The organism is Haloarcula onubensis (assembly GCF_031624605.1).
In the GTDB taxonomy this organism is placed as follows: Archaea; Halobacteriota; Halobacteria; order Halobacteriales; family Haloarculaceae; genus Haloarcula; species Haloarcula onubensis.
In genome coordinates this window covers 273,292-326,490 of sequence record NZ_JAMQOS010000004.1, presented here as the reverse complement: position 1 = coordinate 326,490, position 53,199 = coordinate 273,292, and the positions used below count along the sequence as shown (strand labels likewise).

General features: G+C 67.2%; 62 protein-coding genes (1 of these 62 only partly in view). 17 read left to right on the top strand and 45 right to left on the bottom strand.

The annotated features are described in order from the left end of the window. Positions 1-701, bottom strand: the 5' portion of a protein-coding gene (gene rqcH, locus NDI86_RS13805; protein ID WP_310901022.1) for a ribosome rescue protein RqcH. The gene continues 1,444 nt to the left of window position 1, outside the view; the window shows 701 of its 2,145 coding nt (coding positions 1-701); the start codon lies at positions 699-701; its stop codon lies off the left edge, out of view. A gap of 78 nt (positions 702-779) precedes the next feature. Here rqcH and NDI86_RS13800 point away from each other — a divergent pair, with 78 nt between their 5' ends. Together NDI86_RS13800 and NDI86_RS13795 are read left to right on the top strand one after the other, a co-directional pair. Then, complete coding sequence (locus NDI86_RS13800; protein WP_310901021.1) at positions 780-1,154, top strand: truncated hemoglobin; 375 nt, start codon at positions 780-782, stop codon at positions 1,152-1,154. Positions 1,155-1,218: 64 nt separating this feature from the next. After that, positions 1,219-1,716, top strand: coding sequence for a redoxin domain-containing protein (locus NDI86_RS13795; protein ID WP_310901020.1), 498 nt, complete (start codon positions 1,219-1,221; stop codon positions 1,714-1,716). On the opposite strand, the gene NDI86_RS13790 is transcribed toward NDI86_RS13795, so the two are convergent. From NDI86_RS13790 to NDI86_RS13770, 5 genes are all read right to left on the bottom strand, one after another. Beyond that, positions 1,713-2,747, bottom strand: coding sequence for an NAD(P)/FAD-dependent oxidoreductase (locus NDI86_RS13790; RefSeq protein WP_310901019.1), 1,035 nt, complete (start codon positions 2,745-2,747; stop codon positions 1,713-1,715). The two genes, NDI86_RS13795 and NDI86_RS13790, sit on opposite strands and share 4 nt — an antisense overlap. 61 nt (positions 2,748-2,808) lie before the next feature. Then, positions 2,809-3,522, bottom strand: a complete 714-nt coding sequence (locus tag NDI86_RS13785; protein ID WP_310901018.1) for an MBL fold metallo-hydrolase — start codon at positions 3,520-3,522, stop codon at positions 2,809-2,811. Between the two features lie 63 nt (positions 3,523-3,585). Next, the gene (locus tag NDI86_RS13780; protein WP_310901017.1) at positions 3,586-3,744 is read right to left on the bottom strand and encodes a hypothetical protein; all 159 of its coding nucleotides are present in this window, start codon (positions 3,742-3,744) and stop codon (positions 3,586-3,588) included. A gap of 106 nt (positions 3,745-3,850) precedes the next feature. Beyond that, the gene (locus tag NDI86_RS13775) at positions 3,851-5,515 is read right to left on the bottom strand and encodes a tRNA uridine(34) 5-carboxymethylaminomethyl modification radical SAM/GNAT enzyme Elp3 (RefSeq protein WP_310901016.1); all 1,665 of its coding nucleotides are present in this window, start codon (positions 5,513-5,515) and stop codon (positions 3,851-3,853) included. A 67-nt stretch (positions 5,516-5,582) separates the two neighbouring features. Further along, positions 5,583-6,155 carry an FxLYD domain-containing protein gene (locus NDI86_RS13770; protein ID WP_310901015.1) on the bottom strand — a complete coding sequence of 191 codons (573 nt, stop codon included), beginning with the start codon at positions 6,153-6,155 and terminating at the stop codon, positions 5,583-5,585. A gap of 258 nt (positions 6,156-6,413) precedes the next feature. On the opposite strand from NDI86_RS13770, the gene NDI86_RS13765 reads away from it, so the two are divergent. Next, positions 6,414-6,548 carry a hypothetical protein gene (locus NDI86_RS13765; protein ID WP_310901014.1) on the top strand — a complete coding sequence of 45 codons (135 nt, stop codon included), beginning with the start codon at positions 6,414-6,416 and terminating at the stop codon, positions 6,546-6,548. On the opposite strand, the gene NDI86_RS13760 is transcribed toward NDI86_RS13765, so the two are convergent. The 6 genes from NDI86_RS13760 to NDI86_RS13735 form a co-directional block, all read right to left on the bottom strand. Next, positions 6,545-8,287: a cation:proton antiporter gene (locus tag NDI86_RS13760; RefSeq protein WP_310901013.1), complete on the bottom strand. Its 1,743-nt coding sequence runs from the start codon at positions 8,285-8,287 to the stop codon at positions 6,545-6,547. The two genes, NDI86_RS13765 and NDI86_RS13760, sit on opposite strands and share 4 nt — an antisense overlap. A 53-nt stretch (positions 8,288-8,340) precedes the next feature. Continuing rightward, entirely contained in the window at positions 8,341-8,829 is a 489-nt protein-coding gene (locus tag NDI86_RS13755; RefSeq protein ID WP_310901012.1) for a cupin domain-containing protein, read from the bottom strand. Between the two features lie 39 nt (positions 8,830-8,868). Then, the gene (locus NDI86_RS13750; RefSeq protein ID WP_310901011.1) at positions 8,869-11,085 is read right to left on the bottom strand and encodes a DHH family phosphoesterase; all 2,217 of its coding nucleotides are present in this window, start codon (positions 11,083-11,085) and stop codon (positions 8,869-8,871) included. Between the two features lie 75 nt (positions 11,086-11,160). Continuing rightward, on the bottom strand, positions 11,161-11,424 hold the full coding sequence (locus tag NDI86_RS13745) for a hypothetical protein (protein WP_310901010.1): 264 nt from the start codon (positions 11,422-11,424) through the stop codon (positions 11,161-11,163). A gap of 21 nt (positions 11,425-11,445) precedes the next feature. Next, positions 11,446-12,078, bottom strand: coding sequence for a YIP1 family protein (locus NDI86_RS13740; protein ID WP_310901009.1), 633 nt, complete (start codon positions 12,076-12,078; stop codon positions 11,446-11,448). A 103-nt stretch (positions 12,079-12,181) separates the two neighbouring features. Next, positions 12,182-12,760, bottom strand: coding sequence for an NADPH-dependent FMN reductase (locus NDI86_RS13735; protein WP_310901008.1), 579 nt, complete (start codon positions 12,758-12,760; stop codon positions 12,182-12,184). A 91-nt stretch (positions 12,761-12,851) separates the two neighbouring features. Here NDI86_RS13735 and NDI86_RS13730 point away from each other — a divergent pair, with 91 nt between their 5' ends. Then, positions 12,852-13,400 (top strand): hypothetical protein, encoded by a 549-nt coding sequence (locus NDI86_RS13730; protein WP_310901007.1) that lies wholly within the window; start codon positions 12,852-12,854, stop codon positions 13,398-13,400. A gap of 69 nt (positions 13,401-13,469) precedes the next feature. Here the strand turns inward: NDI86_RS13730 and NDI86_RS13725 are convergent, their stop codons facing one another. Continuing rightward, positions 13,470-14,396, bottom strand: a complete 927-nt coding sequence (locus NDI86_RS13725) for an HhH-GPD family protein (RefSeq protein ID WP_310901006.1) — start codon at positions 14,394-14,396, stop codon at positions 13,470-13,472. Between the two features lie 331 nt (positions 14,397-14,727). Between NDI86_RS13725 and NDI86_RS13720 the strand changes: the two genes are divergently transcribed. Continuing rightward, the gene (locus tag NDI86_RS13720; protein WP_310901005.1) at positions 14,728-15,057 is read left to right on the top strand and encodes a ribbon-helix-helix protein; all 330 of its coding nucleotides are present in this window, start codon (positions 14,728-14,730) and stop codon (positions 15,055-15,057) included. On the opposite strand, the gene NDI86_RS13715 is transcribed toward NDI86_RS13720, so the two are convergent. Next, positions 15,054-16,322, bottom strand: coding sequence for an MgtC/SapB family protein (locus NDI86_RS13715; protein ID WP_310901004.1), 1,269 nt, complete (start codon positions 16,320-16,322; stop codon positions 15,054-15,056). The genes NDI86_RS13720 and NDI86_RS13715 overlap by 4 nt on opposite strands. Before the next feature lie 79 nt (positions 16,323-16,401). On the opposite strand from NDI86_RS13715, the gene NDI86_RS13710 reads away from it, so the two are divergent. Then, complete coding sequence (locus tag NDI86_RS13710) at positions 16,402-17,649, top strand: AI-2E family transporter (protein WP_310901003.1); 1,248 nt, start codon at positions 16,402-16,404, stop codon at positions 17,647-17,649. Here the strand turns inward: NDI86_RS13710 and NDI86_RS13705 are convergent. Beyond that, a complete protein-coding gene (locus NDI86_RS13705; protein ID WP_220587664.1) occupies positions 17,646-17,933 on the bottom strand; it encodes a PadR family transcriptional regulator in 288 nt (95 codons plus the stop codon). The two genes, NDI86_RS13710 and NDI86_RS13705, sit on opposite strands and share 4 nt — an antisense overlap. A 200-nt stretch (positions 17,934-18,133) precedes the next feature. On the opposite strand from NDI86_RS13705, the gene NDI86_RS13700 reads away from it, so the two are divergent. The 3 genes from NDI86_RS13700 to NDI86_RS13690 all read left to right on the top strand — a co-directional run bounded on the left by NDI86_RS13700 (position 18,134) and on the right by NDI86_RS13690 (position 19,582). Then, on the top strand, positions 18,134-18,409 hold the full coding sequence (locus NDI86_RS13700) for an amphi-Trp domain-containing protein (protein WP_310901002.1): 276 nt from the start codon (positions 18,134-18,136) through the stop codon (positions 18,407-18,409). 544 nt (positions 18,410-18,953) lie between these two features. Next, positions 18,954-19,199 carry an AbrB/MazE/SpoVT family DNA-binding domain-containing protein gene (locus NDI86_RS13695; protein WP_310901001.1) on the top strand — a complete coding sequence of 82 codons (246 nt, stop codon included), beginning with the start codon at positions 18,954-18,956 and terminating at the stop codon, positions 19,197-19,199. Continuing rightward, entirely contained in the window at positions 19,196-19,582 is a 387-nt protein-coding gene (locus tag NDI86_RS13690; RefSeq protein WP_310901000.1) for a PIN domain-containing protein, read from the top strand. The genes NDI86_RS13695 and NDI86_RS13690 overlap by 4 nt, the downstream gene beginning before the upstream one ends. 365 nt (positions 19,583-19,947) lie before the next feature. Here NDI86_RS13690 and NDI86_RS13685 read toward each other — a convergent pair whose 3' ends face one another. The 8 genes from NDI86_RS13685 to NDI86_RS13650 all read right to left on the bottom strand — a co-directional run bounded on the left by NDI86_RS13685 (position 19,948) and on the right by NDI86_RS13650 (position 25,129). Next, positions 19,948-20,364, bottom strand: a complete 417-nt coding sequence (locus NDI86_RS13685) for a PIN domain-containing protein (RefSeq protein WP_310900999.1) — start codon at positions 20,362-20,364, stop codon at positions 19,948-19,950. Positions 20,365-20,373: 9 nt separating this feature from the next. Continuing rightward, complete coding sequence (locus NDI86_RS13680; protein WP_310900998.1) at positions 20,374-20,604, bottom strand: hypothetical protein; 231 nt, start codon at positions 20,602-20,604, stop codon at positions 20,374-20,376. 276 nt (positions 20,605-20,880) lie between these two features. Then, a complete protein-coding gene (locus tag NDI86_RS13675; protein WP_310900997.1) occupies positions 20,881-21,642 on the bottom strand; it encodes an MBL fold metallo-hydrolase in 762 nt (253 codons plus the stop codon). 78 nt (positions 21,643-21,720) lie between these two features. Beyond that, positions 21,721-22,488: a helix-turn-helix domain-containing protein gene (locus NDI86_RS13670; RefSeq protein ID WP_310900996.1), complete on the bottom strand. Its 768-nt coding sequence runs from the start codon at positions 22,486-22,488 to the stop codon at positions 21,721-21,723. Positions 22,489-22,934: 446 nt separating this feature from the next. Next, the gene (locus NDI86_RS13665) at positions 22,935-23,474 is read right to left on the bottom strand and encodes a PIN domain-containing protein (protein ID WP_417936272.1); all 540 of its coding nucleotides are present in this window, start codon (positions 23,472-23,474) and stop codon (positions 22,935-22,937) included. Beyond that, the gene (locus NDI86_RS13660; RefSeq protein ID WP_310900994.1) at positions 23,475-23,795 is read right to left on the bottom strand and encodes a hypothetical protein; all 321 of its coding nucleotides are present in this window, start codon (positions 23,793-23,795) and stop codon (positions 23,475-23,477) included. It lies immediately after the preceding gene. A gap of 177 nt (positions 23,796-23,972) precedes the next feature. Then, positions 23,973-24,260 (bottom strand): chorismate mutase, encoded by a 288-nt coding sequence (locus NDI86_RS13655; protein WP_310900993.1) that lies wholly within the window; start codon positions 24,258-24,260, stop codon positions 23,973-23,975. Further along, positions 24,257-25,129, bottom strand: coding sequence for a shikimate kinase (locus NDI86_RS13650; protein ID WP_310900992.1), 873 nt, complete (start codon positions 25,127-25,129; stop codon positions 24,257-24,259). Before NDI86_RS13650 ends, NDI86_RS13655 begins: the two co-directional genes overlap by 4 nt. A 93-nt stretch (positions 25,130-25,222) precedes the next feature. Here NDI86_RS13650 and NDI86_RS13645 point away from each other — a divergent pair, with 93 nt between their 5' ends. After that, a complete protein-coding gene (locus NDI86_RS13645) occupies positions 25,223-25,681 on the top strand; it encodes a DUF5796 family protein (RefSeq protein ID WP_310900991.1) in 459 nt (152 codons plus the stop codon). A gap of 155 nt (positions 25,682-25,836) precedes the next feature. Here the strand turns inward: NDI86_RS13645 and NDI86_RS13640 are convergent, their stop codons facing one another. Then, positions 25,837-25,971 (bottom strand): DUF7128 family protein, encoded by a 135-nt coding sequence (locus NDI86_RS13640; protein ID WP_310900990.1) that lies wholly within the window; start codon positions 25,969-25,971, stop codon positions 25,837-25,839. Positions 25,972-26,103: 132 nt separating this feature from the next. Between NDI86_RS13640 and NDI86_RS13635 the strand changes: the two genes are divergently transcribed. After that, positions 26,104-28,272 carry a CDC48 family AAA ATPase gene (locus NDI86_RS13635; RefSeq protein WP_310900989.1) on the top strand — a complete coding sequence of 723 codons (2,169 nt, stop codon included), beginning with the start codon at positions 26,104-26,106 and terminating at the stop codon, positions 28,270-28,272. 353 nt (positions 28,273-28,625) lie between these two features. On the opposite strand, the gene NDI86_RS13630 is transcribed toward NDI86_RS13635, so the two are convergent. From NDI86_RS13630 to NDI86_RS13615, 4 genes are read right to left on the bottom strand one after another with little or no spacing between them, the layout of a single operon-like run. Then, positions 28,626-29,432: a carbon-nitrogen family hydrolase gene (locus tag NDI86_RS13630; protein ID WP_310900988.1), complete on the bottom strand. Its 807-nt coding sequence runs from the start codon at positions 29,430-29,432 to the stop codon at positions 28,626-28,628. Further along, the gene (locus NDI86_RS13625) at positions 29,429-29,860 is read right to left on the bottom strand and encodes an SRPBCC family protein (RefSeq protein ID WP_310900987.1); all 432 of its coding nucleotides are present in this window, start codon (positions 29,858-29,860) and stop codon (positions 29,429-29,431) included. Before NDI86_RS13625 ends, NDI86_RS13630 begins: the two co-directional genes overlap by 4 nt. Before the next feature lie 54 nt (positions 29,861-29,914). Further along, the gene (locus NDI86_RS13620; protein WP_310900986.1) at positions 29,915-30,139 is read right to left on the bottom strand and encodes a DUF7123 family protein; all 225 of its coding nucleotides are present in this window, start codon (positions 30,137-30,139) and stop codon (positions 29,915-29,917) included. A gap of 45 nt (positions 30,140-30,184) precedes the next feature. After that, positions 30,185-30,412: a DUF7525 family protein gene (locus tag NDI86_RS13615; protein ID WP_310900985.1), complete on the bottom strand. Its 228-nt coding sequence runs from the start codon at positions 30,410-30,412 to the stop codon at positions 30,185-30,187. Between the two features lie 82 nt (positions 30,413-30,494). Between NDI86_RS13615 and NDI86_RS13610 the strand changes: the two genes are divergently transcribed. Then, positions 30,495-31,634, top strand: coding sequence for an LEA/WHy family protein (locus NDI86_RS13610; protein WP_310900984.1), 1,140 nt, complete (start codon positions 30,495-30,497; stop codon positions 31,632-31,634). Here NDI86_RS13610 and NDI86_RS13605 read toward each other — a convergent pair whose 3' ends face one another. The 3 genes from NDI86_RS13605 to NDI86_RS13595 form a co-directional block, all read right to left on the bottom strand. After that, positions 31,635-32,669: a PhoU domain-containing protein gene (locus NDI86_RS13605; protein WP_310900983.1), complete on the bottom strand. Its 1,035-nt coding sequence runs from the start codon at positions 32,667-32,669 to the stop codon at positions 31,635-31,637. Positions 32,670-32,773: 104 nt separating this feature from the next. After that, the gene (locus NDI86_RS13600; RefSeq protein ID WP_310900982.1) at positions 32,774-33,847 is read right to left on the bottom strand and encodes an ATP-NAD kinase family protein; all 1,074 of its coding nucleotides are present in this window, start codon (positions 33,845-33,847) and stop codon (positions 32,774-32,776) included. 213 nt (positions 33,848-34,060) lie between these two features. Next, a complete protein-coding gene (locus NDI86_RS13595; protein WP_310900981.1) occupies positions 34,061-34,753 on the bottom strand; it encodes a competence/damage-inducible protein A in 693 nt (230 codons plus the stop codon). 84 nt (positions 34,754-34,837) lie between these two features. Here NDI86_RS13595 and NDI86_RS13590 point away from each other — a divergent pair, with 84 nt between their 5' ends. Next, positions 34,838-35,893 carry an ATP-binding protein gene (locus NDI86_RS13590; protein WP_310900980.1) on the top strand — a complete coding sequence of 352 codons (1,056 nt, stop codon included), beginning with the start codon at positions 34,838-34,840 and terminating at the stop codon, positions 35,891-35,893. Positions 35,894-35,914: 21 nt separating this feature from the next. Here the strand turns inward: NDI86_RS13590 and NDI86_RS13585 are convergent, their stop codons facing one another. Then, on the bottom strand, positions 35,915-36,739 hold the full coding sequence (locus NDI86_RS13585; protein WP_310900979.1) for an alpha/beta hydrolase: 825 nt from the start codon (positions 36,737-36,739) through the stop codon (positions 35,915-35,917). A gap of 42 nt (positions 36,740-36,781) precedes the next feature. Further along, entirely contained in the window at positions 36,782-36,922 is a 141-nt protein-coding gene (locus NDI86_RS13580) for an Hsp20/alpha crystallin family protein (protein ID WP_310900978.1), read from the bottom strand. A 210-nt stretch (positions 36,923-37,132) separates the two neighbouring features. Between NDI86_RS13580 and NDI86_RS13575 the strand changes: the two genes are divergently transcribed. Then, positions 37,133-39,493, top strand: coding sequence for a PAS domain S-box protein (locus tag NDI86_RS13575; protein ID WP_310900976.1), 2,361 nt, complete (start codon positions 37,133-37,135; stop codon positions 39,491-39,493). Here the strand turns inward: NDI86_RS13575 and NDI86_RS13570 are convergent. Then, positions 39,490-41,220 carry a glutamate--tRNA ligase gene (locus tag NDI86_RS13570; protein WP_310900975.1) on the bottom strand — a complete coding sequence of 577 codons (1,731 nt, stop codon included), beginning with the start codon at positions 41,218-41,220 and terminating at the stop codon, positions 39,490-39,492. The genes NDI86_RS13575 and NDI86_RS13570 overlap by 4 nt on opposite strands. A gap of 287 nt (positions 41,221-41,507) precedes the next feature. Here NDI86_RS13570 and NDI86_RS13565 point away from each other — a divergent pair, with 287 nt between their 5' ends. Then, complete coding sequence (locus NDI86_RS13565) at positions 41,508-41,987, top strand: cupin domain-containing protein (RefSeq protein WP_310900974.1); 480 nt, start codon at positions 41,508-41,510, stop codon at positions 41,985-41,987. A 1-nt stretch (position 41,988) separates the two neighbouring features. Then, complete coding sequence (locus tag NDI86_RS13560) at positions 41,989-42,420, top strand: ester cyclase (RefSeq protein ID WP_310900973.1); 432 nt, start codon at positions 41,989-41,991, stop codon at positions 42,418-42,420. Position 42,421: 1 nt separating this feature from the next. On the opposite strand, the gene NDI86_RS13555 is transcribed toward NDI86_RS13560, so the two are convergent. The 8 genes from NDI86_RS13555 to NDI86_RS13520 form a co-directional block, all read right to left on the bottom strand. Continuing rightward, positions 42,422-43,351: an ArsA family ATPase gene (locus tag NDI86_RS13555; protein WP_310900972.1), complete on the bottom strand. Its 930-nt coding sequence runs from the start codon at positions 43,349-43,351 to the stop codon at positions 42,422-42,424. A gap of 64 nt (positions 43,352-43,415) precedes the next feature. Then, on the bottom strand, positions 43,416-44,456 hold the full coding sequence (gene idsA3 / locus NDI86_RS13550) for a geranylfarnesyl diphosphate synthase (RefSeq protein WP_310900971.1): 1,041 nt from the start codon (positions 44,454-44,456) through the stop codon (positions 43,416-43,418). Positions 44,457-44,458: 2 nt separating this feature from the next. Further along, positions 44,459-45,805 carry an RNase J family beta-CASP ribonuclease gene (locus NDI86_RS13545; RefSeq protein WP_310900970.1) on the bottom strand — a complete coding sequence of 449 codons (1,347 nt, stop codon included), beginning with the start codon at positions 45,803-45,805 and terminating at the stop codon, positions 44,459-44,461. A 275-nt stretch (positions 45,806-46,080) separates the two neighbouring features. Then, entirely contained in the window at positions 46,081-47,334 is a 1,254-nt protein-coding gene (locus NDI86_RS13540) for a hypothetical protein (protein WP_310900969.1), read from the bottom strand. A 43-nt stretch (positions 47,335-47,377) separates the two neighbouring features. Then, the gene (locus NDI86_RS13535) at positions 47,378-48,124 is read right to left on the bottom strand and encodes an isopentenyl phosphate kinase (RefSeq protein ID WP_310900968.1); all 747 of its coding nucleotides are present in this window, start codon (positions 48,122-48,124) and stop codon (positions 47,378-47,380) included. Next, a complete protein-coding gene (gene mvk, locus NDI86_RS13530) occupies positions 48,121-49,104 on the bottom strand; it encodes a mevalonate kinase (protein ID WP_310900967.1) in 984 nt (327 codons plus the stop codon). The genes NDI86_RS13535 and mvk overlap by 4 nt, the downstream gene beginning before the upstream one ends. Before the next feature lie 59 nt (positions 49,105-49,163). Further along, a complete protein-coding gene (locus NDI86_RS13525) occupies positions 49,164-49,535 on the bottom strand; it encodes a ribbon-helix-helix domain-containing protein (protein ID WP_310900966.1) in 372 nt (123 codons plus the stop codon). 213 nt (positions 49,536-49,748) lie between these two features. Then, positions 49,749-49,892 carry a hypothetical protein gene (locus NDI86_RS13520; RefSeq protein ID WP_310900965.1) on the bottom strand — a complete coding sequence of 48 codons (144 nt, stop codon included), beginning with the start codon at positions 49,890-49,892 and terminating at the stop codon, positions 49,749-49,751. 140 nt (positions 49,893-50,032) lie between these two features. On the opposite strand from NDI86_RS13520, the gene NDI86_RS13515 reads away from it, so the two are divergent. After that, positions 50,033-50,857 (top strand): hypothetical protein, encoded by an 825-nt coding sequence (locus NDI86_RS13515; RefSeq protein WP_310900964.1) that lies wholly within the window; start codon positions 50,033-50,035, stop codon positions 50,855-50,857. A 5-nt stretch (positions 50,858-50,862) separates the two neighbouring features. Here NDI86_RS13515 and NDI86_RS13510 read toward each other — a convergent pair whose 3' ends face one another. The 3 genes from NDI86_RS13510 to NDI86_RS13500 form a co-directional block, all read right to left on the bottom strand. Next, positions 50,863-52,203, bottom strand: coding sequence for a cytochrome P450 (locus tag NDI86_RS13510; RefSeq protein ID WP_310900963.1), 1,341 nt, complete (start codon positions 52,201-52,203; stop codon positions 50,863-50,865). 104 nt (positions 52,204-52,307) lie between these two features. Beyond that, entirely contained in the window at positions 52,308-52,688 is a 381-nt protein-coding gene (locus NDI86_RS13505; protein ID WP_310900962.1) for a DUF5518 domain-containing protein, read from the bottom strand. A 49-nt stretch (positions 52,689-52,737) separates the two neighbouring features. Then, positions 52,738-53,109, bottom strand: a complete 372-nt coding sequence (locus NDI86_RS13500; protein ID WP_310900961.1) for a DUF5518 domain-containing protein — start codon at positions 53,107-53,109, stop codon at positions 52,738-52,740. Positions 53,110-53,199: the final 90 nt, after the last annotated feature.

Sequence of the window (53,199 nt, the reverse complement as noted above, 5' to 3'; positions counted from 1 at the left end):
AACTCCGAGACCACTTCGTACAGCCGTTCGAGTTGGTCGTCGGTGAGGTCCTCGACGGCCTCGTGGTAGTCGATACCGGCCCGCGTACACAGCTCCTCGCCGTAGAGCCCGCCGAAGTTGAGCTGGGTCGCCAGCGTCCGGACGAGGTCGGCGTCCGAGTCGCGGATGCGGGCGACGAAGCCGTCGTAGTCGACCGTCAGGGGGTTGAACCGCGCCGACGGGAACTCGTAGGGTGTCCCCGGCGCCACGGTCCTGGATTTCAGCCGCACGGTCTCCAGGCAGTCGACGACCTCGCCGTGACCGTCCAGCACCGCGAGGTTGCCGTCGCCGAACAGCTCCGCGACGACCGTGGTCTTCCCGTCCTCCCGGTCGAACTCCAGTTCGAGGATGCGGTCGAACTCGAACTGCTCGACGCGGACGAGGTCGGCCCCCGACAGCCGGTTGCGAAGCATCATCGCGAAGTCTGGCGGGCGGCCGGGGGCGTCAGGGACGTGGTCCGCCGAGGCGACGTAGGCGCCTTTCACGTCGCCGAGTTCGATGATGAACTCGACGCGGCCCCGGTCGAAGTCCCGCATCTTGAGCCGCACGAGGTCGTCGTCGGCGTAGAGATAGGCCTTGTCGAGCTTGGCGCCGGTGTACTCGCCGAGCTCGGTCTCCAGGGCGGCGAGGTCGACGCTCGTCAGCTCCCGCTTGTGGTCCATATCGGTGGCTGTCGGCGCCCGGCCTAATGCCTATCGGGAGCGAGCAAGCGTTAGGTCGCTCGAGGCCCTACCGCTCGCATGCCAGACGAGACGCTGTACGACCGGCTCGGGGGCCGCGACGGCATCGGCGCCGTCGTCGACGAGTTCTACGACGCCCTGCTCGCGGACCCGGACCTCGGGCCGCTGTTCGCGAACGCGGACATGGCCGAACTCAGGCGGACCCAGACGGACTTCCTCTGTGAGGCCGCTGGGGGGCCGGAACGATACGACGGGCCGCCCGTTCGCGAGGCCCACGCACACGTCCCCTTTACCCCAGCACATATCCAGCGGGCCGTCGCGCTCCTGTACGGGGCGCTCGACGCCTTCGACGTGCCCGACGCGGACGCCGACGCCGTCGTCGGTGCGGTGGCGGCCCACGAGGGGGACTTACTCGTCGGGCCGGACGAGCGGTGAGCCAGGGCATCGTGGCGGCCCCACCGGGGGGAACACTTAGGAAATCAGCACCCGACGTTGGCGTATGCTCGACGTAGGCGACGACGTCCCCGATTTCACGCTTCCGAAGGCGGGCGGCGAGGTGTACAACGACATCGGCTCGTTCACGCTCTCGGCGGCGCTTGCCGACGGCCCTGTCGTGCTGGCCTTCTTCCCGGCCGCCTTTACCAGCGGCTGTACGGCCGAGATGTGTACGTTCCGGGACTCGATGCACCGCTTCGACGAACTGGACGCGCAGGTGTACGGCGTCAGCGTCGACCTCCCGACGGCCCAGAACGTCTGGATACTCCGCGAGGACCTGAACTTCCCGATGCTCTCGGACTGGGACCACGAACTCATCCACGACTTCGGCGTCGTCCTGCCGGACATGTACGGCGAGTTCGAGGCGGCGAAACGGAGCATCTTCGTCATAGACGCCGACGGGAGGATTACCTATCGGTGGGTGGAAGCGGAGGGCGAGACCGACTTCGACGCGGTCGTCGACTCGGTCCAGGAGGCCGTCGCTGACATCGCCGCGGACTAGCTGTCGTCGACGATTCGCTCGCCGGTCTCCAGCCCGTTGCGGACCGCGGCGTGCAGTCGGGGTTGCGCCGCCACCCAGTCGCCGGCGAAGTAGAGGTCGTGATCGGCCGCCGGGGCCAGCGCGTCGCGGTCGACGGTGTCTTCGGGCTGGGCGTAGCGCCAGTGCTGGTGGTCGGTCCAGTCCGGCTGGGTCAGCCGGTCGTCGCCGACGAGGTGGGCGGTCCGCTCGGCGATTTCCGTCACCAACCGGTCCGGGTGGGCGTCGTAGTTCGCGACCGACCAGCCCTCGTTCATCTGGACCAGGAGGAGCGACTCGCCGTCGGGGACGTGGCCCGGCTTGCACTCCTCGCGGGCCAGCCAGCCGATATCGTGGGCCTTGTCGGTGTTGACGGCGGCGTACCACGGTACGTCGAGTTCGAAGGGGTAGTGCAGCATCCCGGAGACGACGGTCCGGTACGGGACCGACGCGATGGCCTGGCGCAGGTCGCGACAGTCGTCGTGGTCCCAGGCCGCCTCGCCCAGCAGGTCGGCGGTCTGTGGCGCCGGCGGGGTGAGGAGCACGGCGTCGAAGCGCCCGCGGTCCGTGTTCCCGTCGTCGTGTATCCGCCAGCGGTCGCCCTCCCGACTCAGCGTCTCGACGCGGACGCCGTTGTGGACCGTCGCGTCGCTCGCGGCGAACAGCCGCTTTGCGAGCTGTGTGATGCCAGCCTCGTAGGTCCACTTGCGCTCGTCGCTGTCCTTGCCCTCGCCGATGTCGCCGTCGCGCTCGAACGCGTAGATGGGCTCCGCGACGTCGACCAGCCCGTCGGTCGGTAGCGCCTCCGTGACCAGCGTCGCCACCCGCTCGTCGTCGTCTTTGAGGTAGTTCGCGCCGTACTCGTAGGTGCAGTCGCCCTTTCGCCGGGTCGCGGCGCGGCCACAGACGCCCCGGCTCTTCTCGAAGACCGTGACGTCGACCGCCGTGTCCCGGAGCGCGTACGCCGCGGCGGCGCCGGCCCCACCTGCGCCGACGACTGCCAGCTTCGAAGTCATGTCAGGACAGTGGGACGGCGCGAGTAAATAACCAGTACAATCCACGGGCACCAGGGCGGTGTCACACCCGCTCGGCCAGCGCTCGCAACGCGTCGTGGCCCCCCTGTTCCAGCGGGTCGCCGTGACCCATCGCCGCCACGTCGAACGCCGGAATCCGGTCCGCGAGCGCGGCGACGCTCTCGCGCAACTGGGTCATGTCGTAGGAGTCGCCCCAGAACGGCGTGGTCAGGCCGCCGTCGTCGCCCGCCCACACGAGGTCGCCCAGAAACGCCGCCGACGCGCCGTCGTGGTGGTACACCACGTGGCCCGGGTTGTGGCCCGGCGTGTGGTAGGCGGTGAAGCCACCCACCGTGTCGCCGTCGGCCAGCGGTTCGAGCGCGAGGTCAGGCAGCGGGAACAGCCGCCTGCTTGCCCGGTGGAACAGGCCCTTGTGGTGGAGTAGTTCTGGATGTGTCCGTCGCTCCAGCAGGTCGAGGTCGTCCCGCCCGACGGCGACCGGGCCGTCGAACTCCGGGACCAGTCGGTTCAGCCCGCCGACGTGGTCCAGGTCGTAGTGGGTGACCAGCACGCGCTCGAGGTCCGCCGGGCCGTAGCCGACGGCGCCGAGTTCGTCGCGGATGCCGGGTTCGTTCCACCACAGCCCCGTATCGACGAGCGTGAGCGCGTCGCCGTCGCCCCCGAGGCGGCGCTCGTCGACGAGGTAGGCGTTCGACGCCAGCGGCGGGACGAGCCCGAGTTCGAGCAGCCACACCCCCGGACGGAGTTCCCGGACCATACGTGCAAGAGGGCGCCGGCGAGCAAAACCCCACCGTATCCTGCCGGTGAGTCACACACCCTGTCAGCCGTCGAGAAACCGCTGCCACCCCTCGCCTTCGGCCAGTTCTTTCAGCGCGTCGGCGTGGTAGTCGACGAGCCACCGGAGGCGATGCCGGGCGACGGGTTCGCCGAGTCGCCCCAGCGGCCCGAGCGGCACGGTAAACCGAACGTCATCCCGCATCAGCGTCGCATCGTCGCGACGTGGGCCTCGACGTGACGGGCGAGGTCGAAGACGCGCTCTCGCGGCGCGGCTATCCGTGTCTCCCTGACGAGATTTCCCATCGAAATCAGCGGAGGCGCTTCGAGACGTACGGCCCGTCCTGCTTGTACCCGAGTTTCTCCCGGTAGTACTCCCGGACGCCGATACCGGAGATGACGGCTATCTTCGAGAAGCCGGCGTCGCGGGCGAGTTCCTCCGCCTTCGCGAGCAGGCGCTGTCCGTAGCCGCGGTGCTGGTGGTCGTCGTCGCCCGCGGACTGGCCCAGCCCGACCGAGTTGCCGTAGACGTGGAGTTCACGCACCAGCGCGGCGTCCTGTAGCTCTCGCCGAACCGGGTCGTCGGGGAACCGCAGCCGACAGAAACCAACGAGCACGTCCGACTCGAAGTCCTCGAACGAGATGAACTTCTCAGTGCCGCCACAGGCCTCGTAGGTCATGACGTCCAGGTCGACGTTCTCGGCGACCTCGTCGCTGTGACCGGCCTCGCGACAGCGGATGCAGTCACAGGTCCAGCCGTGTTTCTCCATCTCCTTCCAGGCCAGTTGGCGGAGGTTCGACTTCCAGACGCCGCCCTCGATGAAGTCCGCCGGGATGTCTCGCTGGACGCGCTGGAGGCGCGTGTAGCGGGGTATCATGTCCTTTATCTCGGCGACGAGTTCGGCGGCCGCCTGGTTGTCAAGCGGGTCGAAGTCGTTCTTCTTCCACCAGTCGTAGGTGACGGTGCCCGGAACCACGAGCGTCGGGTATATCTTGAGGTAGTCTGGCTTCCACCGTTCCTCCGAGAAGAGGCGCCGGAAGTCCTCCAGACACATCTCCTTCGACATCCCCGGCTGGCCCGGCATCATGTGGAAGCCGACCTTGAACGCGGAATCGCGCAGCCGTCGGTTGGCGTCGATGGAGGCCTGGACGCCGTGACCGCGGTGCATCTCGCGGTTGATGCGCTCGAACGTCGTCTGGACGCCGACCTCGACTTTCGTCCCGCCCAGTCTGAGCATCCGGTCTATCTGCTCGGGGTCACACCAGTCGGGTTTGGTCTCGAAGGTCGTCGCGACGTTGCGCACGGCTGCGGTCTCGTTCTCCGCGATGACGTCTTCGAGATAGCTGAACTCGTACTCGTCGGGGCTCTCTGCGAAGCTGACTCCCTCCTTCGGATTGGGGTCGGCCTCGGGGTCGAAATCGTTCATCGCTTCGATGGCGCGCTTGACGAACCACTCCTGGTAGTCGTGGCTCCGGGCGGTCATCGTCCCGCCCATGACGATGAGTTCGGCCTTGTCGACGGGGTGGCCGATTTCCCGGAGCTGGTTCAGCCGCAGCGTCACCTGACCGTAGGGGTCGTAGTCGTTCTGCTCGCCGCGGGCGGCGGCCGGTTCGTGGCCGGTGTAGGACTGGGCCGAAGAGAACTCCGAGTCGGGGCCGCCCGGACAGTAGAGACACTTCCCGTGGGGACACCGGTGCGGGGAGGTCATGATGGCGATAGGCGAGACGCCCGACGCAGTGCGGACGGGCTTTCGCTGGAGCACCTCCTCCAGTACCTCGCGGTGTTCCTGTGGGGCGTAGTCGAGCAGTTCGGAGTTCTGTGGGACCTTCGGGGCCGAGTACTCCCGGCAGACGTCTATCTTGGCGCTCTCGACGTCGTCGCGTTCGACATCGCCGGCGAGGATGCGGTCGACAAGCTCCGCACACACCTGCTGGAAGGCCTCGGTCTCCTCGGGGTCCTCCGTCTCCGTGCTCATCGCTTACCGGAACTGGTCGGCACGGCCGAATAAGCGTGTCGCTCGGGTGCGATAAACCCGCGACCGGTTAGTTCACCGTGCCGGTTGCGGTCCCAGGTTCCGACGCCGTCGCAGTCGAGGGTCCGCCGACGGCGCCCGTCTCGCTGCCGGCCGTCGCCGTCCCCTCACCGGTCGTCTCGACCGCCACGTCGATGACGTAGTTCATCGAATCGGTCAGCTGTTCGTCGTCGAAGGTGGTCCAGAACCGCCACTGCAGCCCCGGTTCGAGCCGGTCCAGGTCCGTCTCGCTCCGGTCGACGAACTCGCCGACCTGCTCGTCGCCGTCCTGTAACGCCACCGTGACCGTCACCTGCGAGTAGGCCTGTTCGGCCGTGTTCTCGATGACCCCGGTCACGCCGACGTTCTCTGCCGTCTCGTAGGCCGAGTGACTTATGAGATTGACCCCCGCCCCGAGGGATTCCGCCTCCGACCCCTGGAGGTTGATGGGGTCGAAGCGCTGTTCCACGCTGGCGCCGGTACCGGTTTCCGTCGTCGCCCCGGTTTCGGTGCCGCCATCGTTGCCGTTGTTCGAACAGCCAGCCAGTGCCAGCGTCGCGCCGAGTGAACCAGTCGCCGTGATGATTTCGCGTCGTGTAACCACGCCTGGCTGTGCGAGCGTCTACCGGGTGAAAACTGGGCCTGCAAGGGCAAGGTGATGACCCACACATCTTACCGATGTCGGGTAGCAGGGCGGAACTGCCGGAAAGCAACCGGTCGCTATCACGCACCGTAGTGGAAACGGTCCGGTTCCGATGGTCGCTACGCCTGTCGCGACTGGGACGCCGAGAAGCGACCGTGGGGTCCAGCCGACAGGCCGTTCCGCCGTCAGTTTCAGTACCCCCGACGGACTAGCGGGCGTATGACAGACTCGTCCGCGACGGAACCCAGCCGCCCGCAGTTCCGGGGCTGCGTGTTCTGTTACTCGGCGGCGTGGGCCTACTACAGCCTGCGGAAAGCGACCGGTGCGGTCGGCTCCGACACGGCGCAGAACTAGTCGTCGTCCCCGTCCGTCGCGGGGCTCCCCGCCCCGAATCCCTCGGTCACGCCCGTCTCTACGTCGAGGCCGTACTCCTCCGCACGGCGCCGCCAGAACTCCTCGAACCCCTCCTCGGTCGTCGAGACGGTTCGCTCGCCGTCGCGGACCCGGTCGAGCTTGATGTTCAGCTCCTCGATGAGGTCCTCGCCGATGTCGCCCGAGACGACGCCGCTGCGCTGGGCGTCGAGCAGGGCGCTTTTCTCCCGCTGGAGGATGCGCCGCTCGCCGGTCAGTATCAGTTCGCGTCTGAGCTCCGGCGTCTCGCCCATCAGCGTCGCGATGGCCTCGTTGAGCTGGGCTTTCTCGCGCTCGTACTCGGCGGTGAAATCGTCGTAGACGTCCTGGGGGATGTCGCCGCTCTCGTGGAGGTCCTCGGTCGCTTCGAGGGCCGCGTCGACCGCCCGCGCACGGCCGACGAGAAGTTCGAACAGCTCCTCCGCGTCGCTCCTGGTGACGATACCCAGCCTATCCAGCAGGCTCGACATCGTCAGCCCCTGGACGACCAGCGAGAACGCCGCGACGCCAAAGACCATCGCCCGAAGCTCCGCCCGGAGCGGCGTCGACGGCGGCAGCCCGAGCACGAGCGCGATAGGGATGGACGCGTGGAGGCCGCCCCAGACCATGACGTGCTGGTAGTCCAGCGGGACGGCGGGCTCTCGGACGCGATTGGCGACCGCAGAGAGCGGGTAGACGACCGCTGCACGGGCGGCCAGGACGAGCGGGATGGCGACGGCGATGAGCCCCGCGTTCGCGACGAGGTCGTCCAGCGGCGTCGTCACGCCTATCATCAGGAAGATGAACGTGTTGACGATGAACGCCGCCGTGTCCCAGGTGTTGAAGATGGCTATCTTCGTCTGCGGGCTCATCGCGTACTCGGCGCCGCGGTTACCGATGAACAGCCCGGCGACGACGGTGGCGATGACCCCCGAGAGATGGAAGCCAAGCAGGTCGGCCGCGTAGTGTTCTGCCAGCAGGAACACGCCGTACGCGAGGATGATGGTCAGGATTATCTCGGTCATGTGGTCGTCCAGCGACGCCATCACCGAGTAGGCCAGCACGCCGCCGCCGAGTCCGACGAGCAAGCCGCCGCCGGAGACGACGACGATGTCGACGAGCAACGTCCCGACGCCGGCGACGGTAAAGAGGTCCGCCGCGCCGCCGGTCCCGCCGACGTAGCCCAGCAGCGCCGAGAACACGACGACGCCCACGCCGTCGTTGACCAGGCTCTCGCCCTCGACGAGCGTCGCCAGTCGGTCCGGCGCGCCGAGGTCCTCGAACAGGGCCAGGACGGACACCGGGTCCGTCGGCAGTATCATCGCCGCGAACAGCAGGGCCACGAGGAGGTCGAAGCCGGGGAACAGATACGACCCGGCGACGCCAAGCAGCGCGACGGCGGTCAACAGCCCGACGACCGCCAGCAGGAGTATCGGCAGCAGGTTCCGGCGCAGGCGCTCCAGGTCCGTCGTCGCCGCGCCCTCGAACAGCAGCGGCGGCAAGAGTACGAGCAGGATGAGGTCGTGTGAGAGCTCGATATCGATAGTGAGCCCGACGACCGAGGCCGCGAACCCGGCGATGAGCAGCGCGATGGTGTAGGGGAAATCGCCGACCTTCGCGACGAAGATACCGACGGTCGCGGCGATGATGAACACGGCGAGTAAGTCCGCCAGCAGCGCCACTGGAATCCCGGTGGTTGCCATTGGCTCGGATACAGAGGCTCGGACGGTTAAACGTGATTACACGTGCCGACCGCTCACCCCTCCCAGTACTCCAACTCCGCGTGCAGGTCCAGATACGTCGACAGCGTCCGCTCGTCCCCGTCGCCGCCGGGCGCGGCCCCGGCGTAGAGCCCCACCATGTCGCGGTCCGGGTAGACGGTGATGTCGGGCTCCTCCATGGTCCCGCTCATCAAGAGGCGGAGGCCGTCCTCACCGGCTTCGATGTCGTGGGCACTCTCCTCGCCGGGCGGCAGGGCGACGTAGTCACCGGCTTCGAGCGAGTGGTCGGTCTCGTCGGGCCCCAGAAAGAGGGTCCCATCGCCATCAAGGACATATATCGACTCCTCGTTGCCCTCGTGGTAGTGGCGGACCCACAGGCGCTTGCCGGCCGGGACCTCGTAGAGACTCGTCCCCAGTTTCTCCCCGCCAGCCGCGTCGGCCAACTGCTTCCGCTTGAACTGGCGGTCGCCGTGGTCGTGTTCGGTCCACTCCAGGTCGGCTTCGTTGACGGGCCCGTCGCTCATACCGAAGCGACAGCGACCGGGGTGAAAAGTCCTGTGTCGTTACAGGTCCGCGGCGAGTCGAGCCAGCGCGGCGTCGAGCACCGCGTCGCGCTCACCGGCCAGGTAGCGGACCGAGCCGTCTCGGACGCTGCGGGTCGTGACGCCGCCCTCCGGCACGTCGGCGTCGACGTCGGCGACCAGCGCGTGCAGGTCCACGTCGGCGTCGGTGCGGACGTAGAGCGTGTCGGTGGCGATACCGACCACGCCGTCGACTTCGTCACGGACCGCGCGGTAGAGTTCGTCGAGCAGGAGCGTCTCCGGCGGGAACTCGTACTGGTGGGAGTAGGCGTCCGTGTCCAGCACGGCGATGTCGGCGCCCTCGACGGTTCGGTAGTCGAGGTTGGCCTCGGCGGTGCCGACCTCCTCGTCGACCTTCTCGCGGAACTGCTCGGCGACGTTGCCGGCCAGCCCGCCGACGTCGCTCTCGTCGTCGCCGAAGACGAGGTCGGTGATGAGCTCTCGCTTGTCCTCGTAGGACTGGTAGTGCGCTTCGAGCGCGACGGCCTCGCGGAGCTGCGCGACCGCCTCGGCGTCGTAGCCGGCCTCGGCGGCGAGGTCGGTGTAGGCCTCGGGGGCGTCCTCCCAGAAGCTGACCGCGGGGAGGTGCCGGAGGTCCTCGCGGACGTCGTGGTTGACATGTGCGGCGAGGTTCGCGGCGAGCGCCGTCGCGGTGGTGTCGGGGGCGTCGGCCAGGCTCGGCGAGACGACGGCGTCGACCGCGTCGGTGACGGCGCCGTCGACCTCGATGTCGTCGACGACCACGGTGGGCGCGCCGTAGACGTTCAGCAGGTCGAAGCCGTCCAGGCTCTCGCGGGTGCCGCCCGCGGCGACGAAGACGAACAGCGGGAGCGCCTCGTCGTGGCGCGCCCGGTTGTCGAGCATCGTCGAGGTGTCCTTCGTGGCGTCGTCCATGTCGTAGACGCCGCCCTCCAGCGGTCGGCGGTCGAAGTAGTGGTACTGCGCGTCGGCGCGGCGATGCTGGTCGGTGACCAGCGGGAGCGTCGCGCGTTCGAGCGCGGCGCCGGCCAGGTAACCGTCCGCGGTGTTCGTGTGGCGGACGATGACCGGACGCTCGGTGAGGACGGCCTTGCGTATCTCGGTGGCGGCCTCGACCAAGTCGTCCGAGAGGGCCTCGACCGTGTCGTCGTCGGCCAGCGGCGCGACGGTGTCGGGACGGGCCTCGTCGTCCAGCGCGTCGGCGAGTCGCTGCTCGACCGCGTCGCGTTCCTCGTCGTCCAGCACGGCGAGGTCCTCGGTCTCGACCTGCAGTTCGCCCCGGCGCTCGCGCACTTCACCGTCGAGTCGGACGAAATCGCCCTCGTCGACTTCGGGGTAGGCGCGGACACCGGCCTCGACGAACGCGGCGCAGTCGACGGTCCCGCTCTCGTCCTGCAGTTCGAAGACGGTCGGGCCCGACGTCTGCCGGATACCGACGACTTCGCCCTCCAGTCGGACGTCCTCGCCGACGTGGTCGCTCAGGCCGCCGATGGCGACGGGTTCGAGGGCGTCCTCGCTCTCGTCGGCGGACGCCGTCTCTGTGCCGGCGTCAGCAGTCGCCGCGTCGGCGTCGTCCTCAGTAGCGTCGCCGGCCATCCCGTCGTCGGCGGTCTCTGAGCCGCTGGCGGCGACGACGGCCGTCTCGGTGACGTCGTCGGCGTCGCTGGTCTCGCCGACCATGCCGACGCTCGTCTCGTCCGACGAACCGTCCGAGTCGCCGTCGGCGTGGTCGGACTCGTCGTCCGCTTCGCCGTCCGACTCCTCGTCGGTCGTGTCGGCCGCGGGGGACTGAGCGGCCGCCCCGTCCCCGTCAGCGTTTCCCGATTCGTCGTCCTCTTCGAGCAGCGTGGAGTGGCCCACGTCGGGGTCGTCCACGAGCACGCCGCGGAACTCGCGTTCGGCCTGTCGGATGGACCAGCCCAGGTCCACGTTGCCGTTGTCGCGGACGTTCTTCACCTGGACGTACACCTCGTCGCCCGGCTCCCAGTCAAGCGAATCGAGTCGCCGGTCCAGCTCGCTGCGGTGGAGCAGGCCGGTGACGCTGTCACCGATGTCGACGAAGACGCCGAACTCGGCGAAGCCGTCCACGTTGCCGCGGTAGTATCGACCAACGTTGAGCTGGTCGGGTCGGTTCCCTCGGAACTCGAACAACGCGTCCTCCTCGTGGAGGTCGCAGATGTGTCCGTCGACGGATGTGCCGCAAATGATACACGAACCCATTGCCCGATGCAAGCAGGTGGGGCCTAAAACTGTTGTCGAATTCCGCGCGAGAGAAACGGAGTGGTTACCGCCCGCTCATTCGAACGCCTCGCTCTCCGATTCGAGCAGTTCCAGCCCTTCTCTGACGGCCGTGGCCTGTTCGGGGAACAGGGCGACCTCGATTTCGCTGCCCTGTTCGTCCTCGAAGGCGAGTTTGACGCGCTTGTCACCGTACTCACGCGCGTCGACGCTCTCGACGTCGTAGAGCTTGATAGTCGCCTGCTTGTTCGAGGGGCCGACGTTCTTTACGGCGCCGTCCTTGAGTTCGAGCATGAACTGGTCGATGTCCAGTGTGAGCATACCCCGACTACTCGGCCGCGGTTAAAATCCGCTCGCACTCGCGAGCGCGGTCAGCGCGGCGAACCCGCGGAAGCCGTAGCCAAAGAGGATTGCAGCGGGGATAGCGCCGACGAGAGCGGCTTTCGGCAGACTGAGGTCGTGGACCACGGCCGTCCCGACGACGTACAGCGCCCCGCCCCAGAGCGTGACGAGCACGCGCAGTTCCGGGAACGGGAGCCCCGCGACGACGCAGGGCGCCATCGCGTAGCACATCACCTGGACCGTCTCGCTGATGCCGCCCCGCTCGGGCGCGGCGGGAACCAGCAGGAGCGTCTGTATCGCCGCCGTCAGGTGGACCGTGATGGGCGCGACGAAGACGATGATGCCCAGGAGGGCGAGGACGGCCACACCCGGCGAGAACCCGCCGATGGCGGGGTAGGGGAACGGCCCGGTCGAGAGGAGGCCACGGGAGGCGAGTTCGACCACGAGAAAGCGGCCCAGCTCCTCGACGAGGACGACCAGCGACGCGAAGACGAGCCCCGGCGCCTGGTCGCCCGGGGCGATGCCGGTCCGGAAGAACCGCCGCGGTCGTCGGAGCACCTCGGCCCAGGCCTGCACGATGGCGACCGGCCCGCGGTCGCGCCCCGTCCCGGTGGTCTCGACCCACTGAGTCACACGCTGCAGTGAGGACTCGGCCAGTAAGAGAATTCCGAGTCGCGGTCGGTCGTCGGTGCCTTCGGAGCGGCTGCTTACGAGTTCGGATATAGCGTCCTCACGGTCAGTCATCCGCTCCGACGTTCTCCGTGCTCTCCAGACACGGCGGGTCGGGTTCGATGTTCGCGTACTGCACCGCCTCCTCGCCCAGCCGCGCGACGCGCTCGTCGATTCCTTCGTCGGTAATCGCACCGTCCGCGACGGCGTTCCGTGCCCGCGGGACGGCCGCCTGGTGCGGGATGACCCAGCAGTTCAGCGCGCGACAGACCGAGCGGAGGTGTTCGAGCGCGGTGATGGGGAAGCCGCCGCCGGCGACGGCCAGCAGGCCCACGGTCTTGTTCTCGAACTCGTCGAAGCCACAGTAGTCGAGCGCGTTCTTCAGCGGCGCGGAGTACGAGCCGTGGTAGACGGGCGTCCCGAGCAGTATCGAGTCGCCCTCGCGAATCCGGCGGGTGACATCGGGCGCGTCGCCGGCGTCGCGGTCGTCCGCGTCGAAGACGGGGAGGTCGTACTCGCGGAGGTCGAGCAGTTCCGTCGTCCCGCCGGTCTCGCGGGCCGCTTCCAGCGCGTGTTCGATGGCGACGCGAGTGTAGCTCGCCTCGCGGAGGCTGCCGACGACGCCGACCACGTGCGGACGTGACATGGTACGATGGAGACGGCGGCGGGCCAAAGGGGTAGCGGTCCCGGCCGCTCAAGGCCGGGTTTTCGTAAGCCCGGCGGGCCTACGAGCACGTATGCGCGAGACGCTCACGTCGTTCGACCCGGACGTTCCCTACAGGCTCCGGCAGTGGGTCGACCCGTGGCTGACCGGGCTCGCGCGCAGGGTCGGAAGCCCGGAGTACCGGCTTCTCCGAGCCGGCTACGTCGGCACCGTAGAGCGGCCCGTCGACGAACTCGCGTCGGCGCTGCGCGCGGCCGGGTTCTCGTGGGGACCCGTAAGCTGGTACCACCACCCGCCGGTCGGGGCCGAGCCAAACGGTAGCTGGACCTACCGAGCGGCCCCGCTCGCGGACCGCCAGCTGCACGTGATTCTCACCGCCCACGCCCCCGCCTGCGTCGACGTGTTCGCCCACTGGGAGTACAACTGGCTGCGCCACCCGGTCAGGCACGCGAAACAACTGGACATCGACCGGGAGACAGGTGTGGCCACGATGCGGGAGTGGCTGACACAGCGGGACATCGACTTCGAGGAGCGGTCGCGAGCACATCGGAAAGTCCGACGCACCGCACAGCGAGTGGCCACGGCGCTCACCGCCCGGTTCGGGCTGGGACAGTCGAGTTGAGCGCCCATACGGCGACGGGCCGGCTACGAGCAGCGGAACACCGCCGTCAGTTCGGCCAGGCGGTCGTCCTCAGCGACGGAGTGTGGCGACGGTTCTGCCGTCCGCCTCGGTGACGGCGACCAGTTCGTCGTCCGCGAGGTCCGAGAGCAGACCGCGCAGCCACTCGCGGCCGTGTTCGCCCTCCGGCGCGTAATCGACCCGGATTCGTGGCCCGAGTTCGTCCAGCGTCAACTCGTCGTACTCGTTGAGGACGCTGATGACTCGCCCCCGGAACTGCCGCCGGCTCCCCTCGAAGGCCGGCTGAGTCGGCACGTCCGGTGCGGTGAAATCGCCCGACTGGTAGGCCGAACACCACTCGCGCCAGGGACACTGCGCGCCGTCGCAGTCGGGCGTCTTCTCGCAGGCCACCCCGCCCAGTTCCATGACGGCGTTGTTCCAGACGCGCGAGCGGCCCTCGGGCAGCAGCGCCCGCGCCGTCGCCTCGAAGGCGTCGTCGTCGTCGGGCACGTCGAACGCCCGATACAGGACGCGTTTGACGTTGGTGTCCACGACGGCGTTCCCGTTGTCGAACGCGAACGAGGCGACGGCATTGGCGGTGTACGGGCCCACGCCCATCAGCTCCGAGAGGCCGTCCGGGTCGCGGGGCCACTCGCCGTCGCGCTCGTGGACGACCTGCCGGGCGGCCTCGTGGAGGTACTTCGCGCGGTTGTTGTACCCCAGCGAGTGGTCCGTCCAGAAGCCCACCACGTCGCCGCGGTCGGCCGCCGCGAGGTCCGCGACGGTGGGCCACCGTTCCAGGAAGTCCTCCCACGCCGCCACGACCCGGTCGAGCTGGGTCTGCTGGCTCATCACCTCCGAGACGAGAATCTCGTAGGGGTCGTCGGTCCGGCGCCACGGGTAGTCCCGGTGGTCGGCCTCGTACCACTCGACGAGGGCGTCCCGAACCGCGTGTACGTCGCTCGGGAGGTGCTCGTCCGCTCCCGCCTGCTCGCTCATTGCCGGCCCTTCGGCCCTCGGTGCTTTGTGTGTGGTGGTTGTGACTCCGCCTAGGGGATACCGGCAGCCAGAGAGGCGCGCTCGCAGCCGACTCGTCCACCCGTAGGTGGGGACGAAAGGGGCTGCGCCGGGCGAACCTCGACGAACTAAGCACGCGCGTGAAGCGAGCGCGCGCAGCGAGGCGGGAGTCTAGCGGGACTTCCTGGCTGTACGCCGACGGGGCTCCGTATATCGCCAGCGGGGCTCACAGGTAGTTCGAACTCGTCTGTGGTCTCGGTCGCGGCACCGTCCAGTCGCAAGGCGTTTTTACGGGCTGGCCCTCCGGGCTGGTATGACCCTCGACGAACTGCAAGCGGAGATGCAGGAGCGGTACGCGGAGACAGGCGACGAACTCCCGGTCTCGCTGGACCGCGAGACGCGCAACGAGCTGGCGATGCTGTCGGTCGCGCTGGACCCCGAGGACACGGACGAACTCGTCCGGCGGGCCGTCCACATGCTCTTTCAGTCGACCGTCGAGCGCGGGACCCTGGATTTCCACCTGCGGTCGGGCTACGACTGCACGTACGACGAGTACCTCTCGGGGATGACCTTCGACGAGATGGCCGGCGGCAACCAGTTCCCGCAGTCACAGGACAACGACGACCGGCGCTACCAGTTCTAGAGGAGTAACCCGACCGCGAGCAGTGTCGACCCGCCAAGCACCACCGAACTCCAGAGCGCGACCCGGACCGCGAAGCTCCGGTTCGGCCCCGGCGCTGTCACGGCGGCTTTGACGACGATACTGGCCGCGGTTGCGAGCAGGATGGCGACCATCGCCGTCGTCTCGTCGATAGCGCCGCCGCGGTACAGCAACACGGCGGAGGTGGTCGCACCGGCACTGGAGACGAGACCGGAGAGGGCCGACGTGACGTAGAGACCGGCGGTGCCAAAGCGGGCGCTGGCGACGCCGCCGACGACGACCACGAGCAGGAAGACGCCGCCGAAGGCGAGGGCGTTCCGCAGCGAGAACGGGCTGACGAGGTCCATCTCGACCTCCGCCGACCAGTCGGCGGTGTAGGCCGCGACGGCGACGCTCCCGAGGATGACGGCCGCGAGCGGGAGCAGCGGCGAGAGGAGGAGGCCGCTCTCGACCGTGAACACGACCGTGATGAGCAGGTTCCGCAGGGCCATCGCGGCGTCGGCAAGCAGGATAGCGGCCACGGCGTAGGACGAGGCGGCGGGCTGCTGGCGGACGTGGTCGACCATCGTCCCGACGACCGCCGTCGAGGAGGCCAGCCCGCCGAAGAAGCCGGTGACGGCGATGCCGCGCCCGCCGTAGGTCTGGACGATGGCGTAGTTGACGAAGCCGATGCCCGCGACGAACACCACCATGAGCCAGACGACGCGCAGTTCCAGGGCGACGCCGAGCAGGTTCCCGGGCAGTCGGACCGGGTCGGCCGGCAACAGCGGGTAGACGACGAACGCGAGGATGGCAAACTCCGTCCCGGACCGCAGTTCCTGCTTGCTCAGCCCCCAGGCGAAGCTGTGGAGCTCTCGTTTCAGGACGAGCAGCAGCGAGGAGAAGACGGCGACGGTCACGCCCTCCAGGATGTACCCCGCCGCGACGACGGCGCCGACCCCGTAGGCCACGAGCAGGGAGACGGACGTGGTCAGCGACAGCGTCGGCTCTTCGGTCCTGAGACCCTGGACGGCGAGCAGTATCCCCTGGACGATGACCAGCACCCCGCCGAGGACGAGCAGCGTCTCCTGTCCGGTGACGGTAAAGACCGCGGCCAGGAGGCTGACGAGCGCGAACGTCCGTATGCCCGCGGACTTGTGGGACCACTCCCGTTCGAGCCCGAGGAACATCCCGAGCGCGCCCGCGAGCAGGATTCGCAGGACCCCGGTGTCTATCCAGGGGGCGGCAAGCTGTATCGGAGTCGACACAGTCGACGTACGGGCTGGAGAGCGTAAGCGTGCCGGCCGACGGGGTAGCTTTTTATTTTCCGCCAAGAAACCCCGTATCATGGCCGAGTACGACGTAGATATCAACTGGCCACGTGCGTTCTGGATTGGTTTTGGCGTCGTACTGGCTGCCGCAGTGTTGTTCGTCACCTACTCCTTTATCGGCACGTTCGTCTTCGGTGTCTTCATCTACTACGCGACGCGGCCGCTGTATCGCCGGGTCCAGCGCCGTGTTCGGCAACGGACACTCTCGGCTCTCCTCTCGCTGTTCCTGCTCGCGCTCCCGGTGCTCGTCCTGCTGTACTACACTATCGCGATCGCCGTCCAGGAGTTCAGCCGGTTCGCACAGACGGCGGACGTGGGGCCGTACGCCGACGCCGTCGAGCCCTACATCAACGTCTCCGAAGTGGTCCAGAACCCACAGGCGCTGCTCTCAGACGCCGCCGGTCCGGGGACCGTCGTCGACACGCTGGGGCAGTTCGTGGGCTATCTCGGTGTCGTGGGCACCGGACTCATCCACGTGTTCGTGATGTTCGCGCTCGCGTTCTACCTGCTCCGGGACGGCGACCGCTTCGCCGAGTGGCTCAAGGGGTTTCTCGACCACCGCGGGGTGCTCGACCGCTACTTCCACGAGGTCGACCGGAGCTTCCACAAGGTGTTCTACGGCAACATCCTGAACGCCATCGTCACGGGCGCCATCGGCGCTATCGCCTTCAGCATCGTCGACTTCTTCGCCCCGGTGGGTCTCGGAGTCCCGTATCCCGCCCTGACGGGGCTGCTCGCGGGCGCGGCGAGTCTCATCCCCATCATCGGGATGAAGATCGTCTACGTCCCGATGGCGCTGTATCTCGCCCTCGAAGCGGGACTGGACGGCGAGGGCTGGTGGTTCGTCGCGCTGTTCGTCGCCGTCGCGTTCGTCATCGTGGACACGATACCGGACCTCGTCGTCAGGCCGTACGTCTCCGGCGGCGGGTCGCTCTCGTTCGGGCCGTTCGGCCGGAGCGAGTCGACGCCCGAACCCGATTCGAACCCCGGGCTCCACACGGGGACGCTGATGTTCGCGTACATCCTCGGGCCGTTCCTCTTTGGCTGGTACGGGCTCTTCCTCGCGCCGATGATACTGGTCCTCGTCGCTCACTTCGCCAGGTTCGTCCTGCCGGTCATCGTCGAGGGAGAGGGGCGCCCGGCGGGCGTCGACCCGACGAACCTCGTCGGGGAGGAGGTCGGCGATCCGGCGATAGACGACGTGACCGATAGCCAGCCCGGCGACGACGCGACGCCGACGCCGAGCGCCGAGGACGTCTCCTAGGCGTCGGCCTCGGTGTCGACGTACTGGTTCTCCCAGTCGCGTCGCGCGTCGAGTTCGCGCCGGCCGCGACGGGTCAGCGTATAGAAGTTTGTCCGGCGGTCGCGCTGGCCCTTCTCGACGAGTCCCTTGTCGACGAGCGTGTCGAGGTTGGGGTAGAGCCGCCCGTGGTGAATCTCCTTCTCGTAGTAGGCCTCCAGTTCCTCCTTGATAGCGAGCCCGTGTGGCTCCTCGTGTCCGGAGATAACGTAGAGGAGATCCCGTTGAAACCCGGTCAGGTCGTACATCTTCTGTCCCTGCTCACATATCAGGGATTGAACCATTTAAATATGTCGGATTATCGATTATCCATCGCAGAGTATCATCGAGGCCGCTGGTAGCGCACTCGAAACCGGAGAGTCAGATATATCGACCGACTGAGATGACGGGGTAGTAGTATCGCCACCGGCGCCGATGCTGTTATCTACTGGCGCGACCATTTGTTGGTATGCCAGAAGAAACTCTGTTCGAGAGTGAGCAGCTAATGGGTCGTGACGCCGTCGCAGACTACCTCAGGACGCTCGCGGACTCGCTGGAGGCCGGCTCCGACGTGACGCTGCGGGCGGGCGAGCAGTCCGTGACGATGAGTCCGCCGGGCGAGGTGGAGTTCGAGGTCAAGGCCGAGCGCGAGGGACCGACCGACGGCAACGGCGAGCTGAGCATCGAGGTGGAACTGGAGTGGCCCGAGAACGCGACGCAGGGCGGCAGCCTCTCCATCGAGTAGTCGAGGCTCCCGCAGGCGCTTCTCATCGCAACCGGAGACGGACACAGCGACCGCTGTCTGACGTATTTCAGCGAAGTAAGTGGAAAGCGGCCGCCGAAAATGCGGCCGCTTGCCGCCCTGAATTGGTCCCCGCTGACGCTTCGGCCCTCCAAGCGAAGCGTCATCGGAAAGAAAGTGAGTGAGTGACTTAAAAGTACCGGCCCTCCGGCAGAATGGTGTCTATCTGAAACGTTCGTCTCGGCCACCCGACGGGTCAGCGTAATCGGTTGGGGAGCAGTCGTCGGGCGGTGGCAAACGTTGGGTGACGGTTCATGGCGTGCCCAGGGTGGCCCCACTCACCGGGTAGTTCGCTCCGGAGGGTACGAGTGGCCGATAGAAGCGCACTCCGCCGACCAAATCACGGGTGCCTTCAGCGGTTCTCGCGCTGTTCGACTTTGTTCGACTCGACAAAGTCCACCATGGATTTACGCGAAATCATCTGCGGAGTGGCATAGAAATCTGTCTGGTGGTAAGATTCTTGTCCCGTTCCACCATAGTCTACTCTATGTCAGCGGAGACGGACCGACAGGGTCGGCTGTACATCCCCAAAGAGATACGCGAAAAGTACGGTGACAAGTATCATATCGTGACCTACGAGGACAGAATCGAACTCATTCCGGTCGCAGACGACCCACTCGCCGCCGTCCGTGAGGCGGCAGGCGGCCTCCGCGATGCGTCCGTCGAGGAGATTCGTGAGGACATCGAAGGGGAAGCCAAAGCCGAGGCCCGAGAGAAGGACACCGATAGATGACGGTGTACGTCGAGACGGACTTCCTGCTCGCACTCGCCAAGAATTCCGACTGGTTACAGGGGTCGGCGGAAGAAGCACTCGACGAGTACGAGGTCGAAACGTCGGCGTTCTCGTACCTCGAACTCGTCCTCGCCCGAGAACGCTACGAGTTCGATTACGTCCCGCTCGTGGCGAACCTGCTCGAACTGGTCCCCGTACGGGACGAAGAAGAGAAGCAGGTGGTGCTAAAGGCCGTCAACTACTACGACGAAGGGATGACGCCGTTCGACGCGTTCCACGCGGCGACTGCGGAGACACGGGGGATGGACGTCCTCTCGTCCGAGAAGGACTACGAGGACATCGAAGTATCCAGGGTGCCGCTTGAACCGACCGACGAGAAGTGACCATCACTAAAAGCGGAGCGAAGACGACCAAACGGAGGGGCTATGCTGATCTCTTCTTCCTTGCCTCGGACAGCTACTGCAACTGACTGCACGAAACTGGGTGTCGAAGAGACAGACACTCATTTGCAGTCGGATAACAGTTGGAAGATATCCTTTCAGACCCCCGATGCGTCGGAGATGCGACCTTCTCAGCGAGACTCTCTCTGCTCCACCTTGTTCAAGTCGCTGAGATCCATGATGGAATCACGTGAAAATTGTCTTCCGATTCACTCTCAGGACATCGAATACGGGTGTAACAGACTTGCTATCGCCACCACATATAAACGAGGAGACTCCCTCATTCTACAGGCTACTGTTTGGATCGGCTAGAGCGTGTCGAACGAGTCGATCACATAGCTCGTGGGGTGGGCCTCGACGACATCCTGTTCCTGGAAATCGGAGTCGTCGCTCCAAATATCGGCATCGGTAGCGAGGGCACACGCCACGTACAACACGTCGTCGGGATCAGTGTCGCCGATTACCGGGTCGGCCTCCTGGATATACGGATAGAACTCGCTGGCGGGAATGACTTCGATATACTGGAAGAGGAGGTCGATAAACTGTGCGACTCGATCTGGAGTCATTCCTGACTTCTCGACGATCAGCTCCTCGTAGTTCCCGATCTCGTCGTGGACGAACTCGGGTGTAAAGAGATCGGGTTCGAGCGTAACGATGAGTTCGCGGGTTTTCGAGTCAGCGATGAGTGCGGAGATGACGACGTTGGCATCGACAACCAGCTTCATCGGTCGAGATTACTTCGACTCTTCTTCGACGCGTTGGCGTGCGCTCTCGTTGATTTTGTCAGCAATCTCCGCAACGTCGCTCTCGGTGAGGTCACTCTTGGACGTCAGTTCGTCCATCACGTCAAGCGTCTCGATCTTCTCTTGGATAGCCTGGCGGGTGACCTCGCTCCAGTTGATCTCTGGGTGCTTTTCCATTTGCTCTTTGAGGTCGTCGTCGACGTTGACCGTGATCGTGGGCATATAGAGAACTTTGTGTACACAGAATACTGTGTCTTTCGGTGAATCCGTTTCGTGTATCGTTCCCGGGATGCTTCTGGAGGACGTCGAACCCGTAAAATCGGATTACCTCAGCGGGACTCCCGCTGTTCGACCTTGTTCAGGTCAGTAACTCACGTTACACGGTCGCGTGTACTTTACCAGTATCCAAGTACCACACTTGTCGCTTGTAGCAGTGTGGTCGAAGCCGGAATCTCACGTCGCTAAAGTCGTACCCTCGGTCAGACGACCCCTCTCGGGTTACAGGCTGATCTGCTCCCCGTCTTCTGGAACATGTACGCCCTCCGTCTCCGCCCGCAGTTCCTCGCGCGACAGCAAGCAGTGGTTGATCGCTTCCATGTGGACGACGGCGATTTCGGCATCAGTGGCCTCACGGACGGCGGTGATGTCCTCAACGCCCATTGTGATGGGTTCGCCCTGCTCGAACTGTGCTTCACCGCAGTTGAGGACGGCCAGATCGGGTTCGAACTCATCGAGCGTGTCTTCGACCGGCTCGTACCAGATCGTGTCACCAGCGACGTACACGGTCTCGTCACCCTCGAAGACGAAGCCCGAGACCGGGGCCATCCCCTCGGCGAGTTCGCCGTGCCCGTGCTGACCCGGTGTCCGGTGGATGGTGATACCGTCGAACGTCGTCTGGTCGTCGACGGGCCGAACGTCAGTGAATCCTTCCTCTGCGAAGGCGTCCGCTTCCTCGGGCTGACAGAACAGCGGCACGTCTGCGTCGAGTTCTGCTCTGGCCGCCTCGTCCCAGTGGTCTGGGTGGCGGTGCGTGACGACCACAGCGTCGTACGAGAGGTCGACGTCGGGCAGCGCGACGAGTGGGTTCCGTTTCTGGTTCGCCGTGGTGAGGAATTCAGGAACTGCCGGGTTATCCGTCACCGTCGGCATCTCGCCCTGTGGTGTGAACATCGGATCGACGAGAAACGTCGTGTCACCAACGTCCACGAGGATGGTTGCGTTACGAATCAGTCGAACGCTGGTTCCAGTTGTCGTTGACATACGAGACCATCTACGTGAGCCATCGGCGTGGGATTTACTTCGACATATTCCAACCCACACGGCGTTCGACGCGCTCGCTCACTGAATGAACTCGATATCCTCGGGGTCGAGATCCACGTCGAGGTCGACATCGAGTGAATCGGCAGCGAACTGCTGTGCCAGCCACGCTTCAGCTCGGTTGAGACGGTACTGGAACGTCGAACGCGATACGCCGACATCGGCTGCGATCTCGGTGACCGACCGTTGCCGTGGCTCCTCGTAGTACCCGCGTTCGATTGCAGCCTCAAGTGCCGACTGCTGTTCGGGCGTGAGGGTTTGCTGAACACGACCGTCTTCGAGCAAACACGGCGGCGTCCCGAGTCGTTCGACGGTCAGCGACAGCCCCTCTCGAAGGTTTTCATGCACTTTCTCGTGGATCGCTGCGACAGGCTCGTCGATAAGTAAGCGCCATCGGAATTGGTCACCACGACGCTCTGATCGCATTATCAGCCCCTCGCCGACGTGGTTCGCGGCGACAAGCGGGATTGACCGCGGGCCGTCATCTTCCCGGCGAAGCGAGTAGATCTTCCGTGACTCTGGATTCAACGAGAGAATCGTGTACTCGTACTCGGTCACAGGCGCACCACACATCCCAGTCGTATTCGGATTACTGGCGACGCGTTCTAGCCGGTCGTCAAGCTCGTCGAGGACGTCTGTCGGGCCGACGACTTTGTCGATTCCCCATACCGCTTCGCTGGTTGCATTGATCTCCATCGACTGGGCGTACAAGTCCCCGTGTTCGATAAAGAGATCCATCACCTCGTCAGCCCCCTTCTCGTATTCGACTGTGAAGACGAACTCGCGCAAGATAGCGTACATTCTCGCTCGACGGGTAAAGCCTGTTAGGTGTATCCTCTGTACGTAACGATAACCGGTCGTTGGGTGATGAGTTCGGTATTTTGCATGAAGCGGTCGTCGTGACCGCGTGTGCAACAGACTTGCGACGAATCTTCCGGCTGCTCATCGAGTCTGAAAATTCGCAAGGTGGCGTCGTGAATCGACTCGCCCATCACTAACACGCGGTTAGAGACTCTGTATCAGCCGTCCTTCCGACTATCGACTCTCTCGCTGCCCAACCTTGTTCAGATAGCTGAAATACAGGATGGATTCGCCTGAAAATTGTCTTTCGATCCACTCTCAGAACATCGAATACGGGCGTAACAGGCACCCGATTGCTGCCACGTATAAGAGAAGAGATTCCCTCATTCCACAGGAAGCTGTTCGGATCAGTTAGCGCGTGTCGAACGAGTCGATCACTTCGGATCAGATTCCTCGTTATTGCGTTGCTGCCGAAGTGTGGACTGCGCCCGCTTGACGTAGGAGTTTGACGACCAACTGCGAGCATCACTCATCTCGGCCAAGAACTCGTCGGCAGCGTCCGGCAGGATTGCGTCGTTGCGAACCAGCGCGGTGAGGAGTATGGGCGTCGTGACGAGGCGGGTATCGGCCAGCGAAGCGTGGACGAGCGCAAGTCGATTGAACTCGTCACAGAGCAGTTGCACGGCGTCGATATCGTTCGCCAGCGTGACCGCCGCGTTCTCGCCATCGTCCAGCGGGAACGTCTCGTCCAGTTCGATGGAACGAGTCTCGAACGCAGAGTGACGGTCGAGAACCGCCTGTGCCGCCTCACCGGATGCGTCGTCGTAGGACGCTGTCTCGGTGAGCTCGTCGACGACCTGCTCTGGGACGACCACGGTGTGCGAATTGAGGAGAAGGTCGAGTGGATTCGGTGAGGTGCCCGCCACCGTCCCGAGGCTTACGAGAGCCGATGTGTCGGCGACCATCAGAACCATCTACGAGTCGGCCAGCTCTTCCGTGACTTCGTCCAGGAATTCATCGGTCAGTTGCTCTTTCAGCAGTCGGAAGTTGGCGGCCTCCTCGTGCCCGACGAGGCCTTTCAGTTCCTCGAACGTGATGTCGTCGTCGTAGAAGGCCTCCGCGATCTCCTGTTTCATTTCGTCGGAGTGCCCGGCGTCCCGCAGGTAGTCCCGAAGCGCGGAGATGAGGATGTCCGTCCGATCTGTCTCGAACACCGAAGCGAGCGCGTCGGCCCGGTCTACCAGCCCCCTCGGTGCACGGAACTGGACGCGCTTCTTCTTAGACTCGGAACTCATATGTGTACATTGTGAGTACAGAGGGAAAACACTTGCCCCCTCGTCACTATCACATCCTTCGGAGCTACCGAAACCGGAAATGGTGTTTTTCACTGAGCCTGAATTGAAAGAGCAGCTAACGGAAGACTATTTTTGGGCTAAACTGGCACCATACGGCTTGTATCGTCGAATTTCGAGCTACCGGCTCTCCCGCTGTTCGACCTTGTTCAACTCGATGAGCAGCCGAAAGGTCGCTTTCACGAGATTGGCGTCGACGTCGAACCGCTCGGCGTTCTCGCCGGCGCGGTCCATCACGGCCTGCTCCTGTGACTCGTCGGTGGTCGGCAGCCCCTGCTCTGCTTTGACCTGCGCGATGGTGTCGGCCACGTAGGTCCGCTGAGCTATCTTCTCGACGATTTCGCGGTCGATGGTGCGTATCTCCTCGCGCAGTTCCTCCAGTGACATCTCATCCGGGTTCGTGCTCATGCTGTCCGTGTTCCCTCCGTTTGCGTGGTCGTCAACAAGGTTCTGCCGGGTCGTTCGTCCCAGTACTCCCTGACCTGTTCGAGCGCGCCGCGTTCGCCGACGGCTGTGAACGAGGGGCCGGTGCCAGAAAGCGAGACGCCCGCGACCTGTGAGAGGCCCTCGACAATCGGCTCGCTGTCGAAGCCCAGCGCCGCACAGAACGCCAGCCCGTTGACGGTCATGGCGCGCTGGTAGTCGCCGTCCAGCGCCAACTCCTCGACGAGGCGGGCCATCGGCGCTATCTGTCGGCAGCGGTCCACGTCCGCGTCCGCCGAGAACGACTGCTCCGGGGGCGTCCAGACGAGCACGTCCCACTCCACCGCCTCGCGGGCGAGCAGGTCGTCGCTCTCGTTGTCGGTGACGGTGACGCCGCCGAGCATCGACGCCGAGGCGTCGTCGAACGCGCCCGTAACCGTGACGCCCACGTCGCGGGCGGCCATCACGCCGAGTCGCGCCATGTCCTCGCGGGTCATCCGCTCGGTGGCGTCGAGTGCGTCGAGGGTCGCCAACACGCTGGCGTTGGCCGCCGCGCTCGAACTCTTGAGCCCGGAGGCCATCGGCACCTCGCTCTCCGTACGGACTGTCCCGCCCGACACCGCGGGCATCCCGACGGCCCCACCGTGGGCGTCGATGACGTACTCGACACAGCGCTCGACCAGGCGCGTGTCGGCCTCGGGCGCGCCGGCGACCTCGCCGGTCACGTCCTCGCGGTCCGTGGACAGTTCCACGGTCGCAGTGGTGTACTCGTCGATAGCGAACGCCGACCCCCGTCCCGTCGCCAGCGCGTTCAGGACCGTCCCCGCGGCCGGCGCCCGTGCTCTGCCTTCCATCGCTCGTCTCTCCCGCCCGCCGGTACTTACTATCTGCGAAAGCGGCCGTTCCGACAGCGCGCCGCTTTTGCCCGGGGAGGGCGAACCACGGGTATGAGCAACCGTTCGGACATCCCGCCCGACACCGTCTCGGTGGAACTGACCGAGGACGGCATCGCGGTCGAGTACCTCGACGGCCGGACTGCCTTCTACCACGGCGTTCCGGCGAAAGCCGAGGAGAGCGTGACGACCGCGCCTGGCAAGGACACGCACGTCCTCATCACCGACAGGACCGAGACGTCGGGCATCATGGTGTACGTCAACGACCTCCGGACCCACGACGACATCATCGAGGAGAGCGGCGTCGGCCGCGTCATCCTCGACGACGGCGAGGAGGACGAACTGTTCCCGGGCGTCACCGTCACGGACCACCAGATGCGCGTCGAGGTGACCGTCGACTACGACGTGACCGACGGCCGCGTGTTCGTCTTCGAGGAGGACGAGATGGGCGAGCGGAGCTTCGAGATAGTAGCGGCCGAGGGGGACTCGACGGCGAACGAGCGCAGCGAGTGAGCCGTTTTTTCGCGCACGTTTTTGCCGTGCGGGTGGCCACCGGCCACCCGCGCGGGAAAAAGGTGCACGTCAGGTGGGCGAGCGGAGTTTCGAGATAGTACCGGCGGCGTAGTCACGGCGGACGAGCGCAGCGAGTGTGCCGGCGGTGGAACGAGTCACTGCAGATACGACGGGTCCTCGTCGTCGCAGTTCTCCTCGTGTTGTTTCGCGTCCGTCCGGTCGTCGAACATGAGGCCGCAGGTCTCACATTTGTACCAAGTCATGTCGTCGCGCTCGGTAGTGACAACCATGTCCGAAACTCTATCGCCGGGAGGTAAATTGTTTTCGAGCGACAGAACCGGGTCGCGGACGGCCGCCGAGTCGCCGCTGCCCGTGCCCTCACAACGGGAATCCTCAAGAGGACCGGACCGCTAGCCGCTGCCATGAGCGGGAACGGCGGCGGGAGCGTCGAACTCACGGTCGAGGGCGCCCACAAGCGCGACGCCGGCCGGGGTATCGCACGCCTCCCGGAGTCGGTACGCAGCGAACTGGGCGTGTTGAGCGGGTCGCCGGTCATCATCGAGGGCGAGGGGGCGACGGTGGTGAAGGTGTGGCCGGGCGAGGGCGACGGCTCGACGGTCCGTATCGACTCGGACACGCGGGCCAACGCCGGCGTCAACATCGGCGACACGGTCCGGGTCCGTGCGGGGTCGGTGACGGAGGCGACGGACATCAGCATCCAGCCCCTGGAGCCCCTGCCCGGCACCGACGAGTACGCCCACATGGTCAGGACGCGGCTCGTCGACCAGATGGTCCAGGCCGGCGAGCGGACCCACATCGACGGTCTTGGGGCGTTCGTCGTCCGGTCGACCGAGCCCGACGGCGCGGTCCGTGTCGCGCCGGGGACGGACGTGACCGTGTTGCCGAGCATCGACGAGCCGGCCGACGAGGGCGACAGCGGCGCCGCTGGCGGCACCACGGCGGCCACACCGGCGGCGCCGGCCGAGACGGCGACCGGCGTCAGCTACGAGGACATCGGCGGGCTGGACGAGGAACTCGACCGCATCCGTGAGATGATAGAGATGCCCCTGGCCGAACCCGAGCGGTTCCGCGAGCTGGGCATCGACCCGCCCAGCGGCGTCCTCATGCACGGGCCGCCGGGGACGGGCAAGACACTCATCGCGAAGGCCGTCGCCAACGAGGTCGACGCCTACTTCGACACCATCTCCGGGCCGGAAATCGTCTCGAAGTACAAGGGCGAGAGCGAGGAACGGCTTCGAGAGGCGTTCGAGCGGGCCGAGGAGAACTCACCGGCGATACTGTTCGTCGACGAGATAGACTCCATCGCGGGCTCCCGAGACGAGGACGCCGACATGGAGAACCGCGTCGTCGCCCAGTTGCTGACGCTGATGGACGGGCTGGAGGACCGCGGCCGGGTGGTCGTCATCGGCGCGACGAACCGCGTCGACGCCGTCGACCAGGCGCTCCGCCGGGGCGGGCGCTTCGACCGCGAAATCGAAATCGGCGTCCCGGACGAGGGGGGGCGGCGGGAGATTCTGGACGTCCACACCCGCGAGATGCCCCTCGCCGACGACGTCGACCTGGACCGCATCGCCGCCCAGACCCACGGCTTCGTCGGCGCGGACCTGGCCTCGCTGACGACCGAGGCGGCGATGTCCTCGCTGCGGGCTGGCAGGGAACGCACCACGAGCAGCGACGACGAGAGCGAAGACGCAGCGAACGAGGGGCCGGCGGTGACCCAGTCCGACTTCGACGCGGCGCTGGCCGTCGTCGACCCCAGCGCCATGCGGGAGTACGTCGCCGAGTCCCCGGCTGTCTCCTTCGACGACGTGGGTGGCCTGGACGAGGTCAAACAGACGCTGACCGAGGCCATCGAGTGGCCACTTTCCTACGGCGAACTGTTCGCGGCGACGAACACCGACCCGCCCAGCGGCATCCTGCTGTATGGCCCGCCCGGAACCGGGAAGACGCTGCTGGCCAGGGCCGTCGCCGGCGAGAGCGACGTGAACTTCATCCACGTCGCCGGCCCCGAAATCATGGACCGCTACGTCGGCGAGAGCGAGGAAGCGGTCAGGGAGCTGTTCGAGCGGGCCCGACAGACCGCCCCGAGCATCATCTTCTTGGACGAGATAGACGCCATCGCCAGCCACCGCGGCCAGGGTAACGAGGTGACCGAGCGGGTCGTCTCCCAGTTGCTCGCCGAACTCGACGGCATCACCGAGAACCCCAATCTCGTCGTGCTCGCCGCGACCAACCGGCGTGACATGATAGACGACGCCCTGTTGCGCCCGGGCCGGCTCGAACAGCACGTCGAAGTGCCCAACCCCGACGCCGCGGCCCGCGAGGAGATTCTCTCGGTCCACACTCGCGGCAAGCCACTTACCGGCGACGTGTCGGTGGCGGAGCTGGCCGCGGACCTCGAGGGGTACTCGGGAGCCGAACTGGAGGCCGTGGTCCGTGAGGCGTCGATGCTCGCCATCCGGGAGATGGCCGACGAACTGGGGCCGGCCGAGGCCAGCGAGCGCGCCGACGAGGTCCGCATCACCGGCGACCACTTCCGCCGGGCGATAGAGCGGGCCGCCGACCGCTGATTCCCCGTCCCTGTGAACGCCGGCGGGAACAGCCACGAACCGTGAGACGGACGGGCGGACCGCGGCCGACAGCGAACCGACGGGCGGGTCGAGGCACCATCGGACGGCGGCGCCGCGTACGGGGAGCCGGACGAGTGTACTGTGGGAGCACTATCGACGGAAGTCGGGACGGCGGTGGCGTCGCTGGCGAGGCGTAGTGAAAGGCTGTCCGGACAGCCTTTGGCGGACGAGCGACGCCGTGTGGCCGAGCAGCGAGACGGGCTGAGTAACCGGCAGTGACGTGAAAAGCGCCGTGCCGGCGACCGACCTTTGCGCGTGCATGGGTAAAAAAGGCGCGGTCGGAGGAGGCGCGGTCAGCGACGGTCGGCGAGTGCCGGGAACTCCTCGCGCACCGCGTCGACTTTCTCGGGCGTGACGGTCGCCGTGACGAGCGCCGGGTCGTCGTCGGCACTCGCGAGCGTGGTGCCCCACGGGTCGTAGATAGTCGACCGGCCCAGCAGTTCCGCCTCCTCGAACCGGCCGACGCCGTTGGCCGCCGCGACGTAGAACTGGTTCTCGACGGCGCGGGCCCGGGGGAACAGCCGCCAGTGCTCGACCCGCGGATAGGGCCACGCGCTCGGGACCAGTACCAGCGTCGCGCCAGCCTCGACCAGCCGGCGGTACAGCTCGGGGAAGCGCAGGTCGTAACACGTCGTCACGCCGACGGTGAAGCCCGCGAAGTCGACAGTCGGCAGCGCCTCGCCGGGGACCAACAGCTCCGACTCGGCCGAGTCGTAGCCAAAGAGGTGGTGTTTGCGGTAGACGGCACGGCGCTCTCCGTCGCGGTCGAGGAAGACGGACATGTTTGCCAGCCCCTCCTCGGCCGGGACCGCATGGCCGGCCGCGGTGCTCGCTTCGAGGTCCTCGACGAGACTCCCCGCGAGTATCGCGATGTCGTGGTCATGGGCGACCGCTCGCAACTCGGCGAGGGTCTCGCCGTCCAGTCCCTCGGCGGTTCGCTGGTAGGCGTCGAACGCGAAGTAGCCGACGGTGAACAGTTCCGGGAGGACGACCAGGTCACAGCCCTCGGCGGCAGCTCTTTCGACAGCCTCCACCGCCCGGCGGCGGTTCGCGCTCACCGCGGCCGCCTCGACCTCTAGTTGTGCGAGCGCGAGTTTCATGCGTCGGTTTCGAGGTAGTCGTTGAGCGCGCGTTCGAGATTCCGCAACTCGCCGTCGAGGTTCTTCTTGAAGAAGCGTTCGACGCCGGGGAGCTTGCCGTCGACGACGAAGCGGTTGGTCACTTCCGTCCCGCCGTCGGCGGTGGGTTCGAGTTCCTGTTCGCCCTGGACCCGCATCACCTTCGACCGCCCGACGAAGCGGACGTACTCGGGTTCGCGGCGCTCGACGTCCTCAGTCTCGACGGCGATGGTCCGGTCGACGATGGGGATGGGCAGCGAGATGTGCCACGTCGCCCGGTCGTCGTCGTGAACCTCCCACTCCTGGACGACGCTTATCGGACGGGCACGCTGGTCGGGGTCGCCGATGAACTCCCAGACGCGCTCGGGGCTGGCCGCTACTGTCATCGTCCGCTCGACCCTGACAGTCATACCGTCAGTCGGGCGTGCTTCCGGATGAATCCACCGACTGGCTGGTTCGCCCGACTAGGCCGTGGTGACGCGCCACGTGGTCGAGCGGGCGCGACCCCACTTCTCTATCTCCACTTCGTCGGCTTCTTCCGCGAGACGCGGGAGTCGGGCGCCGACCTGTTTCGACGAGAGCCCGAGCTGAGAGGCGATGTTCTTCGCGCGGAAATAGCTCTCCCCGCGCGAGACGCTCTCCCGGAGGTACTCGAGAATGCGGCGGTCCTCCTCGCTGAAATCCACCATACACGAAGTACGTGCCGAGCGTTCTTAATGGTTACTTTTACCACATCACTCGGCGTAGACGTGAATAGCCACGAGCGCCAGCGAGGCGGCCACCATCGCCACGCCGAAGGCGACACCGCTGTTGGTCAACAGCCCCGCGGTGTCGAGTCCCTGTGCCTCGCGGACGGCGTAGTTGTAGCTGTTCACGGCGGTCACGGCCGCGGCTACGACGGCCACGACGCCAAAGAGCGCGCCCAGGCCGACGCCCATGTCGCTTGCCGACTCGGTTGTCATAGCCGTGGGTTCCGCCCTGGCGCACTTAGTTCATTCGGGGGAGGCCACAGGACATATCACCCCCGGTAGAGAGCAAGGGGTAATGACATCGCTGGCTTCTGTGTTGGGTGCGTCCGGCCGCTGGCAACGCGCGGGTATCGCCGCCGTCGTCCTCGTCGTGGTCGCCGTCGGCCTGGGTCTCGTCGGAACGCCCGGCGTCGAGACCATCGAGAACCGCTTTACCGGCGTCTCGGAGAACACGACGACCGTCGGGACGGCACTCACCGTGTCGAATCCCACCCCCGTCGGGGTCTCGCTGGGCGGGACGACCATCGACTACACCGTCTCCATGAACGACGTGGCAATCGCGAGCGGGGTGAAAGAGGGTATCGCCCTGCAGAGCGGGAACACGACCGTCCAGTTCAGCACGCGGATGCAAAACGGCAAGATACCGGCGTGGTGGGTCAGCCACATCGGCAACGGCGAGCGGACGCAGGTCACCATCGACGCGACAATCACCGACCCGCTCGTGGGTGACCGGACCGTCGCCGTCACGCAGAACCGGACCGTCGAGACCGACATCATGGGCGCGTTCAACTCCACCGAGACGCGCCCGGTCGACGCCGACAGACCGTTCGTCTCCGACCCCGTGCTGTACATCAACGAGACCCGCGGCGCCTGGGACCGCGACGGCGTCACCGAGCGCGAGACGCCGCTGGACATCGGGTTCGACGTGTACAACCCCAAACCGGTCCCGTACACGGTCACGAAAATCGGCTACACGACGTACATGAACGACGTGCGGGTCGGGACGGGCGAGACGGACAGCGGCGCGGTCATACTGCCCGGCGAGCGCGAGACCGTCGGTATCACGACGACCATCGACAACGACAAACTCGACGACTGGTGGGTCACCCACCTCCGGCACAACCAGAACACGACCATGTACATCGACTTCTACCTCGTGGTCGAAGGCGCGGGCGAGCAGTTCCGAATCGACGTAGACGCCATCGACTACGAGACGGCCATCGAGACGGACATCTTCGGTAACAAAGCGCAGTACCCGACCGGAACGGGCGTCGAGTCGGGCGAGGACCCGACGGCGGGCGACGACAGCGGTAGTGCCGACGGCAGCGATGGCTCCGGAAGCGACGGCGGGTCGGAGGGCACACAGTCGGACGGCACGGCCTCCCCGTCCGGCGACACGCCGACGGACGACGGCGGGCTACTCGGCGGGCTGTGACTACTGGATAGTCGTGTGTTCGGACTCCTCGTCCAGGGCGAGGTTGGTCGCTATTTCGGCGTTCCGGACGGCGTATTCGGCGGTCTGGCGCAGACTCACCAGCACCTCGCGGACCTGGAGGAGGGCCTCGTTGTCCATCTCCGGCAGGTCGGTGAGGATGTCCTGTTCCTCGGTCCCGATTTCGGCGTAGGTCTTGCGGACCTTGATAGCGGTGTCGTAGTCGCGCTCGACGGCCGCCTGGACCGCGAGTTCGGTTATCTCGTTGACCGCCTCGGTGAAGTCCCGGATGCGTCGCATCGTGGAGCTATCGACCGCGAGCGAGTGGTCGTTGGTCTCCAGAGCGATTTCGGCGATGTCCTCGGCGTTGTCGGCCGTGAGTTCGAGGTTCTTGGCGATGGAGCGGTAGCCGATGAGCGGGAAGCCATCGTCGAGGCCGACCGCCCGCGCGAGGTTCGGGTTCTGGTACGACGTGAAGATGAGGCGCAACAGGAGGACGAATATCTTGTTGGCCTGTCGCTCCCGGTTCAGCGCCCGCTGGGCGAGGTCCGGGTTGCCGTGGGCCAGCGCCTTGATGGCCTCGTTTCGCATCGTCGACCCGGTCGATTCCAGGCGTTCGAGCAGGTTGTCGAGCGTGAAGTCCTCGGGGTCGACCGAGCAGCGAATCGTTATCCGGTTGGGCGTCTCCTCGATGACACCCAGCCCCATCAACTGCGTCTCGGCGTTGTAGACGGCGTTGATGTGGGCCGAGTCCAGCGTCTTGTCCTCGGGTGCCTCGACGTGGATGATGCGCCGGCCGAGCACGTACTGCGCGACGATGGCGCGCTCGACGGCGTCGGCATCGAGGTTCTCGGCGTGGATGATAGCCTCTGACTCCTCTGTCTGAACCGATTCGGGCATCACGGTCAGCGTCCCTTTCCCGCCCATTCGCAGCGACACTTCGTCACCTTTCTCGACGTCGTGTGCGCTCGCCCACTCGGCGGGGAGCGTCATCGCAAGCGTCGACGGCCCGAGTCGTTGAACTTTCCGCGTTTCCATATCGCCTTGGTTACTCGTGAGACACCTTAATCTTCACTATACAGCATATAATCCGCTGCCGGATATACAATCATTTGAAACACGGCGCGAAGGGCCCACGTTCGTCAGGCGACGACCTCGACGAGCCGACGTTCGTACCGGCCGACGCGGACCTGCAGCCAGCCGGCCAGTCGCTCGTCCAGTTCCGGGTCGCCGGTGTCGACCCGCAGCGCCCCGAGTCCGTCGAGCTTCCGGCGGGACGCGACCACCTCCACGTCCGAGCGCTCGATGACCGCCGGGGAGAGCTGCTGGTTCCCACGGCCGAAGACGAACCCCTGGCCGCCGATGGGCGAGACCACGACGACGTTCCGGTCGCCCAGCGCGTCGAGGACGTCCGACTCGGCGGCGTCCCGGACCAGTACCTCGCCGTCCCGGTACACGTCGACGCCGAGTGTCGTCCCCTCGAACCCGAGTCGCTCCTTGATTGCCCCGACCGTGCTGCCCGGGCCGAGGACGTACGTGACCCCCGGTTCGACGCTCTCGGCGACGCCCTCGGCGAGCGTCTCGACGGTGCCGCCGCCGAGCTGTTTGGCCGACTGGCGCTGCTCGGCGACCGGCACCGTCGCGACGGCCCGGAGTTCGGTCACGACCTCGCCGCCGCGGAACGCGTCCTCGTCTATGTCGTTGACCTCCGCCGGCTCGGTCTCGGAGTACGTCGCGACGATGCGACCGGCCGCCCGCGGCGAGACGCCGAAGACCGAGGAGTACACCTTGACGCCCGCCGGCACGCCGAGAACCGGTGTGTCGTCGTCCAGTTCCTCGAGCGTCTCGGCCACGTCGACGGCGGTGCCGTCGCCGCCGACGAAGAGGATACAGTCCACCCCGTGGTCCACGAACTCGCGGACGGCCGAGCGGGTGTCCGCGCTCGTCGTCGCGTCGGGGTCGGCCGGCGCGCCGACGACTGTCGGGTCGAACCCGGCCTCCCTGGCGATGGCCGCGCCCATCGGGTCCCCGTAGGTCACCACCTCGATGTCACTGCCCACCTCGGCGAGCGATTTCAGTGCCTCGCGCGCCCGCGCCGGTGCCCGCGGTTCGGCGCCCCGTTCCCGTGCCTCCTGGACCTTGCCGTCGGTCCCCTTCAGTCCGACGCGGCCCCCCATCCCGGCGATTGGGTTGACGACGACAGCGATACGGCGCATACCACGCGTACTGCGCCCGGCGGCAAAAGCCGCACGGGAGCGTGTCATTCAAGACAGCCGCCGCGGAACGGTGGGGTATGCTCCAACCCCTCGCGACCGGCGTCCAGCCAGACGTCATCAACGCCGCCGGCGCCTTCGTCACCCTCGGCGGCCTCGCGCTCACCTTCGGCTGGCTGGCCTATCTCTACCGGTAGGGCGACCACAGACCGGGTCTCACCCTTCGACCGGGTCGACCCGCTCGCGGAACCACGCCGCCGCCGCCTCGACCGCCTCGCTGTCGGTGCCAGCAAAGCGGACGGTGACGTGCTGGCCGGGATAGCTGCCGACTTTCACCGGATATAGCTGCCGGACCTTCCGCATCCGGTCCAGCAACGCGCTCTCGGGTTCGGCCGCGTCGACGGTGACGACGTGGCGTTTCTCGCCGACGAACTCGTCGGCGACCTCGGCGAACATCCGCTTCATCTCCGCCGGGACCCCCGGCAGGACGTAGCAGTTCTCGACGACACAGCCCGGAGCGACGCCCTCGTGGTTCGGGAGCGGACGGCTGTCCGCGGGCACCTCCCCGGTTCCCTCGGCGAGGTCCTCGCGGCTGTACCCGCCGTGTTCGGCGAGCCACTCGATGGCCTCGTCGCTCTCGACGACATCGCGACCGAACGCGGCCGCGACGCCCTCGATGGTCACGTCGTCGTGGGTCGGCCCCAGTCCGCCGGTGACGACGACGGCGTCGTAGTCGGCGTGGTACTCGTTGACCACGCGGGCGATGTCGGCGGCCCGGTCCGGGAGCGTCGTCATCCGCTCGACGGTGACGCCGCGGTCCCGTAGCTGCTGGCCCAGCCACGCGGCGTTCGTGTTGACCGTCTCGCCGACGAGCAGTTCGTCCCCGACCGTGACCACCGCGACACGCATGCCCCGGGGTAGGGCGGCGGGCTACAAATACTGTCGGCCCCGCCCGTACGAAGGTTGAAATACGAACCCGGAACCACCCCCGCTGTGAGCTTCGTACTCGGACGGGAGACAGACCTCTCGGCGGGACCCACGGGCGAACTGGGGTCGTGCCGTGCCCTCGACGGAAGCGAAGGGGCGCCCCTGTACCTCGACCTCGACGGCCCCCACGCCGCCTTCGTCGTCGGGAAGCGGGGCTACGGGAAGTCCTACACGCTTGGCGTAGTCGCCGAGTCGCTCGCGCTGGCCGACGGCGTCGCGCCGGTCCTCGTCGACCCGATGGGCGTGTTCGACACGCTGGGCGAGCCGGCCGACGGTGAGAAAATACCCACAGAGGTAATAGAGGCCCCGTCCGTGACACCGGCGTCGCTCGACCCCAGGTCCTGGTGTGCCCTCCTGGGATTGTCTCCGGAGAGCGGCCCTGGCGGACTCGTCTGGCAGGCCGCCGGAGACTGCGAGTCACTCGCGGCGATGCGGGCCTTCGTCGGGGACAGCGACGCGCCCCGCGTCGACAGACGGGCCGCGAGGAACCACCTGGACCTCGCGGCGTCGTGGGGCGTCTTCGACCCCGACGGGCTGGCGGCCGCCGACCTCGCCAGTCCCGGGATAACGGTCCTGGAGCTCTCCGGGCTCGACAGCGCACCGATGAACGCCGTCGTCCGGGGCGTCGCCGAGGCGCTCTACCGGACGCGTGTCGACCGGACCATCGCCCGGCTCCCGTGGCTGCTCGTAGACGAGGCCCACACGTTCTTCGACGGGGTGGCGCGGTCGGCACTGGAGACCGTCCTCACGCGCGGTCGCGCCCCCGGCGTCAGCCTCGTCACGGCGACCCAGCGCCCGAGTGTGGTCCCGGAAGTCGTGGTCTCACAGTCCGACATCCTGATATCGCATCGCCTGACCGCCGAGGCGGACCTGGAGGCGCTCGCGGCCGCTCGACCGACGTACCTGAACACCTCCCTGGAGGAACGACTCCCGACGGAACCGGGCGAGGTCGTCGTCGTCGACGACACGACGGAGACCGTCCACGCGGCGACGATACGACAGCGGGTGACGCCCCACGGCGGGGACAACCCGCGCGCCAGCGAGGTGACCATGGATAAGTGACACCGCGTCTCGCTCGGGGACTCAGTAGTCGTCGGTGCGGTCGGGCATATCACGCCCCGGGCCCGAGAGCTGTCGCGCCAGAAAGTCGGTGGTCCGCTCGTACGTCTCCGCGTAGTGGCCGCCCTCGAACGGGAAGCCGTGGCCGCCCGCGACGGTGCGGTGGTCGACCGTCGTCAGCGGCTCCAGCGTCTCGGCCAGGACCGCCGACTGCTGGGGGTCGACGACGCCGTCATCCTCGCCGTGGAGCAACAGCGTCGGCGGCATCGACGTGTCGGCCTGCTCGACCGGCGAGGCGAGGTCGTACGCGGCGGGCAGGTCGTCCGGCGACCCGCCCAGATACGCCACCCGACGGTCGTCGAGTCCCATCCCGAAGTCGTAGATACCGCTGTAACCGACTGCCACCGACAGCGCCGAGGACACACCGGGGTACTGCTCGGGTTCCAGCGCCGGGGCGTCGGCCGTCGCCGCCGCCAGCACGGCCAGGTTCGCGCCGGCGGAGTGGCCGACGGCGGCGACCCGCTCGGGGTCGACCTGCTCGGCCTCCGTCCGGCACCACTCGATGGCCGCCTTCACGTCGACCAGCGCGGCCGGGAACGTGTGTTCGGGCGCCAGGCGGTACTGCGGTTCGACCACGAGGTACCCCTCGGCGGCGAGGTCGATGGCGTGGCGGGCGAACTCCCCCTTGTCGCCGACCGTGAACCCGCCGCCGCGGACGAGGACGGCGGCCGGTTTCGGACCTGTCGTCCCGGTGTCCTCGTACACGTCTAGCAGCAGCGCCTCGCCGTCGACCACGTGGAACGGGATGTCACGGCGGACCGCCACCGTCGTCGCCTCGGATGCGTTCACGGTGGGACCTGCGACTCGCTCAGATAAAAACGCGGTGGGAAGTCAGTCCTCTATTTCGATGGGCTTGTCCCGGGCCGTAACTCCCTGCGTGACCGGGAGTCGGATTTCGAGGATACCGTTTCGGTACCGAGTACCGGTATCCTCGTCGACGCGCTCGGGGAACCGAAAGCGCCGTTCTGTCATCTCAATTTTATTTGAGTTCCGCCAGCGGTTCGTAATAGATGTCACGAACGTTGGCAATCCGCATCGACCCATCCGTCCGACCGCCTGCTGTGGGTTTCAGGACATCGGGAACGACGGTAGACACCGCTCGACGGGCGGAAAACCTCGTGACAGGTGGCGAGAACGTACCGATAGAACAAAGAGGGAAAGTACACCACATACAGGGAATTGATGTACGAGCGGTTCGTTCTCTCGCTGTACTTTCTCGCCGGCGTCTCCGCGCTGTTCGTCGGCGTCGCGTGGCGTAAACGGGACAGCCCCGGCGGGACGCCGATGGTGCTGTTCCACGTGGCGCTGGCGGTCGGCGCGCTGGCGTACGCTCGCGACATCGCCTCGACGGCGCTCGCCACGCAGTTGCTCTACCGCCAGATTGCGACCGTGGCACAGGGCGTCGTCGCCATCGCGTGGCTCTACGCCGCGCTGCAGTACGCTGGCTTCGACCGGTCGCTGACGCGCCGCGTCGTCGGCCTGCTGGCGCTGGACCCGCTCGTGCTGGTCGTCGGCTTTCTACTTCCGGGACTCACGCTGTTTCGGACACCGGCGGCGGGAATGACCGGTTCGTTGCTACACGCCGCCGAGACACAGCCAACGCCGCTGTTTTTCGCCCACATGGGGACGATACTCGTCGTCGCGCTGGCCGGCACGCTCGTCCTCGTACAGCTGTTCGTCCGGTCGCGTCACCTCTACCGGACACAGGCCGCGGCGGTACTCGTCGCGGCGCTTGCGCCCTGGACCATCGCGCTGACCCAGCAGTACTTCCTCCAGGTGCCCGAAGACGCGACGATATTCGCCTGGAGTATATCGGGCGTGGCGATGACAGCCGGCCTCTACACGTTCAAGACGCTGGACCCGGTCCCCGCTGCCCAGTCGGCCATCGTCGAGACCATGGGCGACGGGACTGTGGTGGTGGACGTCGACGGCCGAATCAGCGACGTCAACCCCGCGGCCCGGGCACTGCTCCACGACGACGCGCTCGTCGGGCGTGACATGTCGTCGGTCATCGAGGGCTGGGAGGGGATGCGGACCGACGGGAACGGCCACCGCGACTGGGAGGAGATATCGGTGACCGTCGACGGCGAGGAGCGCTACCTGGAAGTCGAGACGACGTCGTTCACCGACCGGTTCGACGACGAGGTGGGGACACTCGTCGTGTTGCGGGACATCACCGACCGGAAGCGCCGCGAGCAGCGCCTCCAGCAGTACAAGCTCATCTTCGATTCGGTCACCGAACCCGTCTACGTCCTCGACGGCGACGACCGCGTCGTCCGGTACAACGACCCGTTCGCGGAGCTGGTGGGATACGACGGCGACGCGCTCGTGGGCGAACCCATCTCGGCCGTCCTCGGGCCCGAGCCGACGGTCACCGACGGCGGGTTCAGCGACCGAACCGAGGCGACGGTCCGGACCGCCTCCGGAACCGATGTCCCCTGTGAACTGGACCTCGCTCCGGTCGAACTCGACGACGGCGACGCCGGCCGGGTCGGCATCATCAGGGACATCAGCCGGCGGAAGGCCATCGAGTCCGAGCTGGCACAGACGACCGAGCGGTTAGAGACGCTCGTCGAGGCCTCTCCGCTCGCCATCATCGCCCACGACACGGCGGGCGTCGTCGACGTCTGGAACCCCGCCGCGGCGTCGCTGTTCGGCTGGACGGCCGAGGAGGTCCGTGGCGAGACACTGCCGATAATCCCCGAAGACGGCAGCGAGGAGCTCCTCGAACAGCACGAGCGGGTACAGGCAGGCGCCCATCTCACCGGCTGGGAGACGGAGCTGCGGTGCAAGGACGGGCGGACGATTCCAGCCAGAGTGTCGGCCGCACCGATACGCGACACCGACGGCGACATCGTCGGCTCCGTCTCCATCATCGCCGACATCACCGAGCAGAAGGCCAGGCAACGCCGGCTCGAACGCCAGAACGAGCGACTGGACGAGTTCGCCAGCCTCGTCAGCCACGACCTGCGGAACCCGCTGCAGGTCGCCGCGGGGCATATCCAGCTTGCGCGGACGACCGACGGTGACGTGACGGACCACCTCGACGACGCCGAGAACGCCCTGACGCGGATGGAGGAACTCATCGACGACACGCTCACGCTGGCCAGACAGGGGCGGGACATCGGGGAGACCGAATCGGTCCCGACGACGAGACTGGCCGAGCGCGCCTGGGCGAACGTCGCGACGGAGGCGGGACGGCTGACGATAGCCGACCCACCGGTCGTCGACTGCGACCCCGACCGAGTGGTCGAGCTACTTGAGAACCTGTTCAGCAACGCGATACGCCACGGCGGCGGGACCGAGAGCGACCCGGTCGCCGTGACCGTCGGCGCGCTGTCGAGCGGGTTCTACGTCGCCGACGACGGCACCGGCATCCCCGATGGCGACATCGGAAAGGTGTTCGAGTCGGGCTTTACGACCGCGGCGGACGGCACGGGCTTTGGCCTCGATATCGTCGAGACCATCGCGGACGCCCACGGCTGGTCGATGTCGGTCACGGAGAGCGAGTCGGGCGGCGCTCGCTTCGAGTTCAGAGTCTAGGGATGGGCGTAGTACGCGACCGACTCGCCGTCGGGGTCGACCCGGTCGACACGGGCGAAGCCCACCCGCTCGAACTGGAGGACGTCGTCGGGCTCGTAGTCCAGATAGCCGGGCTCGGCCACGCCGACTACGTCGCCGTCCATCGTCCGTAGTCGCAGGTCGGGGCCGTCCGCGGGCGCCCAGTGGATGACATCGACGCCCTCCTCCCGGACCGCCGCGATGTCGTCGCCGACGTACTCGAAGGCGTCGCGGGTGTGCCGGACACAGCCGTACCCCTTCAGCCAGACGCGCTCGCCGTGGGCCGGCAGGTCGTCGCCCTCGACGACGACGCCGGCCTCGACCGGGATATCGCGTCGACCCCGCGCCTCGAAGTCGGGGTGCAGCGGCGGGTGGCCTGCGTCGGGACCGCCGACGACCTGGCGCTCGACCAGCCCGCCGTGGGCCTCGTCGTCGCGGACGAAGAACGCGCGGTCGCTCTCGTCGTCGATAAGCTCGCGGTTGTTCGCGTAGACGGACGACATCGCGAGGTCCACGTCCGACGTGGAGGTGCCCAGGTCGACCATCGCGTCGACGATGGCCTCGCCGCGGATGCCCCGCCGGCGGAGGCTGGCGACCGTCGGCGCCCGCGGGTCGTCCCAGCCGTCGAGGTCGCCCGCGGCGATGCGCTCGCCGATGGTCGAGGTCGACATCGACACGTCGTACTCGTCGACCTGGACGTGGCCCCAGTGGACGACCTCGGGGTACTCCCAGCCGAAGTAGTCGTAGACGAAGCCCTGGCGCTTCGCGGAGTCCTGCAGGTCGATACCGCGGATGATGTGGGTGATGCCGAGCAGGTGGTCGTCGACGCCGCTCTGGAAGTCGAGCATCGGCCAGCAGCGGTAGTCGGCGGCCGCCTCCCGCGGGTGGGGCGTGTCTATCATCCGGAAGGCGACGAAGTCACGCAGCGCGGGGTTCTTGTGTGTGATGTCGGTTCGCACGCGCAGCACCATCTCGCCGCTGTCGTACTCGCCGTCCACCATCGCCTCGAACTCCTCGGCGACGGTCTCCGTGTCCTTCTCGCGGTGGGGGCAGGCCTCGCCGCTGTTCTTCAGGTCCGAGAACTCCCCCTGCGGACAGGAGCAGGTGTAGGCCCCGCCGAGGTCGATGAGTTCGCGGGCGTGGTCGTAGTAAATCGGGACGCGGTCGCTCGCGTTGACCACGTCGTCGGGCTCGAAGCCGAGATAGTCGATAGCGTCCAGGATGGCGTCGTAAGCGTCGAGGTCGGGGCGCTTGGTCTCGGGGTCGGTGTCGTCGAACCGGCAGACGAACTCGCCGTCGTAGCGGTCCTTGTACGTCCCGATGACGGCGGCCATCCGCGCGTGGCCGATGTGCCACGGGCCGTTGGGGTTGGGCGCGACGCGCATCCGGACCGCGCCCGCCTCGGCGTCTGGCAGGTCCGGCAGCGGGTGGTCCTCGCCCTCGTCCTCGCTCTCTATCTCGTCGAGTCGCTCCGGGGCGAGTTCGGCGATGCGCTCGCGCCGTTCGGAACTGCTCATCCCGTTGACCCGCTCGACGACGGGCGCGATGACGCCCGGAATCTCGTCGCCGTACTCCCGAAACTCGGGGTTCTCGCCCATGAGCGGCCCCATGATGGCGCCGACCTGTGCCTCGCTGTCGTGTTTGACCGCGTTGAGGAGGGCGTTCGTCTCGGCGGCCTCCTCGATACGCTGACGTAAGGCGTCGTCCATGCTCGTCTCTGATAGCGCCCCGGTCAAAACGCCGTCGGGTTCACGCGAGAGCAGCCCTCGCCTCGGACCGCCGGTCGGTCTGTGGAGCCCCCTCCCTCGCTGCACTGAGCACCAGACGCTCGCAAACCTCGCCGCATTCGGCGCGCAACCGCCGGTGTCTGGTCACGATGGGAGTGGTAGCCTGTCGCTTCGGTTATCGTGACAGCAACCCAATAGAAAGACAGTCGGGAGCGCCAGTCGCCGGCGAACCGTCGTCGACGGCAGCCGCCCCCCAGGAGACTACGACAATGCCCCCCAGTACCAGCACGCGAAGACAGACACCGTCGGCGGTCGAACTCTACCAGTTCGAGGGGACCGAGGTGTGGATGGACGACGACGAACACGCCCGGCTCACGGGCTACTTCCCGCTCTCGCCGGGGACACCGAACGGAACCGAGGCGGGCGCGACGGCCTGTGCCATCGTCTGTATGGAGATACAGCCCGGCGACTACCTCCCGACCCACCGGGACAGCGCCGAAGAACTGCTCCTCGTCACCGACGGCGCGGTGGAGGCCACCGTCGGCGACGAGACGGTTCGCCTCGGAACCGGCGACTGCGCCGTCGTGCCGGAGATGGAACCGCACGGTATTCGGACCGTCGGCGACGACCCCGCTCGCGTCATCGGCTACTTCCCGACTCCAGAGATGACCGCCACCTTCGAGGGCCCGCTCCAGCCGTTCGGGACGAACGTCGTCGCAATCGGTGGCGAGGGGCCGCCGGAGGAGTGAGATGGCCGCCACGGAACACCGCCACAAGGAGAACTTCAGGCGGCTGATGGCCGAGACCCACGAGGGCAATCTCGGTATCGTCGACGAACTCGTCGACGAGAACGTCGTCACCCACGGCTTCTTCGGCATGGACGCCACGGACCGGGAGGGCTACAAGGCCTTCTTCGAGGGCTTTGGCGCGGCCTTCGCCGACCAGGAGTTCGTCGTCGAGGACCTCGTCGCCGAGGACGACCTGCTCGTGGTCCACTTCAGCATCGCCGCCGTCCACCGCGGCGAGATTCTCGGTATCGAACCGACCGGCAGGGAACTGTCCTGGACCGGCACGGCCGTCGACCGCTACGAGGACGGACGAATCGTCGAGGCGTGGCTCTACCCCGACTCCGTGGCGATTCTCGACCAGCTCGGCGCCCTGCCCGAGGGCGTCGGCTACTGAGTCAGGCCACCAGGTTCGCGCCGACCCGTTCTAGCGCCGCCAGGCCGGTCACCTCGCCCGCTTCGTCGGGCACGGTCCACACGTCCAGTTCGGGCAGCGATGCCTGCAGCGCGGCCAGCGATTCCTCCTGGACGGCCTGCTTGCCGCGACAGCGCTCGCAGTCGCCTGGGTCGTCGATGACCTTGTTCACGACGAGCGTCGTCACCGGCACCTCGAACGCCCGTAGCTGGGCGACCAGCCGCTCGCTCTCCCGGACCGCCATCGTCTCCGGGATAGTGACGACGCGGAACTCGGTCCGTTCGGGGTCCCGGAGCGCCTCGCCGACCCGTTCCATCCGGTCGCGCATCGCCGTGAAGTCGTCGGCCTCCTCGCGGCGTTTCCGCCCCATCGGACCAAAGACCATCGTCCGCGCGGTGTCGACCTTCCGGCGGACCTGGTCACGCAGGTCGAGCGCCGTCGCCATCCCGCGGTCCATGACCTCCGGGAGGTCGAGCAGTCGCAGCGTGTGGCCGGTCGGCGCAGTGTCGAAGACGACGCGCTCGAAGCGGTCGCTGTCGACGTAGTCGGCCATCCCGTCGACGGCGGCGAGTTCGTCGCTGCCCGGCAACACCCCCGAGGTGAACAGGTCGGCGACCTGTTCCTCGTCCAGTCGGATGCCCGCGTCGGCGAACTCCTCTGCCAGCGCCTCGAAGATGGCCTCGTAGCGGTCGATACCCGCTTGCGGGTCGACCTCGACGCCCCAGAGGCGCTCGCGTATCTCGACCGGGTCCGGGCCGACGGACTGGGCGACGGCGTCGCCCAGCGAGTGGGCCGGGTCCGTCGAGACGACCAGCGTCTCGTGGCCGGCGTCGGCCAGTCGCAGTCCGGTCGCCGCGGCGACGGTCGTCTTCCCGACCCCGCCTTTGCCGCCGTAGAGGACGAACTGGGTCACGGACGAGCGTAGGTGTCAGGGCGGCTTAACTCCGGTGTGAGAACGGGGCCGAGAAGCGGGACGCTCAGTACTCGCGTTCGACGAGGTAGTCGGCGATACCCGACAGCAGGTCCCGGGCCTCGTTGTCCGGGAGGACTTCGAGGTTCTCCTTGCCGCTCGTGACCAGTTCCTGGGCCCGACTGCGGGCGTACTCGATGGAACCGGCCTCCCGGAGCCGTTCGACGGCCGCGTCGATTTCGGCCTCGGAGACCGCCTCGACGGAGTCGGTGTCGACGAGTCCCTCGACGTCGACGCCCTGCTGACGGGCGTGCAGCGTCACGAGGGTCTGCTTGTTCTCGACGAGGTCCGAGCCCCGTTGCTTGCCCAGTTTCTCCGAGGGTGTCGTCAGGTCCAGCAGGTCGTCCTGAATCTGGAACGCCCGGCCGACGTCGAGCCCGTGGTTGTACAGCGCCTCGACGGTGGCGTCGTCGGCGCCCAGCAGCGTCGCCGGGATGGCCGCCGCCGCGCCGTAGAGCACGGCGGTCTTGAGTTCGACCATCTCCAGATACTCGTCGGGCGTCACCGCGTCGCGGGCCTCGAACTCGATGTCGAGCGACTGGCCCTCACAGATTCGGGTGCAGGTCCGTGCCAGACGCCGGTTCGCGGCGACGGTCCGGTCGTGGGCCGCCCCCGTCTCCAGCAGGAACTCGAAGGCCTTCGAGTAGAGCGTGTCGCCGGCCAGGATGGCCGTCGAGAGGTCGTACTCCTTGTGGACGGCGGGGACCCCGCGTCGGAGGTCGTCGTCGTCCATGATGTCGTCGTGGATGAGCGTGAAGGTCTGGATGACCTCGATGGCGATGGCAGCCGACAGCAGGTCGGCCTGCCCGTCCTCGAGCGTGGGGAACGCGCGGTAGTCGGCCCCCAGGGGGTCGACGGAAAGCAGCGACTCGCCGACCAGCAAGAGCACGGTCGGCCGGAGCCGCTTGCCGCCGGCGTCGAGCAGGTACCGCGTCGCCTCGTAGAGCCCCTCCGGTCGGGCGACCGGCAGCTCCTCGGGCAGGGCCTCGTTGACCCGCTCGCGACGGGCGAGGATGGCTTGTTCGACCTGCTGATGGCGTTCTGACATGCTTATTCGGTGAGCTGTATCATGTTCCCGTTACGGGTGACGTGGAGGTCGCGGCCGACCTTATAGCCCATGTTCTCGGCCAGGTCCACGTAGGGCGCGAACCCTTTGAGGCTCTGGTGGGCCGGGATGACGTGCTGTGGCTGGAGCGCGTCGAGCATCTCGTAGTGGCCCTCCTCGCGGAGGTGGCCCGAGACGTGGATGTCGTCGTAGATGCGGGCGCCCTGCATCCCCAGCAGCTTCTCGGACTGGTAGCGCTGGCCCTCGTTGGTCGGCTCCGGGATGACGCGGGCCGAGAACAGCACCTTGTCGCCGTCGGACAGTTCGTACGGCGTCTCGCCCCGACCCATGCGGGTGAGCATCGCGCGGGGCTCGCCCTGGTGGCCCGTGACGATAGGCAGGAAGTTCTCCTTGCCCTCGTTCATGATGCGCTTGAACGTGCGGTCGACGGACTTGCGGTGGCCGTACATCCCGAGGTCGTCCGGGAAGTCGACGAAGTTCAGGCGCTCCGCGGTGCCGGAGTACTTCTCCATCGAGCGGCCCAGCAGCACGGGCTGGCGGCCCATGTCCTTCGCGAACTCGACGAGGCTCTTCACGCGGGCGATGTGACTGGAGAACGTCGTCGCGACGATGCCGCCGTCGTAGTCCTCGATGCTCTGCATCACGTCCTTGAGGTGGCGACGGGCGACGGACTCGGAGGGCGTGCGGCCCTTCCGACCGGCGTTGGTACAGTCCTCGATGTAACAGAGGACCCCCTCGTCCTCGCGGGCTATCTCGCGGAACCGCTTCATGTCGATGGGGTCGCCGATGACCGGCGTGTGGTCCATCCGCTTGTCGAGCCCGTAGACGACGGCCCCCTCCGGCGTGTGCAGGACGGGGTTGATGGCGTCGATGATGGAGTGGGTGACGTTGACGAACTCGAGTTCGTTGCGCTCGCCTATCTGCATCGTCTCGCCGGCCTCCATCTTGACGAGGTCGTTCTGGACGCCGAACTTCTCCTCGCCCTTTATCTGCTGTTTGACCAGTTCGATGGTAAACGGCGTCGCGACGATGGGGGCGTCGTACCGGTGGGCGAGCTTCGAGATGGCGCCGATGTGGTCCAGGTGGCCGTGTGTCGGCACGATGGCCTTCACGTCGCCTTCCAGTTCGGACATGACCCGGTCGTCCGGGATGGCGCCCATGTCGATGAGGTCGAGCGAGTGCATCCGCTCGGTCTCGACGTTGTCGTGAATCAGTACCTTCGAGAGGTTGAGGCCCATGTCGAAGATGACGACGTCGTCGCCAGCTCTGACGGCCGTCATCTGTCGGCCAACGGCCTCGTATCCGCCAATTGTTGCGATTTCGACTTCCATGGTTGTAGCTCCGAGTAGGAGCCGTCCGCGAGCACGCGGTCGGAGGTGGCGACGACGGTAACGGCTGAAACGGCGATTCGGTTCCTGTGGGTCGCGAGGCCGGCCGGGGTCCGCCCGTAGCCTCGGTCGCCGTCGCGTAAGGGACTCGCGTCCCGACGACTGGTCCCGTCGTCTGCCGGCCGCCGACCCGTCGCGGGCGGCCGTGCGCTCGGTTACCTGCGGGTACAACGCGAGTTCTTAAAACGGTGTGGGTTCCGCGGTCGGAGTCGCGACCGCTACGAGTCGTCGAGCGCGTCCGAAAGCGGGTCGCTGTCGGACTTCGTCTGGAACGGGTTCGCCTCGCCCGACTCCTCGGAAGACTCCGCGGTCTCGTCAGTGGTCTCTTCCTCGGCGGTGTCGTCGTCCGCCGAGAACAGGTCCGAGACGTCGTCGACCGACTCCGCCTCGTCGTCCGACTGCCCGAAGAGGTCGTCGGCCGTCCGGGGGCTGTCCGAGGCGTCCTCGTCGCTGTCACCCATGTCCCAGCCAGCGGGCTCCTCGGAGGGTGCGGACGCGTCGGACGGGGTGGACTCGTCGGTCTCGAACTCCGAGGGGTCCGGCGGCGACCACTCCTGGGGTGCCGTCTCCGGGTCGTCCGCGGCGGACGACGCCGCGCCGTCGTCCCCGCTCTGTGGGGCCGGTTCGGCCGGCGACTGGGTGACCCACTCGTCCGCGGCGCTCGGTTCCGAGGTGTCGTCGCCCCGGTCGGCCGACTCGCTCGACTCGTCTGGCTCCGCCCAGGCGTTCGGCTGGGCGGCCTCGTCCCCGGCCGGCTCGGCAGACGCCGCCGTGGACTGGTCCGCTGGCGACTCCTCGACCGGGTCGGGCGCCGACTCTGTCGACGGCTCCTCGACCAGCGTCTGTGCGTCGGTGGCCGGCTCCGACGGGGTTTCGGCCGTGGTCGCGTCGCCGGCCGTCGCCTCGGACTCCGCCTCGGGGGCCGTGGTCTCCTCGGCGCTCTCGGAGGGCGTCTCGGTCGCCATCGCCGGCGGGTCGGCCGGTTCCGCACCCGTCTCGGATGCGCCGGCCCCGGTGGCTTCCGGTCCCTGGTCGGTCACAGCCCCGGCGGCCGCGGCAGTGCCCTCCGCGGCAGTGGGCTGGCTCGCTTCGTCGGCGTCTGGCTCCTCGGCGCCGGCCGCCGCGGAGGGGTCGGCGTCCCCGTTGGACGCTTCGGCCTCGGCCCCGCTCAGGTCGACGGCCCGTCCCTGTGCCACGCCGGCCATGGTCGCGTCGGCGACCAGTTTGTACAGCAGCCCGGCGAACCCGGACAGTGAGAGCAACGCGCCGATAGCGACGAGCGCGATGCCCGCCACGGCCACCCCGCTCGTCGCCGCCGTGGCGTCGCCACCGGCGAGGGACGTGAGCACGCCGCTACCCACGAGGGCACCACCTGCGACGACGAAGACGCCGGCCACGAGTGTCACGGCCAGCAGGTAGCCGACGAAGCGGACGCCGTATCGGTAGACATCTGATAACCCAGCAGCAGACATGGTCGCACAAATGATAACTGCCGTGAAATAGGTTACGACGGGATTATCGTGCGTCGTCACCGGCGACCGTGGTCCCGGGGTCGCCACCGGCGAGGAACGCGCTCAGCGCGTCGGGGCCGAATACGTGTGCGGGCGAGTCAAGCGCCAGCAGCGCCCGCACTTTCCCGGCCATCCCGCCGGAGACGTCTGTCGCGTCGCTGCCGCCCAGCGCCGAGGCTACTTCGTCGAAGGCGGATACGCTGTCGATGACCGCGCCGGTCTCGTCGAGGACGCCCGGGACCGTCGAGCAGACGCCGACGCGGTCCGCGTCGACGGCGGGGGCGAGTTCGACGACGAGTTCGTCGCCACTCAGGACGGTAGCGCCCTCCCCCCGGTGGGCCACGAGGTCGCCGTGGAGGACGGGCACGAACCCCTCCGCCAGCATGGTTCGGACCTGCGCCGTCGGGAGGTCGAGGCGGCCATCGGCGCCGCGGCTCGCGGCCGAGAACGGGTGGACCGGAACCGCCGGCACGCCCCGCTCGGCCAGCGCCGCGACGACGGCGTCGTTCAGCCGCTTCATCGCGCCGTGGATGGCGGCGACGCCCGCCGCGTCGTGGGTCCCCTCGGTCGTGCTGACGCCGTAGTCGGCGGCGTGGTGGTGGCCGAAGCTCCCGCCGCCGTGGACGACGACGAGTTCTCCATGGTAGTCGGCGACGGCGTCGGCGGCCGCGGCGAGCGCCTCGTCGTCGACGGTCTCGGGAACCCCCTTCTCGGTGACGACGCTGCCGCCGAGTTTGAGGACGACGGTCACTCCGCCCGGACCCCCTCGGTGTCGAGCGCCGCCCGGAACGCCTCGTCACAGCCCGGGGTGTACTTCAGCGCCGTCAGCGCGGCGTCCGTGTCGTCCAGCGCGACGATACAGCCGCCGCCGCCGGCACCCGTCAGCTTCGCGCCGACGGCGCCCGCGTCGCGGGCCGCCCACACCATCGTGTCCAGCGACCGCGAGGAGACGCCCAGCGCCGCCAGTAACCCGTGATTGAAGTCCATCAGCTCGCCCAGCGTCCCGGTGTCTTCGGTGCCGAGGACGGCCTCGCCCTCCCGGACGATGTCGCCGATGGCCGCGACGGTGTCGGCGGCAAAGTCGTACTCCTCGCGCAGCTGGCGGACGCCGGCGACGAGCGTGCCGGTGTCGCCGGCCCCGCCGTCGTAGCCGATGACGAAGGGGAGGTTGCCGACGCCCTCGACGCGGCGGCAGTCGTCGCCCTCGACGCGGACCGCACCGCCCATCGCCGAGCAGAACGTGTCGGCCCGCGAAGCCTCGCCGTCCTGGACCGCCGCTTCCACCTGGTAGGCCCGGTCGGCTATCTCTTCCGGCGGGAGGTCGACGCCCAGTTCGCGACAGCCGGCGTCGATGGCGGCACAGGCGACGGCGGCCGACGAGCCAAGCCCCGCGCCCAGCGGGATATCGCTCTCTATCCATATCTCGAACCCCGTTTCGGGCGCGTCGGCGGCGTCGCGCACCTGCGCGACGGCCTCGTTGACGTACCCCATCGCCGCTTCCAGCAGCGAGTTCTCCGCGTCGACGTCCGGGTGGTCCGTGCCTTCGTCCATGTACTCGACGGTAAAGCCGTCGAGCTGGAGGTCCTCGGCGTGGACGACCAGGCCTTCATCAATCTCCTCGGCCGTGACGCGGGCCCGCCGCTCGATGGCACACGGGACCGCCGGCTCGCCGTAGACGACTGCGTGCTCCCCGAACAGGTACACCTTGCCGGGAGCGCTCGACGTGACCATACCCCTGCCTGTGCGTGCAGGGTGTTAGGTGTTTTCGGACCGTGGCGCCACGCCGACGGTCACCGATACGCGTCCAGCAGGTCGTCGAGCAAGAGACTGCGCGGGTCGGTCACAGGATAGGCCGTGTCGATGTACTCCTCGGCCGTCTCGATGTCGCCGCGGACGGCGTACTGCCGGACGCGGGCCGCGTTCTCGTAGAAGGCCTCGTTCAGTTCGGCGTCGTCGTCGGCGTGGGCCGACCCCGAGGCGAACAGTTCGCTCCGAATCTCCTCGAAATCGACCATCTCGGCCTCGTACTCCCCCAGTTCCGAGAGGACGTACTCGACGGCGAAGCGCTGGAACTCCGACTTGCTCGAGAAGACGTCGTCCTCGACCATCTCCTCGACGCGGTCCATCACCGCCTCGGGGAACCGAACTGTTGATTTGACCACGTTGTTCGACCCAGACGGTGAATCAGTATAAATCCACCTCAGTGTGCAAGCTTTCCGACAGTTGTGTGGGGCAACGGGCGACCGCCGCCAGCGCCGTATCGGCGTCCCGCCGACCGGCCGCGAGGAGCCGCTTCGGACTGACAGCCGGTGAGGAACGGTCGACCCAGCGCGACGTGAGCGTGGTACCTGCTGGAGGGCGAGTGGCGGTCTCGGTCAGAAAATCTTGACGACCGGAACGTTGCCGTAGCGCTTGATAACTTCCGTCCTGTTGCTGTCGAGGAGCCGGTCGTAACTCTCGGTATCGAGGGTGACACGCGTCTCGGTTCCGCTCTGGTAGAGGTATATCGTCCGTTTCACGAGCGAAGGTCGCTCCCGACGGTGATGAGTCGACCCGCTATGAGTGTAGTGGCACGGCGCTCCCGAGCCCGTCTCTGGACGGTGAAAAACCCGTCGGGGTCATCTGAAAGCACTTCTCCGACTCGCGAAAACGCGAGTGTATGAACCGACGACGCGTGCTCGCGACGCTCGGTGTCGGGCTGGGCGGCATCACCGGCTGTCTCTCCGGGCGACCGACCGGCTCGACAGCGACGGGGGACAGAGCCACCGCCGACGAGACGCCGACCGGCACCGACGCGACAGCGACTCCGAGTGGGAGTCAGGAGCCCGTCGGAGACATCGTCGTGAAGAAGGCCATCGCCTACGAGTCGCTCATGGGGTCGGGCGGCGTGTTGGCCCCCGTGGACGAGCAGTTCGTCGTCGCGTCGCTCCCGGACCGGGACGGCACGGGCCGGGCGACGTACACGTTCGAGACCGACGCGAGCTCGTGGACTGCGGGACTGCCACAGACCCGCGGCGCCAGAAACGCGTCCGTGGCCGGGGTCTCCCGACCCTTCGTCGCGTTCACCGTCCCCTCGCCGCTGTCGGCGTCGAACCCGCGGATACGCCGGGCGGGTGACGGCGCCGAACGGCAACTGTCGGCCGACGCCCGGGCGACCCTCACCGCGCCGGCGCCCCGGTTCGAACTCGACGAACTCGTGGTGCCCGACAGCGTCGAGGCGGGCGCCCCGCTTTCCGTGTCGCTGTCGGCGACGAACGTCTCCGACACGGACGGGCGCTTCCTCGCGGCGGTGTACTGGCCCACGGCCCGCATCGCCGACGACGACGAGTCACACGTCGTCGACCGGACCGTCGCCGCCGGGGACTCGCTCACCGCCTCGCTGGAACTCGCCACCGAGTACACCGCCTCGGAGAGCGGGCCGGTGACACTGTCCGTCGACGGTCACGTCCGGGCGAGCCGCGAGGTCCGGCTGGAGAAGGGCTGAGCTGGTCACTCCCGCGACTCGACCCGCATCGACATCTCCTGGCGCGGGTGCGCCGTCAGCGACGGCATCAGTTCCAGCGGCGTCTCGCCGAGGAAGTCCAGTTCGTACCGCTGGGCCGTCGCCGCGACGATGAGCTGGGCTTCGAGCATCGCGAGGTGCTTGCCGATGCAGTGACGCGGCCCGCCGCCGAAGGGGAAGTAGGCAAAGCGCGGCCGTTCTTTCGCCCGCTCGGGCCGCCAGCGCTCGGGGTCGAACGTCTCGGGGTCGTCGTAGAACCGCTCGGAGCGGTGGACGCCCCACTGGGGCAGCATGAGCGTCATCCCCTGCTCGACGGGGTAGCCCGACAGCTCCACCGGCTCGGTCGGTTCGCGGAACAGCACGTAGACTGGCGGATAGAGGCGCATCGACTCTTGGATGACCCACTCCAGGTAGTCCAACCGGCGGACGTGTTCCATCCCGGGTCGGTCGTCCCCGACTACCTCGTCTAGCTCCTCGTGGACGCGCCGTTCGACCTCGGGGTGTTCCGAGAGGAGGAACCAGGTGTAGGTGAGCGTCAGCGCCGTCGTGTCGTGGCCCGCCAGCAGCATCGTCATCATCTCGTCGCGCAGTTGCTCGGGGCTCTCGACGCCGTCGTCGCGGGCGCGGATGAGCACCGACAGGAAGTCCATCGGGCCGTCCTCGCCGCTGCCGGCGGTCCGCTCGCGCACGGCGATGATGTCGTCGAGAATCGAGTCGAGCGTCTCGACGGCGGCGTCGAACTCGGCGTCGTCCGGCATCGGCATCCACTCGGGCGCGGCGAACCGGAGCGGGTCCGGCTCGAACCGCTGGCCCAGGGGCATCAACTGTTCTTCGATGGTCTCGACGCGTGCCTCGCTCAACTCGACGCCCATCATCAGGTCGAGGATGACGTCTAGCGTCGTCCGCGTCATCGCTCGCTCGACGTTGACCACGTCGCCGTCGGCCCAGTCGGCCAGACGGTCCTCGGCGTGGCCGGTGATGCGGTCGGCCATCCCCGCCAGCCGGCGCATCGAGAACGCCGGGTTGGCCAGTTGCCGTTGTGTCTCCCAGGTGTCGCCCTCCGAGAGCAAGAGCCCCTCGCCCAGCAGGTCCCCTAACGCGTCCCCCTGGAAGTCCGGTTTCCGGAAGCGGTCGGCCTCCGAGACCAGCACACGCTCTATCGCGGTCGGGTCCGAGAGCATCACCGTCTCCATCGGCCCCATGTCGAAGTAGGCCACGTCGCCGTAGGCGGACTCCAGCGCCGAGATGAACCTGAACGGGTCCGACGCGTAGGTCCGACTGCTCCCGAACAGCGGTTCGCCCTTCGGTCCGGGTGGCGTTTCTGCCATCAACGCGAGTTAGGACCGGACACTCTTGAACTACGTGCCAACTCAATCTGGGTGGCGACCGCTGGTCGCCCCTGCACCACCGCCCGCTCCGCAGTTCCGGCCGCTTACAGCCACCGCACGGGGTCTAAGTTCCAGTCGGTGTTCGCCCGGGCCCACGCGCCGCCCAGCCCGCCGAAGGCACTCAGTCCAACGGTGTAGGCGAGAAAGAAGACGAAGACCAGCCCGAGAAAGAGGCCGTAACCCGGCGACGACGGCGGAATGCCGAAACCGAGCGAACCGGCAATGTACAGCGACGGGACGAACAACACGAGCAGGGGGGCCATCGCGGCCACGCCGGCCAGCGTCCCGAGCCACAGCCCGCGCAAGTAGCCGCCGCCGTGTCGGTTCGCGGCGACGGCGCCGCCCACGACCGACGAGAACGGAAAGATAGAGAGCGCAAGCGTCACCAGCGCGCCCCAGCCCGCGTCGACGAGCGTCTCGCGCATCCTGTCTCTGGTATCGTCGTCCCCCGATATATAATGTGTGTCGAGAGGCTCAGACGTCCAGTTCGTACTTCGCGTAGTTGCCCAGCCAGCCGCCGACGGCGCTCAGTCCGACGGTGTAGAGCGCGCTGACGACTGCCGCCACGAGGAAAAACAGGAGGCCGAAGGCACCGAACGCCCTCGGCGCGCCCGAACCGAGGTAGGCCGCGCCGACAAAGAGGACGAAGAGCCCGAAGAAGACGGCGCCGGCGAGCAGGCCCAACACGCCGGAGAGAGCGCCGACCCGCAACCCGTCGGAGCGGGTGCCACCCTGGAGGTAGCCCGCGATGGCCCCGCCCAGCACTGGTGAGAGCGGAACGAAACTCAGGACGATACTTGCGACGGCGCCGATGGCCGCGTTGAGAAGGGTGTCGTGTTCTCCCATTACCGCCCGCTACTCCGTGGCCGTTGCTATTTGTTTGGGTCGCTTCTGTTCCGTTTTTAGTGTCACTCGCTCACACGGCCCACGCCTGGG

Coding starts and splice junctions, on each gene's coding strand:
- NDI86_RS13800 (WP_310901021.1), top strand. CDS start 780: ATGCCAGACGAGACGCTGTACGACCGGCTCGGGGGCCGCGACGGCATC.
- NDI86_RS13795 (WP_310901020.1), top strand. CDS start 1,219: ATGCTCGACGTAGGCGACGACGTCCCCGATTTCACGCTTCCGAAGGCG.
- NDI86_RS13790 (WP_310901019.1), bottom strand. CDS start 2,747: ATGACTTCGAAGCTGGCAGTCGTCGGCGCAGGTGGGGCCGGCGCCGCC.
- NDI86_RS13785 (WP_310901018.1), bottom strand. CDS start 3,522: ATGGTCCGGGAACTCCGTCCGGGGGTGTGGCTGCTCGAACTCGGGCTC.
- NDI86_RS13780 (WP_310901017.1), bottom strand. CDS start 3,744: ATGCGGGATGACGTTCGGTTTACCGTGCCGCTCGGGCCGCTGGGGCGA.
- NDI86_RS13775 (WP_310901016.1), bottom strand. CDS start 5,515: ATGAGCACGGAGACGGAGGACCCCGAGGAGACCGAGGCCTTCCAGCAG.
- NDI86_RS13765 (WP_310901014.1), top strand. CDS start 6,414: ATGACAGACTCGTCCGCGACGGAACCCAGCCGCCCGCAGTTCCGGGGC.
- NDI86_RS13760 (WP_310901013.1), bottom strand. CDS start 8,287: ATGGCAACCACCGGGATTCCAGTGGCGCTGCTGGCGGACTTACTCGCC.
- NDI86_RS13755 (WP_310901012.1), bottom strand. CDS start 8,829: ATGAGCGACGGGCCCGTCAACGAAGCCGACCTGGAGTGGACCGAACAC.
- NDI86_RS13750 (WP_310901011.1), bottom strand. CDS start 11,085: ATGGGTTCGTGTATCATTTGCGGCACATCCGTCGACGGACACATCTGC.
- NDI86_RS13745 (WP_310901010.1), bottom strand. CDS start 11,424: ATGCTCACACTGGACATCGACCAGTTCATGCTCGAACTCAAGGACGGC.
- NDI86_RS13735 (WP_310901008.1), bottom strand. CDS start 12,760: ATGTCACGTCCGCACGTGGTCGGCGTCGTCGGCAGCCTCCGCGAGGCG.
- NDI86_RS13730 (WP_310901007.1), top strand. CDS start 12,852: ATGCGCGAGACGCTCACGTCGTTCGACCCGGACGTTCCCTACAGGCTC.
- NDI86_RS13725 (WP_310901006.1), bottom strand. CDS start 14,396: ATGAGCGAGCAGGCGGGAGCGGACGAGCACCTCCCGAGCGACGTACAC.
- NDI86_RS13720 (WP_310901005.1), top strand. CDS start 14,728: ATGACCCTCGACGAACTGCAAGCGGAGATGCAGGAGCGGTACGCGGAG.
- NDI86_RS13710 (WP_310901003.1), top strand. CDS start 16,402: ATGGCCGAGTACGACGTAGATATCAACTGGCCACGTGCGTTCTGGATT.
- NDI86_RS13705 (WP_220587664.1), bottom strand. CDS start 17,933: ATGTACGACCTGACCGGGTTTCAACGGGATCTCCTCTACGTTATCTCC.
- NDI86_RS13700 (WP_310901002.1), top strand. CDS start 18,134: ATGCCAGAAGAAACTCTGTTCGAGAGTGAGCAGCTAATGGGTCGTGAC.
- NDI86_RS13695 (WP_310901001.1), top strand. CDS start 18,954: ATGTCAGCGGAGACGGACCGACAGGGTCGGCTGTACATCCCCAAAGAG.
- NDI86_RS13690 (WP_310901000.1), top strand. CDS start 19,196: ATGACGGTGTACGTCGAGACGGACTTCCTGCTCGCACTCGCCAAGAAT.
- NDI86_RS13685 (WP_310900999.1), bottom strand. CDS start 20,364: ATGAAGCTGGTTGTCGATGCCAACGTCGTCATCTCCGCACTCATCGCT.
- NDI86_RS13680 (WP_310900998.1), bottom strand. CDS start 20,604: ATGCCCACGATCACGGTCAACGTCGACGACGACCTCAAAGAGCAAATG.
- NDI86_RS13675 (WP_310900997.1), bottom strand. CDS start 21,642: ATGTCAACGACAACTGGAACCAGCGTTCGACTGATTCGTAACGCAACC.
- NDI86_RS13665 (WP_417936272.1), bottom strand. CDS start 23,474: ATGGTTCTGATGGTCGCCGACACATCGGCTCTCGTAAGCCTCGGGACG.
- NDI86_RS13660 (WP_310900994.1), bottom strand. CDS start 23,795: ATGAGTTCCGAGTCTAAGAAGAAGCGCGTCCAGTTCCGTGCACCGAGG.
- NDI86_RS13655 (WP_310900993.1), bottom strand. CDS start 24,260: ATGAGCACGAACCCGGATGAGATGTCACTGGAGGAACTGCGCGAGGAG.
- NDI86_RS13650 (WP_310900992.1), bottom strand. CDS start 25,129: ATGGAAGGCAGAGCACGGGCGCCGGCCGCGGGGACGGTCCTGAACGCG.
- NDI86_RS13645 (WP_310900991.1), top strand. CDS start 25,223: ATGAGCAACCGTTCGGACATCCCGCCCGACACCGTCTCGGTGGAACTG.
- NDI86_RS13640 (WP_310900990.1), bottom strand. CDS start 25,971: ATGGTTGTCACTACCGAGCGCGACGACATGACTTGGTACAAATGTGAG.
- NDI86_RS13635 (WP_310900989.1), top strand. CDS start 26,104: ATGAGCGGGAACGGCGGCGGGAGCGTCGAACTCACGGTCGAGGGCGCC.
- NDI86_RS13630 (WP_310900988.1), bottom strand. CDS start 29,432: ATGAAACTCGCGCTCGCACAACTAGAGGTCGAGGCGGCCGCGGTGAGC.
- NDI86_RS13625 (WP_310900987.1), bottom strand. CDS start 29,860: ATGACTGTCAGGGTCGAGCGGACGATGACAGTAGCGGCCAGCCCCGAG.
- NDI86_RS13620 (WP_310900986.1), bottom strand. CDS start 30,139: ATGGTGGATTTCAGCGAGGAGGACCGCCGCATTCTCGAGTACCTCCGG.
- NDI86_RS13615 (WP_310900985.1), bottom strand. CDS start 30,412: ATGACAACCGAGTCGGCAAGCGACATGGGCGTCGGCCTGGGCGCGCTC.
- NDI86_RS13610 (WP_310900984.1), top strand. CDS start 30,495: ATGACATCGCTGGCTTCTGTGTTGGGTGCGTCCGGCCGCTGGCAACGC.
- NDI86_RS13605 (WP_310900983.1), bottom strand. CDS start 32,669: ATGGAAACGCGGAAAGTTCAACGACTCGGGCCGTCGACGCTTGCGATG.
- NDI86_RS13600 (WP_310900982.1), bottom strand. CDS start 33,847: ATGCGCCGTATCGCTGTCGTCGTCAACCCAATCGCCGGGATGGGGGGC.
- NDI86_RS13595 (WP_310900981.1), bottom strand. CDS start 34,753: ATGCGTGTCGCGGTGGTCACGGTCGGGGACGAACTGCTCGTCGGCGAG.
- NDI86_RS13580 (WP_310900978.1), bottom strand. CDS start 36,922: ATGACAGAACGGCGCTTTCGGTTCCCCGAGCGCGTCGACGAGGATACC.
- NDI86_RS13575 (WP_310900976.1), top strand. CDS start 37,133: ATGTACGAGCGGTTCGTTCTCTCGCTGTACTTTCTCGCCGGCGTCTCC.
- NDI86_RS13570 (WP_310900975.1), bottom strand. CDS start 41,220: ATGGACGACGCCTTACGTCAGCGTATCGAGGAGGCCGCCGAGACGAAC.
- NDI86_RS13565 (WP_310900974.1), top strand. CDS start 41,508: ATGCCCCCCAGTACCAGCACGCGAAGACAGACACCGTCGGCGGTCGAA.
- NDI86_RS13560 (WP_310900973.1), top strand. CDS start 41,989: ATGGCCGCCACGGAACACCGCCACAAGGAGAACTTCAGGCGGCTGATG.
- idsA3 (WP_310900971.1), bottom strand. CDS start 44,456: ATGTCAGAACGCCATCAGCAGGTCGAACAAGCCATCCTCGCCCGTCGC.
- NDI86_RS13545 (WP_310900970.1), bottom strand. CDS start 45,805: ATGGAAGTCGAAATCGCAACAATTGGCGGATACGAGGCCGTTGGCCGA.
- NDI86_RS13540 (WP_310900969.1), bottom strand. CDS start 47,334: ATGTCTGCTGCTGGGTTATCAGATGTCTACCGATACGGCGTCCGCTTC.
- mvk (WP_310900967.1), bottom strand. CDS start 49,104: ATGGTCACGTCGAGCGCTCCCGGCAAGGTGTACCTGTTCGGGGAGCAC.
- NDI86_RS13515 (WP_310900964.1), top strand. CDS start 50,033: ATGAACCGACGACGCGTGCTCGCGACGCTCGGTGTCGGGCTGGGCGGC.
- NDI86_RS13510 (WP_310900963.1), bottom strand. CDS start 52,203: ATGGCAGAAACGCCACCCGGACCGAAGGGCGAACCGCTGTTCGGGAGC.
- NDI86_RS13505 (WP_310900962.1), bottom strand. CDS start 52,688: ATGCGCGAGACGCTCGTCGACGCGGGCTGGGGCGCGCTGGTGACGCTT.
- NDI86_RS13500 (WP_310900961.1), bottom strand. CDS start 53,109: ATGGGAGAACACGACACCCTTCTCAACGCGGCCATCGGCGCCGTCGCA.